The sequence below is a fragment of the Spartobacteria bacterium UBA695 genome (assembly GCA_002298145.1).
Classification (GTDB): domain Bacteria; phylum Verrucomicrobiota; class Verrucomicrobiia; order Chthoniobacterales; family Chthoniobacteraceae; genus UBA695.
On the sequence record DBMP01000010.1, the window covers coordinates 112,834 to 167,448 of the forward strand.

The window sequence follows — 54,615 nt, forward strand, 5'->3', positions numbered from 1 at the left end:
TTCCTTGGGTAGGAAAACCTTGAAGCGGTTCTTATCGATGGCCTTCATGAAGGCCTCGTGCGGCGAGACGTACCCCTTTTGCATGACGCTCCAGATGGCATCGTCCATGAACTGCATCCCCTGCCCCTTGCCGCCGACGATGACGTCTTGCAGCTTCTGGGTGGCGCCTTCACGGATGATGGCGGAGACGGCGGAGTTGCTAACCAGGATTTCGTTGACCGCGAGGCGGCCCGCTTTGTCGCAGCGCTTCATGAGGAGCTGGGCGACGACGCCGCGCAGCGAGGCGGCCAGCATCGTGCGCACCTGTCCCTGCTGCTCGGCCGGGAAGACGTCGACGAGACGGTCAACGGTTTTGCGGGCGTTGTTGGTGTGCAGGGTGCCGAAGACGAGCAGGCCGGTTTCGGCGGCGGTCAAGGCGAGCGAGATGGTTTCCAAGTCGCGCATTTCACCGACCAGAATGATGTCGGCGTCCTCGCGGAGGGCGGCTTTCAGGCCGACGGGGAAGGAGGGGGCGTGGTCGGGCACCTCGCGCTGGGTGATGATGCTCTTTTTGTTGTTGTGAACGAATTCGATCGGCTCCTCGATGGTGACGATGTGCCGGGAAAAGTTGACGTTGATGTAGTCCATCATCGCCGCGAGCGTGGTCGATTTACCGGAGCCCGTTGGCCCGGTTACCAGCACCAAGCCGCCGCGCATTTTACAGAATTCCTTGACGACGGGCGGGATGCCGAGCTGCTCCAGGGTGAGGATTTTGGTCGGGATGAGGCGGAATACCGCGCCGTAGCCGTAGGCCTGCTTGAGGAAGTTGCAGCGGAAACGGGAGTCGGCGTCCATTTCGTAGGCGAAGTCGAGGTCGCCAATTTCTTCGTAGCGGGCCCAGCGCTCGGGGCCGCTGATCTCGCTCATCATGTAGGCGCACTCTTCCCGGGTGAGCGGTTCGTTGCGGATGGGGATGATGTCGCCGTGCTGACGGATCTTGGGGGGCTGGCCCTGGGCCAGGTGAAGGTCGGAAGCGCCCGCTTCGATGAGGACTTTGAAAAACTGGTCGATGTAAGGCATGGGGGCTTAAAAAAGGGAGGGAGGATCAGTGCGAGAAGTGCTGCCGCATGAGCTGTTTTTGTTCGGCGCGGGCGTAGGCTTCTTCCTGGGAAATGACCCCCTTGTCGTAGTAGGCCATAAGGGCGTCGTCCATGAGCTGCATGCCGAGTTTGCGGCCCGTTTGCATGATGCCGGGCAGCATGAAGGTTTTGCCTTCGCGAATGGTGGAGGCGACGGCGGGCGTATTGACGAGGATTTCGAGCGCGAGGGCCCGCCCCTTGCCGTCCATGCGGGGGATGAGCTGCTGGCTGACGACGCCGCGGAGGGATTCGCTGACCATGACGCGGATCTGTTCGCGCTGGTCGGTGGGGAAGACGTCGAGCACGCGGTCCAGGGTGCGGGCGGCGTTGCTGGTGTGCAGGGTGCCCAGAACCAAGTGGCCCGTCTCAGCGGCGGTGATGGCCAGCTGGATGGTCTCCAGGTCGCGCATTTCACCGACCATGATGACGTCCGGGTCTTCACGCAACGCCCCGCGCAGGGCCGCCGCGAATGATTTGGTGTGGGTGTGGACCTCGCGCTGGGTGACCTGGCAGCCCTTGGAGGGCAGGACGTATTCGATCGGGTCCTCCAGGGTGATGATGTGGTCGCGCCGGTGGGTGTTGATCTCGTCCACCAGGGCCGCGAGCGTGGTCGATTTACCGCAGCCGACCGACCCGGTGACGAGCACCAGGCCGTTGTGGTACTGGGTGAGGAGCTTGAGGGATTCCGGCAGCCCCAGGTCTTCCATGCTCCGCAGCTCGGTATTGATGATGCGGAAGGTCATGTCGTAGCCCAGCCGGTGGCGCACGACGCTGGTACGGAAGCGACCGAATTTATTGGCGTAGGCGAAGTCGGCGTCTCCACGCTCCATGAGGTGCTTCTTCTGAAGGTCGTTCAGGAAGCCAAAGGCCAGCCGCTCGGTATCGGCGGCGGTGAGCAGCGGCGCTTTAAGCCAGATGGGCTCCAATTCGCCGTTTCGACGCCAGATGGGCTGGCTGTTTACGCAAAGATGGATGTCCGATGCGCACGACTGTTGGCCAACGTAAAGGTAGTGATCGACGTGTTCGAGCGTTTGAACCACGTCGGTTTGGGCCGTAGTGCCGGATGGGGAAGTGGGGGAGTCAGACATTTGCAGGCAGAAAAAAGCACACCAGGCGCGCCTTGAAATCAATTCAAAACGCACGGATCGCGCATTTTTTCACGTGCGCGAGCGTGAAATCAGGGAAAAACCTAGCGTCCGCCACGGGCCGCCAGCTCCTCGATTTTTCGGGATGCCACTCTGCTCAAGACGGGCTTGAACAGGTTGAGCAAAAAGGTAAGAACAGCAAGAGCGATGCCAAGATAGCCGTTGCGGGGAATTTCCACGCTCGTGCCGGGCAATTGCCGTGCTTTGGGTTTCTTGGGGCTCTTATGCCTCTTGCGCCCTAGAATCCAGGAGAGGAGGCCGCCCGTTACCGCCGCGCCAGTAAACCAGGCCGTCTTGCGCTCTTTGATGGAGTGGCGCAGGTGATCGACGATGTTCAGGTCGTGCAGGGTTTCTTGTAAATTGGTCGAGAGGCGCTCCCGTGACCAGGAGAGCTCGGCGATGAGTTCCGCCTTGCGAGTCTCGCCGGAGCTTAGGTGTTGGTGTGGCGATTGAGCCATTCCTGATCCTTTCTGAATTCCTCAAGCGTAGCCTTGAAAACCGGTTTTTTCCCAAGCCGGGAAGCGCCCCAGAGGGTCCCCGCGACGCCCAGGAAGTGCAGTACGGCGACTGCCAGCACGATCCAGCCCCAGAAGACATGGGCTGCCGTGGCGATCAGCCCAATTAGGCCGATCCACAGAAAGGCATACCCGAAGGCCAGGAGGAGCAGCGCTGCCGCCAGCAAGAGGGCCGCCTTGAGAAAAATCCCAACGGCTTCCCGCCCCTCAATGCCCGCGAGCTCCACGCGCGCCCGGAAATAACCGAGCAGCGAGGAGATGAATGCGGGAAGATGGGATGAAAGCCCGGGTTCCCCCGAGCCGCCCGAGGCGGATGTCATGCTTTTTAGGCCGGGCGATTAACGCCGGAAGAGAAGCCCGAGAACGAACCCGGCACCCAGCGCCGCGAGAACGCCCTTGAGCGGGTTCTGCCGGACGTAGTGCTCGCCCTGCTCCTGGAGATTGTGAGCGCGGCTGCGGGCCTGTTCGAAGGTTTCCCCGGCTTTGGCGCGGTATTCACCGGCTTTCGCCTCGGCGGTGGTGCGGAATTCCGCTGCCTTGGCTTCGGCTACAGAGCGAAGCTGAGCGGCTTTTTCCTCCGCTGCGGCGCGCAGTTCCTCGGCGGCTTGTTTGGCATGGGCCTTTCCGGCCTCAAATTTGCTTTCGCTTTCCTGGTTTGTGGAGGTCTCACTCATAAGCTTATTCCGGTTGGTTTTAATAAAGCGGATTTTACCCCAGCTGACAACTTATAAAACGCGCTGGGAGCCCGCCTTGCGCGTTCATGCTACAGGCATGCCGGTACCGTACAGGTCACCACGGTACCGCCTCGTTTGCCGCGTTCGACCTTGAGCCACCCGCCCGACTCCGTGGCGCGGTAATCCATCATGCGCAGGCCGATTCCGGCATTCTTGCCCGAGGGTTCCTCGAATCCGGTGCCGTTGTCGGAGACCGTCAGCACGATCCGCTCCTCTCGACGGCGAAGCCTAATGCGGATCTTCCCCGCTCCGCCGCCCCGGATGGCGTTGTTGACCGCTTCCTTGGCGATGCCATAGAGGTGCGTGGCGGTAATTTCGTCTGCAACGGCCGCGTCTTCGCCACAGCGGAAGATGCACGAGATGGAAAACAGCGAGGAGATCCGGTAGGCAAGCCGAGCCAGCGCGGCGGCCAGGCCCCCTTCCTCGGTGGTTACGGCTCCCAGGCTTTCGGAAAGCTGCCGGGTCTCGGCTACCGCGGTCGTCAGGAGGGTGCAGATCCGGGCGACGTCCTGGGCAATGGGGTCGTTCCGGGCGGCCATCTTATTATAGAGGACCTTGCAAACCAGCGAGGTCCCGGCCAGGTGCTGGCAAATCCCGTCCTTAAGCTCCTCCAGCAAATGGCGCTGTTCGTGTTCGCTGATCTGGATGAGCTCCTCTTTAAGCCGCTGGCGGTCGGTCACATCCTGGAGCACACCGGTCATACCCTCTGCTCCCCCGCCCTCCTTTCGCACCGGCCAGCCTTCGTTGCGCACCCACCGGATGCTACCGTCGGGAAGGAGAATCCGGTACTCATGGCTCTCCAGCCGCCCCGCCCGGATATTTTTATAAAATTCCCAGACCCTCTGGCGGTCGGCCTTGTGGACGATGGAAAACCACTTTCTCGGCGTCAAACAGATCTCCTCCGGCGCAACCCCCAGTAGGTTTTTGCACGACGGGGCGATGTAGACAATCCGCATACGGGAGCCGATCTCGGCCAGCCAGAACGTCTCGGAGGTGCTTTCGCTCATCGACTGGAAGAGCCGCTCGTTCTCGCGCAGAATGGCCGTGGCAACTCGCAATGGGTCTTGCACTCCCGAGTCTACCGGTATCCGCGGCGCAGACAAAAACGTGCCCCCCACAGGCCGAAGCCGGGCCAGGGCCGACGAAAATGCCTCCAGATACCCCTCCCACTCCCCAGGCCCGATGGACGGATCGCCGCTATGCGCCTGGAAAAAACCGGCGGCCGAACGAATCAGGCTCTGGACATCCAGGCTCCCATGGACCCGTTGGAAGAAATCCCCCAAAAGAGCCCCGCCGTGTTCTGAGACATTTTCGCGCGGTGCGACCGTCATTGCATCCCTTTCATTAGAAACATGAACTTCTTCCATGCGAAAACACCGTATAGCTTATTGCAGCTAAACGTACTGTAAAGGAATATTAAATAACCATAAAACAAACGTTTTGGTTCATTTGAAGCGGAATTCCACGTAGATGACCCGTGACAATTTGGCCACCTTTTCTAGAATCCGCTGGTTATGTTTAACGTTGTTCTCGTCGAACCCGAAATCCCGCCCAACACCGGCAACATCGCCCGTCTTTGCCTGGCCACGGACTCCACCCTGCACCTGGTGCGTCCGCTCGGTTTTTTGATCGACGACAAGACCCTCAAACGGGCCGGGCTGGACTACTGGAAGGAAACGCGCGTGGTCCTCTGGGATTCCTTTCCCCAGCTCCAGGCCGCCCACCCCGAAGGGCGCTTCTGGTACCTCACAACCAAGGTCGAACGCCCGTATTACGAAGAGCGCCTCCAGCCGGGCGATTTTCTGGTCTTCGGCCGCGAAACCAAGGGCCTCCCCGAGCCCATCCTCCAGGCTAATCCCGAGCGCTGCCTGACCATCCCGATGACGAGCAAAACCCGCAGCCTCAACCTCGCCACCTCCGTCGGCATCGTACTTTTCGAGGGCATGCGGCAGGTGAAAACGAGTTAGAAAGCCCGTCCCGCCCCAAACCTCGCTTGGGCAGGCTATCCCGCCGTAGCGCGCAACGAATCCCGCGTCATGCTGGCGATTTGCTGGACCACCAACCCCGCCGCCGCGAGCCCGAACGCCCCCGTCACAAACGCCGCCGCGCCATAGCCGCTTGCGCAATCCATCCGGAGATTATCCCCCGGTTCCGGCGTGCAGCAGACCGTCCCATCGCGCTGCGGGAACATCTGCGGCTCCGGCGAATAAACCGCCGGGACCCCCCAGTCGAGCCCCCCGCCCTTGCTCCAGCCGTACTCCCGGCGCAGCTCCCGCCGGACCTGTTTTAAAAGCGCATCGCCCCCCGTGCTCCCGAGATCCGCCGTGCGCACCTGCGTCCCATCGCGCCGCCCGCCCGCACCCCCCACCGTCACCACCCCGATCCCCCGCTCCCGCGCCTTGGAAATTAAGAGCGCCTTCACCGACATCCGGTCCACCGCATCCACCACCCAGTCGAACGGCACCTCCGGCGAAAGCAGCCGCTCCGCCGAACTCTCCAGGAAAAACTCCGGCACCGCATGCACCACACACCCCGGGTAAATCAGCCCCACCCGCTCCGCCAGCACCGAAACCTTCGGGCACCCCACCGTCCCCTCCAGCGCCGGAAGCTGCCGGTTCGTATTCGTCACACACACATCATCCATATCAATCAGCGTCAGCCGACCAATCCCCGAGCGCGCCAGCGCCTCCACCGTCCAGGAGCCCACGCCCCCCACACCCACCACCGCTACGTGCGCGCCCGCGAGCCGGGCCAGCGCCTCGCGTCCAAACAAACGGCCCAGGCCGCCAAAACGATCAAAATCAGGATTCATTGGGAGGGAACGCTTTACCTCAAACGGCAGAAAAATCAACCGGGGATTCACCTAAAGCCCCCTTCTTCCCCAACACCCGCCAGACCGGGCAAAATTGCGATCCAGTATCATTTTATGTCTAAAATTATCAAAGATGATGCTTGTGATTTTTTTCACATGCCCTAACTTCATCCGGAATTGATGAGTCTTCCCGAACGCCCCAAGCCTTCTACGGCACCACAGAGTCCCTCTTTCGAAGTAACAAGAAACGGGGGGCCCTGGCCAATAAATGCGCAGCGGGGTGCCGTATTTTCCTACTATTTTTACTTCTAATAGAAGCTCCACAATGCCTTCCATGAAACCGGTTAAAATCACCAATACCGTCCTTCGCGACGGCCATCAGTCGCTGGCCGCGACGAGAATGAGCACCGAGCAGATGCTCCCGATTGTCTCCTTGCTGGACAAAATCGGGTTCTATTCGCTCGAAACCTGGGGGGGAGCCACCATCGACTCCTGCCTGCGTTTCCTGGGCGAAAATCCGTTCGACCGCCTCGACACCCTCAAGAAACTCGCCCCGAACACCCCTCACCAGATGTTGCTGCGCGGGCAGAACATCGTGCAGTACACCAGCTTCCCCGACGACGTCGTCGAAGCCTTCGTGGCGTGTTCGGCCAAGCATGGCATGAACATTTTCCGTATCTTTGACGCCCTCAACGATACGCGCAACCTCGTCACCTGTATCAACGCCGTGCACAAAGCAGGACAGCACGCCCAGGGGACCATCTGCTACACCATCTCCCCCGTTCACACCCTCGAAGCGTTCGTGAACCTCGGCATTGAACTGGAGAAACTCGGCTGCGACTCCATCTGCATCAAGGACATGGCGGGCCTCATCTCCCCCTCCACCACCGGCGCACTCGTCAAGGCCCTCAAAGAGAAGGTCAAAATCCCGATCGTCATCCACACCCACAGCACCGTCGGCTACGGCCCGGCCGCCTACTACGCAGCCATCGAAAACGGCATCGACGCCGTCGATTGCTCCATGGTCCCCTTCGCCAACGGCACCGGCCAGCCCGACCTGCTCCTCACGCTCGCGATGCTCGACAACAGCGACCGCAAGCCCGACTACGATCTCAGCGACTTCCCGAAGATCCGCGAACACCTCGAAACGGTCTACAAAGAACTGAGCGCCTTCACCAGCCCCAAGAACGAAAAGACCGACGCCGACATCCTCCAATACCAGGTCCCCGGCGGCATGCTCTCCAACTTCCGCAACCAGCTCAAAGAGCAAAACATGAGCGATCGTCTCGACGACGTCCTCAAAGAAATTCCCTACGTCCGCCAGTGCCTCGGCTGGATCCCGCTCGTCACCCCGACCAGCCAAATCGTCGGCACCCAGGCCATGCTCAACGTCAAGTTCGGCCGCTGGAAGATGTTCTCTCAGCCCGCCATGGACATCGCGCTGAACAAATACGGCCGTCCTCCCGGGCCCGTGGACCCCGAAGTCCTCAAGCTCGCCATCGAGAAGACCGGCCAGCAGCCCGTTAATTGCCGTCCGGCCGACCTCTTGGAGCCCCGCATGCCCAAGCTCAAAGCCGAACTGCGCGAAAAAGGCTTCGACGACAGCGACGAAAACGCCGTCCTTTGGGCCATGTTCCCGAACGAACTCACCAAGGTTCTCAAGGGAGAAAAACCGGCTCCCGTAGCCAAGCCGACCGCCGCCAGCGACGCCGCCAAAGCCGCCGTGGGCCGCAAGTACGTCCTCAACATCGACGGAGCCCGTCACGAAGTCGTCGTAGAAGAAGCCAAGTAAACCATGAGCCAAACCCAACCTCTTACCCTCGACGAGTTCCCGATCCCCTCCTACGAGGATTGGAAACAAGCGGCCATCGAAGCCCTCAAAGGCGCGCCGTTTGAAAAGAAACTCTTCACCAAAACGCCCGAAGGCATCACCATCGAGCCGCTCTACACCAAGGCCAACCTCGCCAAGGTTCCCTTCCTCGGCTCCCTTCCCGGCGAAGCCCCCTACGTTCGCGGCACCAAAGCCAGCAACAACTGGGAAATCTATAGTGAAGGCTGCAGCAGCGCCAAGGGCATCGACCCGATCTACCGCCTCGTTCGCGGCCACCTCGTCAAACCCTTCGAAGAAACACTGAAAGAGATCGCCACCGCCGACGTCGTTCGCGTCAGCGCCGCCCTCTATCACAACGCCGGTGGCAACGCCGTGCAGGAACTGGCCTTCGCACTCGCCACGGGCGTCGAATACCTCCGCCAGGGCGAAAAACTGGGCGTCGACATCGACAAAATGGCCCAGAAGCTCATCTTCAGCTTCGCCATGGGTTCCGACTTCTTCATGGCCATCGCCAAGCTGCGCGCTGCCCGCCTCCTCTGGACCAAAATCGTCGCCGCCTGCGGTGGCAACGAAGCGTCCCAGAAGATGAAGATCTACGCCACCACCTCCCGTTGGAACCAGAGCAAGCTCGACCCCTACGTCAACATGCTCCGCGACACCACGGAAGCCCTCTCCGCCGTCTGCGGTGGCGCCGACATCATCAACGTCAACCCGTTCGACTACGTCGTTCGCGAACCCGATGATTTCTCCAAGCGCATCGCCCGCAACATCCAGCTCATCCTCAAGGAAGAGTGCCACTTCGACCACGTCGTCGATCCCGCCGGTGGTTCCTACTACGTAGAGACCCTCACCGCGCAGATTGCCGATGCTGCCTACGCCATCTTCCAGCAGATCGAGAAAGAAGGCGGCATGATCGCCGCCCTCAAAGCAGGCATCCCGCAAAAACAGGTCAAAGCCGTCGCCGCCGACAAAGCCAAGCAGGTCGCCCAGCGCCGCCTGCAAATCGTCGGCGTCAACGTCACCGCCAACGCCACCGAGAAACCGCTCGAAGGCAAGGCCCCCAAGGCCTGCGGCGAAGGGGAAACCCACATCCCGTCCGGCATCGAAACTCTCGAACCCGTTCGCGGATCCGAGCCGTTCGAAAACCTGCGTGCCGCCGTCAGCGCGTCCTCCAAGAAGAACGTCTTCCTGGCCAACATGGGACCGCTGCGTCAGCACAAAGCCCGCGCCGACTTCTCCACCGGCTTCTTCCAAGCTGGCGGATACGCCGTGCTCGAAAACCGCGGCTTCAAGACCGTCGAAGAAGCCGCCGAGGCCGCCAAAGCCTCCGGTGCCTCCGTCGCCATCATCTGCTCCACCGACGACACCTACCCGGAAATCGTCCCCGCCTTGGCTCCCAAGCTCAAGGAACTGGGCCTCACGGTCATCCTCGCAGGCGCTCCCGCCGACGACGCCCTCAAAGCCACCTTCACCGGGGCCGGCGTCGATGAATTCATTCACATCCGCGCAAACTGCTTCCAGGTCTTGAGCGGCATCGCAACCAAACTGGGCATCCTCTAACCTGGAAACTTCGAAATGAGCAAAATACCTGACTTTAGCACGCTCAACCTGACCTCGACCACCGTCGCTCCCGCGAGCCACGCCGACATCGAGCAATCCGTCTGGCGCACCGTGGAACAGATCGACGTCAAGAGCGTCTACACCGACAAAGACCTTGTCGGCAACAACCTCACGGACTACGTCGCGGGCATCGCCCCCAACCTCCGTGGACCGTACGCCACCATGTACGTCGCCCGGCCTTGGACCGTCCGTCAATACGCCGGTTTCTCCACCGCCAAAGAGTCCAACGCCTTCTACCGCCGCAACCTCGCCGCGGGCCAGAAAGGCCTCTCCGTCGCATTCGACCTTGCCACCCACCGTGGCTACGACTCGGATCATCCCCGCGTCGTAGGCGACGTCGGCAAAGCCGGTGTGGCCGTCGATAGCATCCTCGATATGAAGGTGCTCTTCGACCGCATCCCACTCGACAAAATCTCCGTCTCGATGACCATGAACGGCGCGGTCCTTCCCGTACTCGCCTTCTACATCGTCGCCGCCGAAGAGCAAGGCGTGAAGCAGGAGTTCCTGACCGGCACCATTCAGAACGACATTCTGAAAGAGTACATGGTCCGCAACACCTACATCTACCCGCCGGAGCCCTCCATGCGGATCATCGCCGACATCTTCGAGTTCACCTCGAAGAACATGCCGAAGTTCAACTCCATCTCCATCTCCGGCTACCACATGCAGGAAGCCGGTGCCACGAGCGACCTCGAAATCGCCTACACCCTGGCCGACGGTCTGGAGTACATCCGCACCGGCATCAAAGCGGGCATCAACATCGACGCCTTCGCTCCTCGCCTCTCCTTCTTCTGGGCCCAGGGCAAAAACATGTTCATGGAAATCGCCAAAATGCGCGCCGCACGCGTCATCTGGGCGAAAATCGTGAGCCAGTTCAACCCGAAGAACGCGAAGTCCCTCGCGCTGCGCACCCACTCGCAGACCTCCGGCTGGTCCCTCACCGAGCAGGACCCCTTCAACAACGTCGCCCGCACCTGCGTCGAAGCCCTGGCCGCCGCGTTTGGCCACACCCAATCGCTGCACACCAACTCGCTTGACGAAGCCATCGCGCTGCCGACCGACTTCTCGGCCCGTATCGCTCGTAACACCCAGCTCTACCTCCAAGGCGAAACCGGCATCTGCCGCACCGTCGATCCGTGGGGCGGCTCCTACTACGTAGAGGCCCTCACCAAGGACATCCTGGAAAAAGCCTGGGCGCACATCCAGGAAGTCGAAGCCCTCGGCGGCATGACCAAAGCCATCAACGAAGGCCTCCCCAAGATGCGCATCGAAGAAGCCGCGGCCCGCCGCCAGGCTCAGATCGACAGCGGTCGCGAGACCATCGTCGGCGTCAACAAATACCGCCTCGACCACGAAGAAGCCCTCGACACCCTCGAAGTCGACAACAGCGTCGTGCGCGAAGAGCAGCTCGCCCAGTTGGCCAAGCTCAAAGCCGAGCGCAACCAGGCCGACGTCGACCACGCTCTTGACGACCTCACCCAGGCCGCCGCCGACGGCACCGGCAACTTGCTGGACCTCGCCGTCAAGGCCGCCCGCGTCCGTGCCACCCTCGGCGAAATCTCCTTCGCCCTCGAGAAAGTCTACGGCCGTCACCGCGCCGTCATCCGCTCCATCTCGGGCGTCTACGGCAGCGAATATGGCGATTCTATGGATGTAACCCGCGTGCGCAAACTCACCGACGACTTTGCCGAAAAAGAAGGCCGTCGTCCCCGTATCATGATCGCGAAGATGGGCCAGGACGGACACGACCGTGGCGCCAAAGTCGTCGCCACCGCCTACGCCGACCTCGGCTTCGACGTCGACATCGGACCGCTCTTCCAGACCCCCGAGGAGACCGCCAAGCAGGCCGTCGAAAACGACGTGCATGTCGTGGGCGTCAGCTCGCTCGCCGCCGGTCATAAGACCCTCGTTCCGCAGTTGATCGCCGAACTCAAGAAACTCGGCCGCGAGGACATCCTCGTCGTCGTCGGCGGCGTCATCCCTGCACAGGACTACGACTTCCTCTACGAAGCGGGAGCCGTCGCCATCTTCGGCCCCGGCACCGTCATCCCGACAGCCGCCGAGAAGATCCTCGTGGAACTGGTCAAGCGCAGCGCCTAGCCGATCCCGCATGTTCGCAGCCACGCCTTCAGCCAATCCGCCCCTGGCCAATAACAGCGAGCCCGATCCCGAGATCGTCGCCCGTGCCCGGGACATTGTCGAAGGCGTGCGCAGCGGCAGCCGCACCCACCTGGGGCGCGCCATCACCTTGATCGAGAGCAACGCGGCCAAGCACGCGCCTCTCGCCGAGGAAGTCATCCGGCAAGCGCTTCCCCATGCAGGCCGCTCCATTCGCGTCGGCATCACCGGCGTCCCCGGAGCGGGGAAAAGCACCTTCATCGAATCCTTCGGCACCATGCTTTGCCAGGATGGCAAGCGGGTCGCCGTGCTGGCAGTCGACCCCAGCAGCACCGTTTCCCGCGGGTCCGTCCTTGGGGATAAGACCCGCATGGAAATGCTCTGCCGCGAGGAAAACTGCTTCATTCGTCCCTCGCCTTCCAGTGGAACCCTGGGAGGCGTCACCCGCAAGAGCCGCGAGAGCATCATCCTGTGCGAAACCGCCGGATACGATGTCATCCTCGTCGAGACCGTCGGCGTCGGCCAGAGCGAGACCACCGTCCGCTCCATGGTCGACTTCTTCCTGGTCCTCTTCATCGCGGGAGCAGGCGACGAATTGCAAGGCATCAAAAAAGGCATCGTAGAGCTCGCCGACGCCCTGCTCATCACCAAAGCCGACGGCAGCAACATCCCGCGAACCGAAGCCGCCCGCGTCGAATTCATGCGCGTACTTCACTACCTCACCTCCCCGACCCCGGGTTGGAGACCTGAAGTGATGACCTGTTCGAGCCTTGAAAACAAAGGCATTCGCGAAGTGTGGGAAGTCATCGAACGCTTCCACCAAGCCACTCGGGAAAACGGATTCTTCACCGACAACCGCAAACAGCAAACCCTCGACTGGATCGAGGACATGCTCAGCCAGCAACTCTGGCACGACTTCACCCACAACCCCGGCACCGTCGAAGCGTGGCCCATCGTCAAGCGGGCCGTCCTCGCCGGGAAACTCTCAGCAACCACCGCAGTCAAACAACTCTTTAACGCTTATCAATCATGAGTATTAACAAAATCGACCACCTCGGAATCGCCGTAAAATCTCTCGACGAAACGATCAAGTATTACGAAGAAGCCCTCGGTCTGAAGTGCGAACACGTGGAGGAAGTAGCCTCCCAGAAAGTTCGCACCGCCTTCTTCAACGTCGGCGGCACCCACGTGGAACTGCTCGAACCGACCAGCCCGGAGAGCCCCATCGCCAAATTCCTCGAAAAGAACCCCAACGGCGGCATCCACCACGTCGCCTTCGGCACCGATGACCTCGTGGGCCAGCTCGCCACCGCCAAGAACGCGGGCGTGCGCCTCATCAACGAAACCCCCGTTGCCGGCGCTCACGGCAAACAGGTCGCCTTCCTCCACCCCAAGAACACCTTCGGCGTGCTCACCGAGTTCTGCACCGAATAACAGCAACCAACTGACAACCATGGCCATCGACAAGAAACTCATTGATGAGCTGAGGAAACGGCGCAAAAAAGCGCTCAACCTCGGCGGCAAAGACAAAATCGAGAAGCGCCACGCCAAGGGTCTCATGACCGCGCGTGATCGCCTGGACAACCTCTACACCAAGGGAACCTTCCAGGAATTCGGCTTGCACGCCCAACACCGCGCCACCCTCTTCGGCATGCTGGGCAAAGACCTTCCCGCCGACGGTGTCGTCACCGGCGTCGGCGAAGTGGACGGCCGCCCCGTGGCCGCCTTTAGCCAGGACTTCACCACCGCGGGCGGATCGCTCGGCAACATGCACGCCGAAAAGATCGTCAACGCGATCGACTACGCCATCACCCATGGCATTCCCGTCCTCTCCTTCAACGATTCGGGTGGGGCGCGCATTCAGGAGGGCATCAACTCCCTCTCCGGCTACGGCAAAGTGTTCTACAAGAACGTCGAAGCCTCCGGCGTCGTGCCGCAAGTCACCGTCATCGCCGGCCCGTGCGCTGGCGGCGCGGCCTACTCCCCGGCCCTCACCGACTTCCAGATCATGATCAACAAGCAGGCGAACATGTTCATCTGCGGACCGGAAGTCATCAAAGCGGCCACCGGTGAAGTCGTGACCATGGACGAAGTCGGCAGCGCGGCGGCCAACGCCAGCGTCTCCGGCAACATCCACTTCGTCGCCAACGACGACGCCCACGCGATCGCCTTGGCCAAGAAGCTCCTCAGCTACCTGCCTTCCAACAACCTCCAGGACCCGCCCCATCACTACGGCGAACCCCTGGACGCCAGCCTCGACCCCGGCATGGACGAACTCGTTCCCGCCGACGGCAAGCTGCCCCTCAACGTCCACGACGTCATCAAGCGTCTCGTTGACGGCGGCGACTTCTTCGAAGTCCAGATGGACTTCGCCAAGAACATCGTCATCGGCTTCGCCCGCATCCAGGGCATCGTCGTCGGCATCGTCGGCAACCAGCCCGCCTACAAAGCCGGCACCCTCGACATCGACGCTTCCGACAAGGCCGCGCGGTTCATCCGCTTCTGCAACATCTTCAACATCCCGCTTGTCACCCTCGTGGACACCGGCGGGTTCCTGCCCGGCAAACAGCAGGAACGCGGCGGCATCATCCGCCACGGTGCGAAGCTGCTCTTCGCCTACGCTTCGACCACCGTGCCGAAGATCACCGTCATCATGCGCAAATCCTACGGCGGCGCCTACATCGCCATGTGCTCCAAAGAGCTCGGCGCCGACGCCGTCTTCGCCTGGCCCACGGCTGAAATCGCCGTCATGGGAGCCGAGGGCGCCACGGGCATCCTCTACAAGGACGAGATCAAGAACGCGGCCGACCCGAAGGCCCGCCGCGCCGAACTGATCGCCGAATACCGCGACCAGTTCGCCTCGCCCTACCAGGCCGCCGGCATGGGCAGCGTTACCGACGTCATCGAGCCCTCCGAGACCCGCGCCGTCGTCGCGCGCGCTCTCCGGAACACGCTCACCAAGCGCGAGGTGCGCCCGCCGAAGAAACACGGCAACATCCCGCTCTAAAGAATTGCTGGAATTCGCGGTCCGTCTCCGTCATCCTTACCCGCTGGCGGAGACGGGCCCCTTCCCGCTTTTTTAACAAAGGCAATTATTTATGAGTCAAGCGTCACCAACCACCCTTTCCGCGGATCAGACCGCGCTCTTGGCCGTCATCACGGCAGCCGTGCACGCCGCGATTGAAGCCCCGGCGAAAATCCTTTCCGTACGGGAAGTCAACCAACCTTCACCCGAGCTCGCGCGCATGGCGTGGGCCCTTGAAGGCCGCCGGTCCATTTTCTCTTCACACAAACTTCGCTAAAAATTTTCAATGAAACGCTTACGCATCACCGTAGAAGGTAAAACCTACGAAGTCACCGTCGAACTGCCTAACGAAGCCAGCGCGGCTCCCGTGGCCTCGGCCGGCGTCTCCGCTCCCGTCTCCGCATCCCCCGTCGCCGCTTCCGCCTCGCTTTCCGCAGCCGGTCCCGGCGTAGTGGTCAGCCCGCTCGGCGGCAACGTCGTCGGCATCGGCGTCAAAGTCGGCCAGGAAGTGAAGGAAGGCGAGCAGCTCGCCGTCCTCGAAGCGATGAAGATGAACACCTACATCAACGCTCCGAAGGCGGGCAAAATCGCCGAGATCCTCGTCACCGTCGGCACCGCCGTGCAAGAAGGTCAGCCCCTCATTCGTATCGAATAATCAATTTTTTCGGGAAAAATTCTGGAAACATCCCGCACATATAGTTCACTAATAGAACCGGTAGATCGCTTCGCACCAAAGACTTGCGATTCCAACTAGGTTCCATGATTTCGGCACGGCTGGTCTATCCCACCGTGCCGCTTTTTTTATTTTATGTCCAATCCACTGCCAAGACTCACAGCCGCCGAAGCGGCTTCACTCATTAACGACGGCGACACCATCGCTTGTAGCGGATTCACCCCCGCAGGTGCCCCCAAAGTCGTCCCCGCCGCTCTCGCCGAGCGCGCCAAAGCGCTCCACGCCGAAGGTAAACCGTTCAAAGTCGGCATCATCACCGGCGCGTCCACTGGAAAATCCCTCGACGGCGCCCTGGCCAATGCCGAGGCCATCTCCTTCCGCACGCCCTACCAGTCCAACTCGGACCTGCGCAAAAGCATCAACGCAGGCAAGACCCGGTACTTTGACATGCACCTTTCCGTCGTCGCGCAGAACCTGCGCTACGGCTTCCTCGGGAAAGTGAACTGGGCCATCATTGAAGCCGCCGACATCACCCCCGAAGGCGAAATCGTCGTCACCTCCGGCGTCGGCATCGTCCCGACCGCCGCCAAGCTCGCCGACAAAATCATCATCGAGCTCAACAGCAACCACCCGAAGGCCCTTCGCGGCTTCCACGACATCTACGAGCCCCTCGACCCGCCCCACCGCCGCGAGATCCCCGTCTACAAACCCTCCGACCGCATCGGCAGCGAAGTCGTCAAGGTTGACCCGAGCAAGATCGTCGGCGTCGTCGAAAGCAACGTCCCCGACGAAACCGGTGGGTTCGATGAACCGTCTGAAATCACCAAGCAGATCGGCCAGAACGTCGCCGACTTCCTCGGAGCCGAACTCAGAGCGGGCCGCATTCCCCCGGAATTCCTCCCGATCCAATCGGGCGTGGGCAACATCGCCAACGCCGTTCTGGGCGCCTTGGGCGTACATCCCGACATCCCGGCCTTTGAGATGTATACCGAAGTCATCCAGGACGCCGTCATCGGCTTGATCCGCAAAGGCAAAGTCAAGTTCGCCAGCGGCTCGTCGCTGACCCTGAGCAACGACGTCTTGAACAGCATCTACCAAGACATCGAGTTCTTCCGCTCCCGCATCCTCCTGCGCCCGCAGGAAATCTCCAACAACCCGGAAGTGGTTCGCCGTTTGGGCCTGATTACCATCAACACCGCCATTGAGGCCGACATCTTCGGCAACATCAACAGCACCCACATCATGGGCAAGCAGCTCATGAACGGCATCGGCGGATCGGGCGACTTCACCCGCAACGCCTACCTCTCGATCTTCACCTGCCCGTCAGTGGCCAAGGGCGGCGCGATTAGCGCCATCGTTCCCTTCGTCAGCCACCAGGACCACAGCGAACACTCCGTCTCGGCGATCATCACCGAGCAGGGCGTCGCCGACCTCCGCGGCAAGTGCCCCGAGGAACGCGCCCACCTCATCATCGAGAAGTGCGCTCATCCCGAGTACAAAGAGCAGCTCCTGGCCTACATCAACCACTTCCCGGCCGCCCACACGCCGCAGGCGCTCAGCGCTGCCTTCGCCATGCACCAGCAGTTCCTGGCCACCAAGGACATGCGCGGCGTCGATTGGTCGAAGTTCATCAAGTAATATTCTCCGGTTTACCCAACCGAAAAATACCCCGGGCGCGGAATTCATTTTCCGCGCCCGTTTTTTTCGGGTTGAAACCGCGCCCCTCACCCGCGAAACTCCGCCCTTATGACCGATGAAAACATCCTCGTAGTGCGGCGTTCGCTTTTCGATACCCTGGGCGCCTTCCAAGGCCTCAACTTCGACGTGGCGCACTATCTCCCCGCCCTACTCGCCCGCGAAAACAATTTCTTCACCCCCCGCCCCGCCGCCGAGACCAACCCCGAGCTCAAGCAGATCATCCCCTACGCCCTCCTCGTCCACAACGGCCGAGTGCTCCACTACGTGCGCGGTAAAAAAGCCGGTGAGCAGCGCCTCGCCGCCAAGGGCTCCGTCGGCATCGGCGGCCACATGAACGACGGCGACGAACACCTCTTTGCCCTCGACATGGACGCCTACCTCGCCGGGGTCCAGCGCGAAGTGGCCGAGGAACTCAACGTCCAGACCCAGTTCACCAACCACATCGTGGCCCTCCTCAACGACGACGCCAACGCCGTCGGTCAGGTCCACCTCGGCGTGGTCCACATCTTCCTGCTCGAAACCGACGCCGTCACCAAGCGCGAGCAAATGATCACCCAGCTCGACTTCCTTACGCCCGAGGAACTTCGCGCCCGGCGGGAGAACCTCGAAAGCTGGTCGCAGATCTGCGTCGACAACCTCGACCGGCTGCTGGAAAACCTTTAAACGCATTTTTGATAAAAACTGAAAAACCCTTCAGTTTTTTCCCTGCGTTTTTGAGTTCCTGGTATATTTCTAAATGAAATGCAGGGGTTCCGGCACTCCCCGCGCATCCACCGATGCCGGTCCGATTTCATTAAGAGAGAGAGCCCCCGCAACCGAGCAATTTCATGGAATTTGGAAACAGAAGAAGTCCGGCATTCCGGCGTTGGCCAGGCGATCGCGTCTCGGTGGTCATGACGCTGATCGTGCTCAACATCGCCGTCTCGCTGACGCAGTGGATCGGCGAGTCGTTCGCACCCGGATGGATGACGAGCACCTTCGCGCTCAGCCGCGAAGGCATGGCGCAGGGCTACTACTGGCAGCTCGTCACCTACATGTTCCTCCACGGTGGGATCATCCACCTGGCCGTGAACTGCCTCGGGCTCTACTTCGTGGGGCCAGAGGTGGAGACCGTCTGCGGGCCGAGACACTTCCTGGGCATCTACTTCCTGGGCGGCATCTTTGGCGGTATCGTCCAGCTCTTTTTCGGCTCGCCCGTGCTCCTGATGGGGGCCTCGGCGGGCGTGTGCGCCGTGGTTTTGGCGTTCACCACTATGCTGCCCGAACTGGAGATTACGGCTCTGCTCCTTTTCATCATCCCAATCCGGATGAAAGCCAAATGGCTGGGCCGGATCGTCATCGGAAGCTCGGTTTTCTTTCTCGTCACAGGCACCGGCGGCAACGTCGGGCACCTGGCCCACCTCGGCGGCGCACTCTTCGGATGGGTCTACACCCGGCGGATGGGCTTTGGCGGCCCCTTTTGGTTCCAGCGGTTTTTGAGGGACCGTCGGCGGCTCAAACAGCAGCAGGAACAGATGGACCCGAATGAGTTCATCAGCCGCGAGATCGACCCGATCCTGGACAAAATCGCCCGCGAAGGCATCCACAGCCTCACCCGCTCCGAGCGGCACATCCTGGAGATGGGGCGCGAGAAAATCGCCAAAAAGGCCGGGCCGCCGCAGTATCATTAGAGCCGAGGAAAAGAGGGCCCTAAAAATTCCCCGAAATCCTTTTCATGCACGGGGAGGTGGTGCTTTAATGAACTTCACCATCACATGCACAATATCGGGATTATCGGCGGCAGCGGCCTGTATGAAATTGAAGGGTTAAGCGACGCCACCGAGCTTCGCGTCACCACCCCCTGGGGAGATCCCAGCGACACCATCGTGCGAGGGACCCTTTCCGGCAGGACGGTTTATTTCCTGCCCCGCCATGGGCGCGGCCATCGCATCCTGCCCACGGAAATCAACCACCGGGCGAACATCTACGCCCTGCGCTCCCTGGGCGTGCGCTGGATCATTTCAGTCTCCGCCGTCGGCAGCCTCCAGCCGCAGTACGAGCCGTGCCACGTGGTCCTTCCCGACCAGTTTTTCGACCGGACCAGCAACCGCTCGGCCCACACCTTTTTCGGCAACGGCATCGTAGCCCACATCGCCTTTTCAGACCCCACCAGCGCCCCGCTGCGCGAACTGCTCGCCGCCGCGGCCCGGGAAACCGGCGTCACCGTCCACAACGGCGGCACGTATGTCAATATGGACGGCCCGGCATTCTCTACCCGCGCGGAAAGTGAGGCCAACCGGCATCTCGGCTTCGATGTTGTGGGTATGACGAACCTCCCGGAAGCCAAGCTGGCCCGAGAAGCCGAAATCGCCTACGCCACGGCAGCCATGGTCACCGACTACGACTGCTGGCACCCCGTCGAGGCCGCCGTCACCGCCTCGAGCGTCATCGCACACCTTCACCAGAACGTCGCCACCGCCAAAGCCATCCTTTCCAAAGTGATCCCCCGGCTTCCAACGGAGCCCTCCTGGCCTGAACATTTTGCCCTGGACAACGCCCTCTCCACGGACAAATCGGTTTGGCCCCCCGAAACCGTTGACAAATTGGGCATCCTAATCCACCGACTTTTGTAACCACACCAACCGTCAATGATTCGTTCATTCCTGGCGCTCGCGGCCCTCGCGATCCCCGCCATTATTCCGACAGCCGCTCTGGCTCAGTATTCCGAAGCCACTCCCGCGCATCCCACGGAAGCAGCCCACCAGCGCCTTTCCTATAACCACATCAACGTCGATGGACCCTACATCGCCCTCACCTTCGACGATGGTCCTGGCAAAACGACCACGCCTCAACTGCTCGACATCCTGGCCAAGAAGGGCGTCAAAGTCACCTTTTTCCTCCTGGGCGAAAACGCCAAGGAGAACCCCGAAATCGTCAAGCGCGAGCTGGCCGAAGGGCACGAACTGGGCAACCACTCCTGGAACCACCCCGACCTCGCCAAGAAGCCCGACGACGTCGTGCGCTCTCAGATCCAGCAGACGCAGGACACCGTATTCCACATCACCGGCACCAAGCCCAAGGTGATGCGCCCGCCGTATGGTGCCATCACCCCTGCTCAGAAAAAGTGGATCCATGACGAGTTCGGCCTGAACGTCATCATCTGGGCTGTTGATCCGAATGACTGGAAAAAGCCCGGCGCCTCCGTCGTGGCCCAGCGGGTCATTTCAGAGACGAAACCCGGCGACATTATCCTGACCCACGACATCCACCAGGGCACCATCGACGCCGTTCCGGCAATCCTCGATGGCCTGCTGGCCAAAGGGTACAAATTCGTGACCGTCAGCCAGTTGATCGCCATGGAAAAGCCCGCGGCCTCGCCCAGCCCGAGCGCCTCTCCGTCCACCTCGGCCACTCCGACGCCCACGCCGAAGCCGACTCCGGTGGCCACGCCGACGCCCAAGAAGAAGGCGGCGAAGAAATAACGGCTTAAAGCTACAAAAAAAGCGGGAGAGTTCATCTCCCGCTTTTTTGTTGTCTAAAACTAGATGCAGCGTCAGACGCAGCGCACCGTCAAATGCAGAGCACCGTAAGGCGCTTCGGGCCGTGGGCCCCCAGCACCAGGATGCGCTCGATATCGCCCGTCCGGCTCGGGCCGGAAATAAACGAAATCATGCTCGGGTAGCCGCTTTCGGAATACCGCGAGGCCAGCAGCGCATAGGCTTCCGTCATGTCGGCCACGATCTGCTCGCGCCGCGCCACCACCACGTGGTGCGGCGGCAACACGGAAAGCGCGCGCCCTCCGGAGCTGCGACTCGTCACCAGCACGCTGCCGGTCTGGGCCACGAGCGCCTCGCAGGCCGTGATGCCCGCGCTGCACTTCTCCAGTGCGTCCACGTCGTAGCCGCACTCGGTGCGAACGACCGGGAGCCCGAGGGCCCCTGCGGCCGCCTCGGTCAGCTCCCCGGCGTGCGTTGCCACGCCCGTCCAGCCTTCAGTTTTGGCGATTTCCTGCAATTCCGCAACCAGCGCGGGGATGCCCCCCTGGATGAAGCGGAAATCGGCCGTCAGCTCCTTGGCGTTCTTGGCGTAAAGAGCCAGGCGTTCCTCGAAGCTGGGCCCCACGAGAGGCAGCCACTCGGTCGCGGCATGCTTGCCCGCGATACGCGGTTCGGAAGCTTGGTCGTGATGACCGGCAGGCTTTTCCGCAGGCACTTCGAGGGCCTTGCGGACACGGGTTAAAAGTTGTTCACGTTGGTCGTTCATTTTCTGTGGCTCCACCATTCTCTGAAGGTTTGCGGGGCGACCTTGGGCAGTTCGCGGGAAGCCGTCCAGGCCCGGGCCGGGTCAAGCGGCGTGTTCTTGATGAGCGGGTGGAAGATCTGGCCGATGCGGCCAAGCTTCTCGCCCAGCGAAAAGACCCACGCGTGGTTAAAGATGACCGCGCAGGCCTTGAAGGTCAGTCGCTCCCACCAGACGGCCTTTTCCGCGATGGCGTCGCGGCGGCTTTGCAATAAATGGTGGTGCAGGTCGATCTTCACCGGGCAGGCCTCCGTGCACGCGCCGCAGAGCGACGAGCAGAAGACCAGGTGCTTGAATTCCTGCAAATTGCGCAGGTGCGGCGTGATGACGGACCCGATCGGCCCCTGGTAAGTGGTGCCGTAGGTGTGGCCGCCGATGTTCTTGTAAATCGGGCAGACGTTGAGGCAGGCCCCGCAGCGCATGCACTGGAGGGCGTCGCGCTGCTCGGAGCTGGCGAGGAGATCCGTGCGGCGGTTGTCGAGGAGCACTACGTGGAATTCCTCCGGGCCGTCGGCTTCGCCGGGCTGCTTCGGGCCGCCGTACATGGTGTTGTAGCCGGTGAGCAACTGGCCGCAACCAGCCGTGCCAAGCATCGGCAGAAAGAGGGCCAGATCCGAAAGCTTGGGCAGCAGTTTTTCAATACCCATCAGCGCGATGTGCGTCTTGGGCAGCGCGCAGGTGAGGCGGGCGTTGCCTTCGTTTTCGGTGATCGAGATCATGCCCGTCTCGGCGATGGCGAAGTTCGCGCCGGAGATGCCGATGTCGGCCTTGATGTATTTCTCCCGCAGCACGCGGCGGGCGATCATCGTCAGCTCTTCCGGGCTGTTCGTGGGCGCGGAGCCGAGCTCCTTGGTGAAGGTCTGGCTGATTTCGCCGCGCGTGAGGTGCATCGCGGGGAAAACGAAATGGTACGGGGCTTCCTTGCGGAGCTGGCAGATGTATTCGCCCAAGTCGCTCTCGACGACCTCGTAACCGGCCTCCTCCAGGGCCTCGTTGATGTGGATTTCCTCGCCCGTCATGACCTTCGATTTGACGATGGCCTTGGCGTTTTTCTCTTTAACGATGCCGAGGATGATCTCCCGGGCCTGGGCAGCGTCGCTGGCCCAGTGGACCTTGCCGCCGCGCGCTTCGAGGTTCTTGGCGAACTCGGCCAGGTAAGTGTCGAGGTGGTTGACGGCGTCCCACTTGATGTCGGAGGCCAGGTAGCGGGCCTGCTGCCAGTTCTGGAAGCGGGCTTTCTTGTCGTCCCGGACGACCTCGTATTTCTTCAGCGCGCCCCGGATGACAGCCCGGTGGCGCAGATCCCGGGTAATGACGGCGGCTTCTTTCTTAAACTCTGCGGCGGCGGGTGTGGTGCTCATGGCGTGGATTAGCGGTGGTTGAGCACTTCGGCGAGGTGGATCGTCTTGATCGGCTTGTTCTGCCGGTCAATCAAGCCCTGCTGGTGCATGAGACAGCTCGAATCGTTGGATACAATGTACTCGGCCTCGGTTTCGAGCGCGGAGGCGATCTTCCCCTCGCCCATGGCGCTGGAGACGGACGGGAACTTGGCGGAGAAGGTGCCACCGAAGCCGCAACAGGTCTCGGCCTCCTCCATTTCGATGAGTTCCAGGCCTTTGACCTGGGCCATTAGCGCACGCGGCTGGGCCTTGATGCCGAGCTCGCGGCGGCCATGGCAGCCGTCGTGGAAGGTGACTTTATGAGGGAAGCGGGCGCCGAGATCGGTGACGCCGAGCTTGGTGACGAGGAAATCGGAGAATTCGTAGACCTTTTCCGAGAGCGCCAGGGCGGCGGCTTCCTCGGGCCGGCCTTTGAAGAGCTCCGGGTAGAAGTTTTTGACCATCGCGCCGCAGGAGCCGGAGATGATGACAACCACTTCGGCGTCCTTCAGGCGGTCGAGCACTTTTACGGCGACTTCCCGCGTTTCGTCCCAATAACCGGAGTTAAAGGAGGGCTGGCCGCAGCAAGTGATTTCCCGAGGGCAGTCGATGGTATGGCCAAGGCGCTCCAGGATTTCCACGACGCTCTGGCCCACTTTCGGGTAGCAGGCGTCGATGTAACAGGGAACAAAAAGGGTAATGTTCATGGGAGCTAGATGGAAGAAGTCAGCTTACAAAAATGATCGTAAGCCCGGTCCCAATCCGCGCCGTTCTGCGGCTTGTATTCGATGATCGGGAAGGAGTCGGCCACGGTCTGGCGCAGGGCGTCGAGCGACGGGATGTGGCCCAGGGCGAGGGCCTGGATCAAGATATTGCCGCACGCCGTGGCTTCCACGGGGCCGGTGAGGATGGTGCGCCCGGTGCCGTTGGCCGCGTACTGGTTTAAGACAGGGCTCTTGGTGCCGCCGCCCACCATGTGAACGCGGGTAATCGGCTCGCCGGTAAGCGCCTCGATTTTTTGCAGCATTTGCCGATAAGATAGCGCCAGACTCTCGAAAATACAGCGCGTAACTTCGCCGGGAGTCTCGGGGACGGCCTGGCCGGTTTCGCGGCAGTAATCGGCGATCTTCTGCGGCATTAGGTCGGGCTTGAGGAAGCGGGGATCGTTCGGGTTGATGAGCGAACGGAAGGGCTCGCTCTCCTCGGCCATGCTATCGAGGTCATCCCAGCTGATGGTCTGGCCCTGGCGAATCCACTCGCGGCGGGACTCCTGGAGGAGCCAGAGGCCGACGATGTTTTTAAGGAAGCGCGTGGTGCCGCCGTAACCGGCTTCGTTGGTGAAGTTGTCTTCGAGCACGGTGTCGTTGATGAGCGGTGCGGAAAGTTCGACGCCGATGAGCGACCAAGTGCCCGAGCTCAGGAACGCCCAGCCCTTGCCCTTGGCGGGAACGGCAGCGACGGCCGCGCCGGTGTCGTGCGAGCAGGTGGCGATCACGGGGATCGCGGGGAGGCCTGTTTCCTCAGCTAAGGCCGGGGTAAGGCAGCCGAGCCGGGTGCCGGAATCGACGAGTTCTGGGAAAAGCCGCTCGGGAATCCCGGCTGCTTCGATGAGCGCCTGGGACCATTGGCGGGTGCGCGGGTTGTAGACCTGCGTGGTGCTGGCCATGCTGATCTCCTGCTTCACCACGCCGCTAAAGAGGTAGTGGAGGTAATCGGCGATACAGAGGAATTTATCGGCAATGCCCTGGATGTCGCCGTTTTGCTCCACGTCCGAGATCAACTGGTAGAACGTGTTGATCTGCATGAACTGGATGCCGGTTTCGGAGAAAATCTTGTCGCGGCCAATCTCCTTGAGCGCGAACGCGTAAGGGCCGTCGGTGCGGGAGTCGCGATATTGGTAAGGGAGCGACAGCATCGGCTGGCGCTGGTTGAAATAGACGTAATCGACGCCCCAGGAATCGACGCTCATGCTCTCGGCGGAGATTCCCTTGGCAGCCACCTTGCGCAGGCCCGCTTTGAGTTCCTCGAAGATGCGCAGGACGTTCCAGCGGAAGGAGCCCTGGACTTTCGAAACGCCCGTCGGGAAGCGGTGGACCTCCTCAAGGATCACTTTCCCGTCCTTGAGGGTTCCGAGAATCACCCGGCCGCTATCCGCGCCGAGGTCGCAGGCAATATAATGGTGTTCGCTCATGAAAAATGGAGAAGAAGGGGGTTGGGGAGGCTTTTATGATTGAAGCCGATCATGAACAAATCAAAAGCCCTCGGCAAGCCCGGAGGGAAACTTTTTTTTGCGAAGCAGGAAAGCGGTTACGCCCGGCGTTCGGTCTTGTAACTGGCGATGTCGCTCAAATGGAGATTGAGCGCGCGGACGGAGATCCAGATTTCCGCCAGCGAGAGCCCCAGCGAAGCGAGCATCAGCAGCAGGCTGATGGCGAAAATGACGGCCCCAAGGTTTGGGTACCCCGCAAAGAGCGTGAACATGCAAACGACACAGAAAAAGAGGCTGGAAATCCCCGCCGCCTGCATGTGCTTGATCAGTTCCACCCGGTAGTGCAGGTTCCGGATCTGGCCGATCACGTTGGCGGGCGGGTCGCTCTTGTAGTTGGAGTGCAGGCTGCGGATTAGGTTCGCCAGGGTCACGAACCGGTTGGTGTAAGCCAGAAGCAGCAGGGAAATCGCGGGAAAAAGCAGGGCGGGCGTAGCTAAATCAAGAGCTTCGGGATGGAGCATGGGCAAAGGTTACCGCAGCGGTCGGGAAAAGGCAATCCGCACCCCCGCGACGGCCAAACAGACCAAAAAATCCCGCTTCCCTCACCTTTTGGATGGAAATATCCGCCGCGCCCGGCTTATTTGAAGGACTCCACTTTTTGGAACTCCCGGGGTTGGAACGCTCCCGGGCTGCCCACGCACCATGAAAAATTACCTCGTCACCATCGGCCTTGAAGTCCATGTCCAGCTCAAGACGCAGAGCAAGATGTTCTGCGGCTGCCCCGTGGAGTACGGGGCCGAGCCGAATACGCACACCTGCCCGGTCTGCCTCGGGATGCCCGGCGCGCTCCCGGTGATGAATCATCAAGCGCTCAAAATGACGGCCCTCACCGGCCTGATGCTCGGCTGTACGATCCCGACGGTCTGTAAGTTCGATCGCAAGAACTACTTCTACCCGGACATGCCGAAGAACTACCAGATTTCCCAATACGACCTCCCGCTTTGCCTCGGCGGCGGCGTTCCGCTGCACCAGCAGGCCTTCCCGAAGGACGTCCAGAAGGAAGTCGCCGAGCCGGACCGCGTGATCCCCCTCACCCGCATCCACCTGGAGGAGGACGTCGCCAAGAGCTTCCACTTCGACGGTTCCAGCGGCATCGACTTCAACCGCGCGGGCACGCCGCTGATGGAGATCGTCAGCGATCCCGAGATCCACAGCCCGGAGGAGGCCTTCGCCTACCTGACCTCGCTCAAGCAGATCCTTCACTACGGCAACGTCAGCGACGCCGACATGGAAAAGGGCCAGATGCGCGCCGATTGCAACATTTCCGTCCGGCCCGAGGGGCAGGAGCAGCTCGGTACGAAGATCGAGATCAAGAACATGAACACCATCTCGGGCGTGCGGCAGGCGCTGGCCTATGAGATCGAGCGCCAGATCGCCGCGCTCGAACGGGGCGAGAAACTCCTCCAGGAGACCCGCCGCTGGGACGACGACGCGGGCCAGACCTTCCTGATGCGCGTGAAGGAGACCGATGCCGACTACCGCTACTTCCCCGATCCCGATCTGCTGCCGGTCCACACCGAGGCGATCGTGGACGAAGTGCGCCCGCTGGTTCCCGAGCTCCCCATCCAGAAGCGCAAACGCTTTATCGAGCAATACTCCGTAAGCCCCTACGACGCCGGGGTGCTCGCCGATGATCTGCCGCTGGCCGCTTATTTCGAGAAAGCCGCCGCCGGGGCCAGCAAGCCCAAACAGGTGGCCAACTGGGTACTCAACGACCTGCCGAACCTCTTGAGCAGCGCCGCGCTGACGATCCAGGAATGCCCCATCGCTCCGGAGCACTTGCAGGAGCTCGTCAACGTCATTGAGGAAGGCAAGATCAGCGGCAAGCAGGGCAAGGAAGTCTTCGCCGAGATGTTCACCAGCGGCAAAACCGCCGGGGCGATCATCGAGGAGAAGGGCCTCAAGCAGGTCAGCGACGTGGGGGCCATCGAGGCGCTCTGCGCGCAGGCCATCGCCGCCAATCCGAAGGCCGTCGCGGAATACAAAGCGGGCAAGCTCGCTTCCATCAATTTCCTCAAGGGGCAGGTCATGAAGCTCTCCAAGGGCAAGGCCAACCCGGGCCTGGCGGGCGAAATCCTGGAACGCCAGCTGGCCGCCATTTAGCTTCGCCCCATGCGCTTTCACCAATTGATCCAAAACGCCCCCGGCTGGAAAACGCTGGAGGACGAAACGGCGTTTGAAAACCCATTCCTGGAGGTACACTTGGTGAACGTCGCCACGCCGCAGCGGCCCGAGGGGGCCCACTGGTCGGTGATCCACCGCAAGGGGGCCTGCGCGGTCGTTCCCATTACCGAGGAGGGCAACCTCGTCCTGGTGCGCCAGGAGCGGATTCCCGTCCGGGCGGATTTGTGGGAGTTCCCTGCCGGGCAGATCGACACCTCCGCGCCGCACACGCCGGAGATTATCCGCGAGACGGCGCTACGCGAGCTGCAAGAGGAAACCGGCTACGAACTGGCCCCCGGCGGCGAGCTCATCCCGATGGGGAAGTTTTTTTCCTCCCCGGGCGTCACCGACGAGCACACCTACCTTTTTTGCGCCCGCCCGGTGGTGCTCTCCCCTAAGGGAACGCATTACGACGCCTCGGAGGCCATCGCCGGAGCCCGCGCGTTCACGCCCAAGGAATTCCGCGACATGATCGCCTGCGGGGAAATCTGCGACGCCAACACGCTCTCGTGCTTTGCCCGGCTCACGGCGCTGGGGCTCTTGTAGAAAATCCTGCGTGCCTTCGCTCCATCGTGTGAGATAATTATCCCTTCCGATGGCCCTCTTAGACCGCCTTTTCCAGCTTCGCGAAACCGACGAACCCAAGCCGTTCCTCCAGCACTTGGAGGAGCTCCGCTGGGCGCTCATCAAAATGGCCATCGTGCTGGGCATCGCGATGACGGCCTGCCTCGCCTTTCAGAAGGACCTCGTGTGGCTGATGGAAAAGCCCCTCGCCACGGTCGATCCCTCGCTCGTCTCGAAGCTGCAAAACCTGGGCGTCATTGACCCGATCACGATCTCTCTCTCGCTGGCGTTTTACGCGGGGATCATCGCCTCCTTTCCGCTACTGCTTTTCTTCGTGGCGCAGTTCGTCCTCCCTGCGCTGACGAAAAAGGAAAAAAAGGTCGTATTTCCGGCGATCTTCATCGGGTTTGCGCTGTTCCTGACGGGCGTGCTGGTCTGCTACTTCCTGATTTTGCCCGAGACGCTCCGGTTCTGCTTTGATTACTCAAAATCGCTCAACTTCTCCCCCTCCTGGACGGTGCGCGAATACTTCTCTTTCGTCACCCGGATGCTGATTTCCTTCGGCGCAGCTTTTGAGCTGCCGGTCTTTGTCATGGCGCTGGTTTATATCAACGTGCTGTCGTTTAAAATCCTCAACCGGACGCGCCCCTACGCCTACATCCTGGTGCTGGTGCTCGCCGCGATCATCGCCCCCACGCCGGACCCCATTTCCTTCCTCGCACTAGGCATCCCCATGTGCCTGCTCTACGAGAGCTGCATCTGGCTGGCCCGGGCGCTGGAGCTCCGCCGCAACCCGACTCTCGAATGACCGAACGCATCCTTTTCCCCGCTGCAGCCATCGCCGCCCGCCTGGATGAACTGGCGGCCGAGCTGACCGCGTTCTACACCGGAAAACCGCTCACCGTCCTGGCGATCCTCAACGGCAGCCTGGTCTTCGCCGCCGACCTGCTCCGGCGCATCCCGCTGCCGCTTCGGCTGGAGTGCCTCAACGTCGCGAGCTACCACGGCGGCCTGGAGAGCAGCGGCGTCGTAACCTTCCAGCAAAACAACCTGCCGGACCTCGATGGGCGGCATGTCCTGATCCTGGACGACATCCTGGACACCGGCCGCACGCTCCATGCCGTGAAGTGCCGCCTTTTTAAGGAGACCCATCCGCTCGACGTGCGCGTGGCCGTGCTGCTCAAAAAGCGCAAAGAACGGGCCGAGCCGCTGGAAGCCGATTACGCGGGCTTTGAGATCGGCGATGAATTCGTCATCGGCTACGGCCTGGACTACGACGGCCGCTACCGGAACCTGCCCGAAGTGCGGGTGCTGGAGCCGTAACGCGTGCGCCGGGCTGATCGGCTTCCCTTTTGCCTCGTGGCATTATGAAAAAGATTCTCGTTTTCCTCGCGCTTTTGGGAGCGGCGCTGGCCTGGTTTGCGGAAGACAACTGGCGGCAGCAATCCCATCCGCCAGTCGCCATCGAAAATCTCTCAGCCGACGATCAGCGGCTGGCGACCGCCTTCGCCAACCGGCTGCGGAACTTCGCCGTCCACGGGCAAGGCGTGGTCACGCGGATCCTTCCGGATGACACCGACGGCATTGCGCATCAGCGGTTCATTCTTCGCCTCGGCTCGGGCCAGACGCTGCTCATCGCCCACAACATCAGCATCGCCCCCAGGATCGACAGCCTCAAAAAAGGAGACGCCGTGGAGTTTCTCGGCATCTATGAATGGAAGCCCGAAGGCGGCGTCATCCACTGGACCCACCGCGACCCGAAGGGCGGGCATTCGCCCGGCTGGCTCAAGCACAACGGCAGGACCTACCAGTAGCCGCTCCCCTTTTTTGGGCTACACCTTCACGCGCTCAATTTGCGCGCCGAGACCGTTCAACTTCTCGTCGATCGACTCATAGCCGCGGTCGATGTGGTAAACACGGTTGACCTCCGTGACGCCGCCAGCTCGCAGCCCCGCCAGAACAAGCGCCGCGCTGGCCCGCAAATCCGACGCCATCACCGGAGCCCCGCTCAGGCGCTCCACACCGTGGATGACGGCGCTGGCTCCTTCGAGCGTGATCTGTGCCCCCATGCGCTTAAGCTCCGCAACGTGCATGAACCGCTGCGGGAAAATGGATTCCGTAATCACGCTGATCCCCTGCCCCTCGGCCAACAGCGCGCACATCTGCGCCTGCATATCGGTCGGGAAAGCCGGGTAGGGCTCCGTGACAAGCTCCAGCGCCTTCGGCTTGCCGTTGCCGATGACCGTCAGCGTATCCCGCGTACACTCGATGCCGTAACCCGCGTCTACCAGCGCCGCGCTCACCGCCTTAAGGTGCTCGGGGTTGACCCGGCGCAGCGTCACGCGCGTTCCCGCGATCGCCGCGGCGACCATGAACGTCCCCGCTTCAATACGATCCGGTATGACATCGTGTTCCACCCCGTGGAGTTCCTCCACCCCCTCGATCACAATGCGGCGCGTTCCGGCGCCCTCGATTTTGGCGCCCATCGCGTTGAGAAAATTAGCCAGATCGACCACCTCGGGCTCGGCTGCGGCTCCTTCGATCACCGTCACGCCATCGGCCAGTACCGCGGCCATCATGACGTTATCGGTGCCGAGCACGGTGGAGCCGAATTTACCCCGCAGATTGATGTTCGTTCCGGTCAGCTTGGCCGCGAAAACTTTCACATTGCCGCATTCCACGCGCACCGCCGCGCCAAGGGCCTCGAAGCCACGCAGATGCAGGTCGATGGGCCGGTCGCCGATGACGCACCCGCCGGGAAGGGAGACAGTCGCCTCCATCTCGCGTCCGAGCAGCGGCCCGAGCACGCAGACCGACGCGCGCATTTTGCGCACAATGTCGTAGGGAGCCACGGTCTTGATTTTCTCCGCCCGCACGGTGACCGTCCCGCTGGCGCGCTCGACCTCGGCCCCCATGTGGCTCAGAATTTGCAGCATGTAGTGCACGTCACTCAGGTCCGGGACGTGCCGGATAATGCACGGCTCTTTGGTAAGAAGGCACGCGGCCAGGATCGGAAGGGCGGAGTTTTTGGAACCGCTGATCCGCACCGAACCGTTGAGGGGTTGCCCCCCGTGCACGAGAATTTTATCCATAGAAAGCTATCTAAGAAGAGAAAGAGGCGAACAAAAACCGAAGGATGCCTTGATAATCCGCCACGGCGCGGATGTCCCGATAATTTTGGGTCGCCAGTTCCGTTTGAAGGGCGGTCTCCTGCCCGATACCGATTTCGAGCACGAGCTTGCCACCCGGCTTAAAATGCCCCCTCGCGTCGGCGATGAGGCGCTCTATTATTTCCGTCCCCTTGGGGCCGCCGTCGAGAGCCAGGAGCGGGTCGCGCTGGACTTCGCGCGAAAGGGAGGCAATCTCGCCGCCAGGGATGTAGGGGAGGTTGGCCACGATCAGGTCGAACGCGCCGTCCACGGAGGAAAAGAGGTCGCTTTGCTGGAACTTGACCCGCTCGCCGAGGCCATGCCGGGCGGCATTCTCTCGGGCCAGGGCCAGCGCGTCGGGCGATACATCCACGGCCGTTACGTCAGCCGAAGGGAGCTCCGCCGCGAGGGTCAGGGCGATGACGCCGCTGCCCGTCCCGACGTCCAGCAGACACGGCACCTCTGGAAGCGGTTCTTTAAGAATAAGTTCCATCAACAATTCGGTTTCGGGCCGGGGAATGAGAGCGCGCGCATCGGTGGCGAAAACCCGGCCATGAAACTCGACCGTCCCGAGGAGATGCTGCAACGGCTCGCCCTGGGCGCGGCGGCGAACCAGGTCGCGCAAGGGGGCCAGCTCGCGCTCCCCCAGCGGGCGGTCGAACTCCATGTAAAGCTCGATCCGTTTTTTGCCCAATATGTGCGCGATCAAGTGCTCGGCATTGAGGCGCGGGCTCTCCACGCCATGCTTCGCAAAATACTCCGTGGTAGCTTGGAGCACCTCTAGGACGGGTTTCATGGGAGGGGCAAATAGATCACGCCCGCCGGAAAAGGACGAGGGAATTTCGCGGGAATTTAATAAACTCGCGTCATCGAAGAAGACGGAGGGAAAATGGGGTGGTCGACGGGACTCGAACCCGCAACAGCCAGAACCACAATCTGGAGCTCTACCATTGAACTACGACCACCATTTTTCCGGTTCAAACGCCCGCTTGGGCGGTGAAGGGAGGAGGACTTTATAGCGGATTTTTAAAATCGGAAACCAAAAAGTTCAGAAAAATCAAAGACACTTTTCACTTGCCTCCCCCTCGCCCCATGGTGTAACCGTTTTTCCGTGAAACTTTCCTTGCATTGGTGGCATTAGCAGACGGGCTCGCGGCTTCTCGCCGCGGTCGATCGCTTTTCCACCCTTGCGTCGAACTCTTTGCCCGATGATTCCAACCCTGAATCGTCGGGCTTTTTTTATATCCCAGACTGATCCCGAACCAAACCGACCCACACATGGACCTCAACTTCAAATTCAACGCCGACGGGCTCATCCCCGCCATTGTTCAGCAGACCAACAACGACAAGCCGACCGCCGGCCGCGTTGTGATGATGGCCTGGATGAACAAGCTTTCCATTGAAAAGACGCTCGAAACGGGGTTCATGCACTACTGGAGCCGTTCGCGCCAGAAGCTCTGGTTTAAGGGCGAGGAAAGCGGCCACACCCAGAAGGTGATTCGATGGTATGCCGACTGCGACCAAGACTGCCTGCTCTTCGAAGTAGACCAGGAAGGCGGCGCCTGCCACACCGGCTACGCCTCGTGTTTCTACCAAGGTTTCGACAAGGATGGATCGCCCCTGCCGATTACCGAAAATCGCCTTTTCGATCCAAACCAAGTTTACAAAAAGTGACTACCCATCTTATCAAGCCCAGCCGCGAGGAATTCCGCGAACTGGCAAAACAAGGCAACCTCATCCCCGTCAGCACGGAGCTGATTGCCGACGCCGAGACGCCCATCTCGGCCTTCCAAAAGCTCGACCGCGGAGGCTACACCTTCATGCTGGAGAGCGCCGAGAACGTCAACGAACGAGGCCGCTACTCGTTCGTCGGTACCGATCCGCGCATCCTCTTTACGGCCCGAGACCGCGAGATTTCGCTGACCGAGGCCGGGGAAACCCGCACCTACCAGGCCCCGGGCGATCCGCTCAAGGAGCTGGAGAAACTCATGGAGCGCTTCAAGCCGGTCAAGCAGCCCGACCTGCCCCTCTTCACCGGCGGCGCGGTCGGCTACATGGCCTACGACATGGTGCGCTTCTTCGAGCCAACCATCGGCGCGCTCCCGACGGAGAAAAATCCGCCCAACGAAGTGCCGGACATGGTGTTCCTCATCACGGACACCCTCCTCATTTTTGACCACCTGCTGCGCCGCCTGCGCATCCTTTGCAATACGCTGGTCGACGGGGACCCGGATACCGCCTACGACGTCGCGTGCGAGAAGATCGAGGCCCTCATGGAGCGCCTCTCCCGCCCCGCGTTCCTCCCGCCGGTCAACGTCCACTCGGAGGTGCCGCCGCAGGAAGTCCGGAGCAACACCACGAAGGAAGAGTTCTACGAAATCGTTCGCAGCGGCCGCAAATACATCGAGGCGGGCGACATCTTCCAGGTCGTCTTTTCCCAGCGCTTCGAGACCGATTACGAAGGCGACGCCCTGCAAATCTACCGGGCGCTGCGCTACATCAACCCGTCGCCGTACCTCTTCTGCTTCAAGTTCGCCGACGAGTTCGCACTCGTGGGCAGCTCGCCGGAAGTCCACGTGCGAGCGATTGACGGGAACATCACCATTCGCCCCATCGCCGGAACCCGCAAACGCGGCGCGACGGAAGAGGAGGACCTCGCCAACGAAAAGGACCTCCTCGCCGACCCGAAGGAAAAAGCCGAGCACCTCATGCTCGTCGATCTCGCCCGCAATGACGTAGGCCGGGTCTCCGAGTTCGGCTCGGTGAAAGTCACGGCCTTTATGACCGTCGAACGCTACAGCCACGTCATGCACATCGTCTCCAACGTCGTCGGGAAGCTCAAGCCCGAGGCCAACGGCTACGACGTGCTGCGGGCCACCTTCCCGGCTGGAACGGTCTCCGGTTCGCCCAAAGTGCGGGCCATGCAGATCATCAACGAGCAGGAAAAGAGCAAGCGCAAGGCGTACGCGGGGGCGGTCGGCTACTTCGGCTTCGACGGCAACCACGATTCATGCATCACGCTGCGCTCCGTGCTCCTCAAGGACGGCAAGGCGTTCATCCAGGCGGGCGGCGGCAACGTGGCCGACTCCACCCCGGAGGGCGAGTACCAGGAAACCGTGAACAAAGCCATGGCGGTCGTGCGGGCCATCGAGCACGCCAAGAGCGTGGACACCTCCTGCCATCACCACCATTAACAAAGGAGGAATACCCATGCTTTTAGTCATCGATAACTACGATTCGTTCACCTACAACCTGGTGCAATACTTCGGCGAACTGGGCGCGGACCTCCTTGTGAAACGCAACGACGAGATCACGCTTGAGGAAATCGAGGCGCTCAAGCCCGAGCGCATCTGTATTTCCCCCGGGCCCGCCACGCCCAAGGAGGCGGGGATCAGTTGCGAGGTCATCCGGCGATTTGGGCCCCGGCTTCCGCTCCTGGGCGTCTGCCTAGGCCACCAGGCCATCGGCGATGTGTACGGCGGCGACGTCGTGCGCGCGGGCCGCCTCATGCACGGTAAGACCTCCCCCATCCTGCACGATGGGAAGGGCGTTTTCGCCGGAATTCCGAGCCCGTTCGAAGCCACCCGCTACCATTCGCTCTTGGTAAAGAGAGAAACCTTTCCGTCCGTCCTCGAAATCTCTGCCGAAACGGCCGAGGGGGAAATCATGGGCCTGCGGCACCGCGAATACCCGATTCACGGCGTCCAGTTCCATCCGGAATCCATTCTTACCCTCGAGGGTAAGAAGCTGCTCCAGAACTTCCTCGATATGTAGAGGAAGTGGCAAGGCAGCGTCACCAAACAGACAACTGACTAACGCTAGAGAGGCGCTGGGGGGATTTCCCTCCAGCGCTTTCTCGTTATAATAGACGCGTTCCCTTGAGAGGCTCCCAGTCAGTGGTGCCAAACTGAAGACTGCTCTGGCTGACGAAGGTCAGTTCGGCCCCGTGGAGCTGAAAGTCGAAGGTCACGCAAAACGGGGTTTCGTAATAGTGGCAGATCACTTGCAGATGCGTCGGGCTCTTCCACGCGGCGGAGCAGGCCACTTTGCGGGGCCGCTGGTAAAAGAGCGTCTCCACGCCAAAGAAATTCTTCCCGTACCCGGCTCGGAAGGTCTCGCTCTCGGTGGCGGTTTCCAGCGTCACGGAACAAGCTTCGCCGGAAAAAGCCAGGGCGACGCGCCGGACTCCAGCGGAGTTTTCGGCCATTTGATACGCCACACGCTCCCGGGCCTCATGCATCTGGGCCGCGCAGGGACCCGCAATGGGCAGCGCGAGCGAAGCCGTGGACGCGCTCAGCTCCCGCAGCGCCTCGGGATCGCCCGGCAGCGCCTCATTGTGGAGCCCTGGCAGCAGAACCTCCCAAACCAGCGTCAAGACGGACTGCATGTTGGCCATCCCAGAGTTCATGGCCAGAACCAAGCCCGCCTCGGGAACCACCAGGGCGTATTGGCCAAAAGCGCCGTCGCCCCGAAAGCTCTGATGCTGGCCACGCCAGAAGTGGAACCCGTAGCCGAGCTTCCAGTCCGGGTTTTCGTTCATCGAATTGTCGATCTGCCACGAAGTCGCCAGCTCCAGGTATTCCGTCGGGATCACCTCCCTGCCCTCCCAGAGCCCCTTGGCGCGGATCGCCTCCGCAAAGCAGGCGACCTCCCCGGTGGTCAGGTAGAGCCCCCATCCGCCAAACGCAATCCCCCTGGGGCAGCTCTCCCAGAAGGCGTTCTGAATATTGAGCGGATGGAGCAAGCGCGGGTTGAGGTAATCGACCAGCGTTTCGCCCGTGACGCGGTTGAGAATCGCCGAAAGCATGTAGCTCGCCACGGAATTGTAAACAAACCGGGTCCCTGGGTCGTAATCCAGCGTGGAATCAAAAAACGCCCGAAAATAATCGCCACTCGCCGCGTACCGGAGCTGCCCCGCGACATCCTCCGAGTGGCCGCTCGACATCGTCAGCAGGTGCCGCACGGTCATTTGGGCGAAACGCTCCTGGGAATGCCGCGGCTTTTCCTCGGGAAAAAACCCGCACACCCGGTCCTCCAGCCCCAGCCGCCCTTCCCGGATCGCCCAGCCGACCGCAACGGAGAGAAAGCTCTTGCTCAGCGAAAAAAGCTGGTGAGGCACCTCCGGCCCATACGGCGTCCACCACCCCTCGGCGATCACCGTCCCGTGGCGCGAAAGCATAAAGCCGTGGGGGTGTTCAAGCTCGTCGAGCAGGCTCACCCACTTCTGAACAGTCCTGGAGGAAATGCCCTGAGCCTCGGGCGTGGAGCGGGGTAACTGAAATCGGTCGGTCATGGTACTTCAAGCGGGTTTCCGGGGGCCAATGCCGCCGGAGAAAAACCGGGATGTTAAAATCTTCGCCCAGGTTTCCAAGAAGCAATTCTTACCGGCGGCAAAATGGACATAGGAATTTTCTTTTCGTGCGCGCGGCGGCCATTCAGACTTACCCCATGCGCCGCGCCTTATATCCAGGCAGTTTCGACCCCGTCACCAACGGTCACCTCGATGTCATCGAGCGGGCCGCCCGTATTTTTGACGAGGTGGTCGTCACCGTCGCCTACAATGAGGAGAAAAGCGGCCTCTTCACCTTTCCCGAGCGGATGCACCTCCTGGAAAAAACCGTCGAGCGGCATCCGAATGTCCGAGTCAGCCAGTTTGAGGGCCTCCTCGTCAACTACGCCCGCTCCGTGGAAGCCAGCGTCATCATCCGGGGCCTGCGCGCCATATCCGACTTCGAGTACGAATTCCAGATGGCCCTCATGAACCGCAAGCTCGACTCCGAGATCGAGACCATGTTCCTGATGCCCAAAGAGGAGTACACCTACATCAGCTCCCGGCTGGTAAAAGAAATCGCAAGGCTGGGTGGCGACATCGAGGCGTTTGTGCCAGATTGTATCGCCCGGGCACTCAAGGAAAAATTTTCCCGAAAGAAGGTCATCGGCGTCGAAGCTCCCAACGACTAGAAGCCAAGAAGCCGCCCCTTCCCGAACCATCCCCGCCCGGGTCCCAAGCCATGAAAATTCACCTGAACCAAATCCCTCCGGGAAGCACCCTCCACATCGAGGGAGAGGAAGATCACGAAATTCTCGCGATCCAGGACGAGATCGTCCGCGTATTGAGCCCCGTGCGCTACAGCCTGGACGCCGGAGTCTCCGAAGGCGGCCTCTTCGCCACCGGTTCCCTATCCGTCGATCTCGAACTCCAGTGCGTGCGCTGCCTGACGCCCTTCCCCTACACCGTCGAGATTCCCGACTTCGCGGTTCAAATAGAGCTGGGCACTTCTGAGACAGTGGACTTGACGGAGGAAACGCGTGAAGATATTCTCCTCGCCCTGCCTCCCCATCCGCATTGTGACTGGAATGGCGCAAACCGTTGCGCCGGAGTGCTTAAAATAGAAGAGTCGGAACCGGCGCCCGAGCCTGGGAAACGAAATCCCTGGGCTAAGCTCGACCAACTCGTTAAACCAAAGGCCGATAAAGAGGCCTGAAAATAGGTCCAAAACAGGCCAACAAATAGACAGAAAGATTCGATATGGGAGTCCCAAAACGCAAAACTTCGAAAATGCGCCTTCGCACCCGCAAGGCCGCCAACCGTTGGCACGCCGACAAGCTCGGGAAATGTGGCCAATGCGGCAGCACGGTCCGGTCTCACACGGTTTGCCCCGCTTGCGGGTACTATGCCGGCCGTCAGGTCGTCACGGTTGAGGCCGCGTAATTCCCCAGCCCCATCTTAAATTCAGCCGTCCCGCCGCGTGTGGGGCGGCTGTCTTTTTCTCCGCGGAGAGGGGTGTACTGTGCCCTTTTTCGGGCTAATCCGCGGACATTTTACTCTTAAATCCCTCTTAAAACCAAAAGCATGAAAATCGCGCTCGATGCCATGGGCCACGATGAAGGCCCCGCCAAGCTTGTGGAGGGAGCCGCGCTGGCCCTCGCCGAATTTCCGGCCATCTCCCGCCTCTTCCTGACGGGCGACACCCCCCGGGTCGAAGCCGAGCTCAAGCGCATCGGCTGCAACGACCGGCGCATCGAGATCGTCCATTGCACCCAGGTCGTCGAAATGAGCGACCATGCCATCGACGCCGTGCGGAAAAAGAAGGATTCGTCCATCGCCCGCGCCGTCGATCTCGTCAAAAGCGGCGAGGCCGAAGCCGTCGTCAGCGCCGGGCACACCGGGGCGAGCGTCGCCGCCACAACCATCAAACTGCGGATGCTTCCCGGCATCGAACGCCCGGGCATCGCCGCCACCATCCCGACCGAAACCCGGCTTTTCGTCCTGATCGACGCCGGAGCCAACCCTGAGCCGACCCCCATGCAGATGGTCCACAACGCCATCATGGGCTCGGTTTACTCGAAGTACGTCCTCGGCTACAACAATCCCTCCGTGGGCCTCATGTCCATCGGCACCGAGGACGAGAAAGGCAACGAGTGCACCCGGGCCAGCTTCGACCTCATCAAAAACTGCCCCGGCCTCAACTTCCGAGGCAACATCGAAGGGCACGACCTTTTCTTAAACCCGGTGGAAGTCGTCGTCACCGACGGTTTTACCGGCAACGTCATCCTCAAGACCAGCGAAGCCATTTGCAAAGCCATCTTTAGTTGGCTCAAACGGGAAATCTGCAAGAGCCCCGTCCGCAAAGTCGGCGCGCTGCTCGCCAAGGGGGCGTTTGTCAGCATCCGCAAACGGACCAGCGCCGACGAGTACGGTGGGATGCCGCTCCTGGGCATCAACGGCGTTTGCATCATCGGGCACGGGGGCAGTTCGCCCGTCGCCGTCAAGAACGCCATCCGCATGGCAACACAGAGCATTTCCCAACAGGTCAATCCCCTGATTGTGGAGCAAATCCAACGCTACAATGAACAAGCAGCAGCCTCGCACCACGCGCCTGCATAAACCCAAGCGCACCGTCTCCGTCATCGCCACCGGCAGCTACGTTCCGCACAAGGTTCTCACCAACGCCGACCTGGAAAAGCTCGTTGACACCAACGACGAGTGGATCACGACGCGCACCGGCATCAAGGAACGCCGCATCGCCGCGCCCGAGGAGACCACCAGCAACATGGCCGCGAAGGCTGCCCAGGCCGCCTTGGACCAGGCCGGGATCAGCGCCGAGGAGATCGACATGATCATCGTCGGCACCGTCACGCCCGACATGCAGTTCCCCAACACGGCCTGCCTCGTGCAAAATCAGATCGGCGCCAAACACGCCATCTGCTTCGACCTTTCCGCCGCCTGCTCCGGCTTCCTCTACGGCATCGAGATCGCCCAGCAGTTCATCTCCAGCCGCTCGTGCGACACCGTACTGGTCATCGGCGCCGATAAGCTCTCCACCATCGTCGACTGGACCGACCGCAACACCTGCGTCCTCTTTGGCGACGGCGCGGGCGCGGCCATCCTGCGCCACCGTCCCGGTTCGCACGGCATCATCCACACGACCCTCGGGGCCAACGGCGACTACGCCGAGATCCTTCACATGCCGGGCGGCGGCAGCAAGCTCCCCCTGACCAAGGAGAACATCGAAGCGCGCCCCAACACCATCAAGATGAACGGCAAGGACGTCTACAAACACGCCGTCACCGCCATGGTCTCCGCAGCCCACCAGACCCTCGAAACGGCGGGCCTCACCGCCAAGGATCTCGCCTGCGTAATCCCGCACCAAGCCAACCTGCGCATCATCGACGCCATTGGGAGCCGCCTCGGACTGGGACAGGACAAAGTTTTCGTCAACCTGCAAAACTACGGCAACACCAGCGCGGCAGCCGTAGCCATCGCCCTCGACGAAGCCAACCGCACCGGCCGGATGAAGAAAGACGACTACATCCTGCTCGTCGTCTTCGGTGGCGGCCTCACGTGGGCTTGCTCCGCCATTCAGTGGTAGGTATTCTTCCAGAGAATGCTCACCGACAGCCACGCTCACCTGGATTTCCCCGAGTTCGAAGGGCAAATCGACGCCGTTCTTGAACGGGCGGCCCAGGCGGGTGTGACGCGAATCGTCACCATCGGCACCACGCTCGAAAGCAGCCGCAAAGCGCTCGAAATCGCGGAAAAGCACCCGCAAATCTACGCCGCCGTCGGCATCCACCCCGGCTCCGCCCACGAAACCGACCCGGCCGATCTCGCCGGTTTGCGGGAAGTGGCAGCCCACCCCAAAGTAGTCGCCATCGGCGAAACAGGGCTCGATTACTACCGGCTGCCGGAAACGGGCGTCGCGGAAATCAAGGCCGCCCAGGCCCGCTTCTTCACGGCCCACCTCGAACTGGCCGCCGAGCGGGGCCTCAACGTCTGCATCCACCAGCGGGGCGAATGTTTTCAGGAAACCCTCGCCTTGATGGAACCCTTCGCGGGGAAATTCCGGGCCGTCTTCCACTGCTTTGGCGGTTCGCCCGCCGACGCCCGGCGCCTCGTCGCCCTGGGGCACCTCATCTCGTTCACCGGGATTGTGACTTTTAAAAACGGCCACCTTATGCAATCTTGCGCTGCTTCCATTCCCAGCGGGAGCTATATGGTCGAAACAGACAGCCCCTACCTCGCGCCGGTTCCCTTCCGGGGAAAACCGTGCGAACCAGCTTTCACCCGCCAAACCGCCGAGAAAATCGCCGACCTGCGCGGAGAGCCCCTCGAACGGGTCGCCGCCGACACCGAAGCGGCCGCCAGCGCCTTCTTCCGCTTCGCCTCGTAGTCTATGGCCTCCCCCAAACCGTTTGTATTCCACGACCCGGCGGGCAAACGTTGGTCGCGGTTGCGCCTTTCCGGGATCTTCGCCGCCCTGGTCATCCTGACAGCGCTCACCGGGTTCACCCAGTCGCTTTTCGTCAAGCCGCAGCTGCGCCTGCCACAGCAAGTCCGGCAGATCAAGGGACAGCTGCGTGCCATCGCCCAGCAGGCCGACCTCGCCCAGCCGAAGGTGATGGACTGGCAGAAATTCACCAAAACCAACCTCTCCAACAACCCCTACGGCCCTGGCCGCGCCGCCGCCCAGCGCCAAGCCGCCGTGGCCCCCCGGCCCAAGGGTTCGCAAGGCATCCGGGCCGCCTACTATTGCGACTGGGACCCCGAAAGCCTCCGCTCCCTCACCGAGCACGGCTCGCAGATCACCCACCTTTTCGCCGAGTGGGGCACCATGCTCGACGGCGAGGGCAACGCCTATTTCCAGGACATCAGCAAGGTCCAGCGCGCGGCCGCCGGGCAGAACGTCACGCTGGTGCCCATCCTGACCAACCTCAACGGCCGCCAGTGGGTTCCCGAGGCGGTCGAGGGCCTCGCCAACGGCCCCGCCGAGCGCCGGGCCAACTTCGTCATCAAGCTGCTTTCCGCCATCCAGGAAGCCAAGGCGGGCGGCATCATGCTCGACTGGCAACAGGTGGACCCCGCCAACCGGGCCAACCTGACGATGCTCGTCGAACAGATCGCCCACGCGCTCCACGCCGTCGGCAAGGAGCTCTGGCTCCAGGTACCGATGAGCGAGGAGATCAACAACTTTGACCTGGGCCGCCTCACCGGCACCGTCGATCACTTCGTGGCGAGCCTCTGCGACGAAACCTCTGATGATGAGCCCGCCGGGCCCATCGCCTCGCAGGACTGGTTCGAAGGCTGGCTCAAAGTCATCGACGACTACGACTGCTCCGACCTCTGGGTGGCCACTCTCGGCTCCTACGGCTACGACTGGACCGAGGGCAAACGGCGCGGCGAGGAAATCTCCTTCCGCGACGCCATGAGCCGCGCCAGCTACGCCGGGGTAAGCACCGTGGAGACCGGCACCGTCAGCTTCAACCCCACCTTCAGCTACCAGGAGCCGGGCGGCAACCACACCGTCTGCTTCCTGGACGCCATCACCTTTTTAAACGAGCTCCGGGCGGTCAAAAAAATGGACCTCTCCGGCGTCGCCATTCAGCGCCTGGGCGAGGAGGACCCGCAAATCTGGGACGTCCTCAACTGGAAAGACCCAGACGCCCCCGCCCCCGCGGCCCTTGAGGCGCTGGGAAAAATGCACACCTCGGATTGCGTCACCAACGTGGGCCAGGGCGAAGTCATCACCGTGGACGACACGCGCGACGACGGCGTGCGGGTCATCAAGAAGATCAACGAGCGCTACGCCGCCACCTACACGGCGGATTTTCCCACCTACCCGACCGTTTTCCACGAAGGCGCGGGCGACGAGCACGCCATCACGCTGAGCTTCGATGACGGGCCCGACCCGAAGTGGACACCGAAGATCCTCGACATCCTCAAAGCGCACAACATCAAGGCGCTCTTTTTCATCCTCGGGGTGCAGGCGGAGGCTAATCCCGGGCTGGTCCAACGGATCGTCGCCGAGGGGCACGAGATCGGCAGCCATACCTACACGCACCCGAACGTCGCCGAAATTTCCAAAAAACAACTGGAGCTGGAGCTCAACGCCACGCAGTTCCTCCTCCAGAGCATCACCGGGCACAGCACCATCCTCTTCCGCCCGCCCTACAACGCCGACTCCAGCCCGAGCCGCCTCAAGGAAATCCTCCCGCTCAAGCAAGTGCAGGACGAGCTTGGCTACCTGATGGTCATGGAGGGCATCGACACCGTGGACTGGTCCAAGCCGGGCGTCAACGCCATCGTCGAACACGTCAAGGAGGAGCGGGACCTGGGCAACATCATCCTGCTCCACGACGCGGGGGGCAACCGCGCCCAGACCGTCGAAGCCCTGCCGAAGATCATCGATTACCTCCAGGAGCGCGGCGACCGCATCGTCCCGCTTTCCGAACTGCTCCATATCCCGAAAGACGAGCTGATGCCGCCGCTCAATAAAACCCAGCAGCCCTATGCGCGCATGGTCACGGGGGTCGGCTTTGCTATCTGGCACCGCATTTTGCAGGGCCTCTGGGCCTTCATGATCACAGCCACCGGGCTCGTCGTCGTGCGCGGGCTCATCGTCGCCGCGCTGGCCGCTTTTCATCACCGCCGCAACAAGGTGGCCGCTCCCGCTTTCACCCCGCCCATCAGCGTCATCATCGCCGCCTACAACGAGGCCAAGGTGATCGCCAGCACGGTCGAATCGGTGCTCAATACGGATTACGCGGGAGCCATGGAGGTCGTCATCGTGGACGACGGATCGAGCGACGAAACCGCCGCCATTCTGGAGGGCCTTGCCCAGGCCGAGCCGCGCATCCGCTTCCGCAGCCAGCCCAACGGAGGCAAATCGCAGGCGCTCCATACGGCGCTGAGCATGGCGCGAAGCGAAATCCTCGTTTTCCTGGACGCCGACACCCGTTTTGAGCCCCGGACCATCGGCGAACTGGTCACCCCGCTGGCCGATCCGAAGGTCGGCGCGGTCTCTGGCCACGCCAAGGTGGGTAACCTGAGGCGCTTCATCGCCCGCTGCCAGAGCCTGGAGTACACCTGCGGCTTTAACTTGGATCGCCGCGCCTACGCCGTCTGGGACTGCATCACCGTAGCCCCCGGGGCCGTGAGCGCGCTGCGCCGCGCCGCGCTGGACGAGGCGGGCGGCTTCAGCCTCGACACCCTGGCCGAAGACACCGACCTCACACTCTGCCTCCACCGCTTCGGATACAAGGTCGCCTATGCCCACAACGCCGTGGCCTGGACGGAAGCGCCCGAGACCCTCCGCAGCCTGGCTAAGCAGCGCTTCCGCTGGGCGTTTGGTACCCTTCAGTGCCTTTGGAAGCACGCTGACCTTCTCTTCAACCCCGAGTTCAAGGCCCTGGGGTGGTTCGCCATCCCGAGCGTCTGGTTCTGCCAGATCCTGCTCGTGGCCATCACGCCGCTGATCGACGTGCTGCTCATTTTCTCCATCCTGGCGGGCGACGCCGCGGCCATGGCGGTCTTTTTCGCCGCCTTCCTGGCCATGGACATGCTGCTGGCCGTCATCGCGTGCGCTATGGACGACGAGCCGATCCGCAAATCGTGGCTGATCATCCCGATGCGATTCATCTACCGGCCACTCCTGAGCTGGGTGGTCTGGCTCTCGATCTTAAAAGCGTGCAAGGGCGCCTGGGTCACCTGGGGTAAGCTCGAACGCACCGCCAGCGTGGAGGTCAAAATCAGATGAGGACGTTCGGTTTTCACACGAAGGGCATTTTTCACTTGATGAGGACCCCTGTGTTGGCCCTTTCTCTGGGGCTTTCCCTGGCGCTCTCCGGGTGCAAGCCCTCCTCCGCACCCGAACCCAAGGACGAGGGGCCCCTCACCGTGGCCGTGCCGGAAAAAGGGGCCTACACGGGGGCTTATATCGACTTCGGCGACAACGAAGACGAGGTGACGCTCGAAGGCATCGAGGCCTTCGAAAAGCTCGTGGGCAAACACCAGGCGATCATCGCTTCCTCCAGCTACTGGGGTGAACAGAGCTTCCCATCGGCCAATCTGAACATCATCCGCCGCCACAACTGCGTTCCGTTGGTTTTCTGGTCGCCGTGGGACAAACCCTACGAGCAGGAGCGCGGCCCGGATCGCTTTTCGCTCACCTCGATCATCGAAGGCCAGTGGGACGCCTACATCGACAAGTGGGGCGACGCGGCGCGCGATTACGGGCACCCGATTTTTGTTTCCTTCGCCAACGAAATGAACGGCACCTGGTTCCCGTGGTCCGGCTTCTTCTACGGAGGCGGCACCAAGATCCCTGGCACCCCGTCGCCCTACATCCAGCCGGGCAAAAAATTCCCCGAGGGGCTCCCAGGGCCGTTCCAGGGACCCGAGACCTTCAAGAAAGCCTACCGCCACGTCGTCGACCGGGTGCGCGCACGCGGAGCCCACAACGTGCTCTGGGTCTTCCACACCGTCAACTACTCCACGCCCCAGGATACCTGGAACATGATCGGCCAGTACTACCCCGGGCCCGACTACGTGGACTGGCTCGGCTACAGCGTCTACGGAATGCAGTTCACCGACGAGGATTGGTGCGGCTTCGGACCCCTCATCAGCTGGCCCTACATGGAGATCTGCGCGCTCGATCCGACGAAACCGGTCATGCTGGCCGAATGGGGCGTAGGCGAGTTTCCGCAGTTCGGCAACAAAGCCTGCTTCGTCAAAGACGCCCTGGGAACCATCGAGGCCCAGTACCCGCGCATCAAAGCCGCCGTCTTCTGGCACGAACGCTGGCAGAACCCCAACGGCGAATACTCCAACCTGCGGGCCAACTCCTCCCCGGAATCGCTTGCCGCCTACCGCCAGGGCGTCGCCAATCCGTTCTGGCTCGACCGCCCCATCCTGGTTCCCGCTTCCCCGGCTCGGGGAACCAAGTAGTTGGCATCAGGCGGCTTTCGGGTTGAACTTCGCCGCGAGTTCGTCCGTAATAGCTACTCCAGATGGACCAGACCACCACACCCATTTCCTCGCACCAGCCCATCGGCGTGTTTGATTCCGGCATCGGCGGCCTCACCGTCGTCGCCGAGCTCCGCCGCCGCCTGCCGCACGAGGCCATCTTCTACATCGGCGACACGGCGCGCGTCCCCTACGGCAATAAAAGCCAGGCCACCATCGAGCGCTACTCCGTCGAGATCAGCGAACTGCTCCTCACCCGGGGGGCGAAGATGATCGTCGTGGCGTGCAACACCGCCTCCTCTCAGGCGCTCCCGCAGTTGGAGCACCTCCTGCCGGTGCCCGTCACGGGCGTGATCCTGCCGGGAGCCAAGGCCGCCGTGGCCCGGACAAAGAACGGCCACATCGGCGTCATCGGCACGCGGGCCACCGTCCGGAGCGGCGCCTACGAGAAAGCCATCCACGCGCTCGCCCCGGAAGTCCGCGTCACGAGCAAGGCGTGCCCCATGCTGGTGCCAACCATCGAGGAGGGCTGGCTCCAGAGCAGCATCACTGACGCGATTATCGCCGAATACCTGGGTGACCTGACGGAAAGCGGCATCGACACCCTCGTCCTGGGCTGCACGCATTACCCGCTGTTGAAAAAGGCGCTCGCGCGCTACCTCGGCCCCGACATCCGGCTGGTCGATTCTGGAGAAAACTGCGCCATCGCCGTGGGCGAACTGCTGGAAACGCACCGCCTGAGCGCCCCTAAGGAGGCTCAAGGCTCGCTCCAGGTGGCCCTCACCGATCCGGCCGACGTTTTCCTCACCGTGGCTGAAGAGGCCCTCGGCCTGAGCGTCGGGGAGATTCACACCGCCCAGGTGCAGAAGTAGCAAAGGGCGGCTTACCCAGGCCAGATCAGCTTGGCGGTGTCAAAGCCGCTGGCGCGCGCCTGTTCCAAAAGGCGGTCTCTGACCTCGGGGTCGATTTGCGGCTCCCGGGCGAGAATCCACAGGTAGGAGTAGCTCGGCCCCGCCACCATGGCATACCGGTAGTGCTCCTGGTCCAACGCAATAATATGGTAGGCTCCCCAGAAGGGTCCAAAAAACGAGACCTTTAAACTGCCCCGGTCTGGCGAACCGCAAAACCGGGCGATGCCCCGCGATTGCTTCCAGCAGCCTTTTCCCGGATCGAAGCCGCGATTAAGGACCTCCAGCGAACCATCGAGCCGGAGCGAATATTCCGCCGTGGCCTGGGTGAGGCCGCGTTCGAACCAATGATCCATCCGGGCGATTTCGTACCATTTGCCCAGGTAGCGAGCGGGCTCGAAGCCGTGCACTGCCGAAAGCCCTTCCGGCATGGAAACTTCTCCCCGCAAGATCCGCAGAAGGCCGAGCATGCCACAATCTCGCACCGAATCCCCATCTTGGCGACCTGAATACGAGAGCGTCTTATGACGGCCCGGCTCCCCCCACTACTCCCCCAGCAAATCGGGCCGGTTCTTACGGGTTTTTTCGAGCGCCATGTTGTGCCGCCACTTGGCGATCTCGGCATGGTGGCCGCTAAGGAGGATATCCGGCACCTTCCAGCCCCGGAACTCCAGCGGGCGCGTGTACTGCGGAAACTCCAGGAGCCCGTCAGAAAAAGAATCCTCCGCGGCCGAGGCTTCGTCGCCCAGGACGCCGGGAATCAGCCGCACAATGGCGTCGGTAACGACCACGGCGGCAATGGCCCCATTGGTCAACACGTAGTCGCCGATGGAAAGCTCGTCGTCCACCAGTTGGTCGATCACTCGCTGATCAATCCCCTCGTAATGCCCGCACAGGAGGATGAGGTGCTGGTTACGGCAGGCGTATTCCTGCGCGATCTGCTGCTTGAAAGGCCGCCCGGCGGGGGTCATCAGGATGACGCGGCTCTCCGGAGTTTTGAGCGCCTCCACGGCGGCAAAAACCGGCTCGCACTTCATCACCATCCCCTGGCCGCCGCCATAGGGGGCGTCGTCCGTGGTCAGGTGCTTGCTGGTGGCCCAGTTGCGAATGTTGTGGACGTGCAGCGAGGCGAGCCCCTTCTCCTGGGCTCGTTTCATCATGCTTTCGGCCAGTGCGCCTTCGCAAAGTCCGGGGAACAGGGTCAAAATATCAATACGCACCCGCCCAACATACCAAAGCAGGGCCGCGCCGCAATGGCCGGATCATTTTTGCCCTACAAATGCCGGAAGGTTGAGTTCCCCGAGGCCTTACGCTCCAGGATCACCGCCTCCAGGGCCCCCCGCGACAATTCGTCCTTGCGGCAGGCGGCGATGGCTTCGGCATCCGGAAGGTCCGCCCCGTCCTCATCGGAAAGCGCGATTTTTCCCACCGTCCAGGCCTCGACAGCCAGTTCGAGCGCCTCGGACTGCCCCAGATCGGCGCTGGCCCGGTCGTGAAGGAAGCGCTCCATGGCATGCGCAGAGCTTTCCCGGCCCGAGATCACGGCAAAGGGCTCCGGGCGGTCGCCAATGGCGCTGCTGTTAACCTTAAAGGCCCCGTCGTAATCGAGCTGAAGCAGTAAATCCGGCTCATCATGGTGGCCAAGCTCCACAAAGAGGAGCCGGGCCAGGAAAGGAGAGCCGTAGATCTGCTCAAAGGCGGTTTTCAGCGCGGGGCTCAGCGAATAGGCCGCCATGCGACGCAGCGAGACGTCGCAGGCCGAGCGGTTAAACCCCTCGGCACTGGCCACCTCGATGGCGCTCATGCGCAGCCGCTCGATGTCGCCCGGGTGGCCGATCGCCCCCAGGGCAATGCGGTCGTAGATTTCGAAGAGCTTCTTCTGGCCGTAGCTGACGGTCACCATAAGCACCCCGTCGGCGCAAATCAGAGCCACAATCGGGCTCCCGGCGGCAAGCTGCTCGTGAATGTATTCGCGGCGGTTCTGGATCGCCTCGACCCAACGGTACGGTTCTTCGGTCATTCGGTTTCGGTGGTTAAGAGCACGGCGTTCTTTGGCAGCGACTGGAGGTCGCGTTGATAGGCTTTCGCCAGGACGGCTTCGGGCACGGTGGTAATGCCGCCTTCGTTGACGATCTTAATGATCGGGTAAACCTGCGCATGGCGATCCACCCCGCCGGTGGCCGTGTCGTTCTGCGCGGCGGTGTCGAGTGCGCGCAGCGCCAGCAGGAGGGCCTCCTCCTCGTTCATCTTGGGCAGCGGGCGCGGCCCATAGGCGTTGGCGTATTGCAACACTGCCCGGACGGACGGCGAACCGGACCCCGAGGCGGCAAAGTCGGCCACCTCAAAGCGGGCTCCCATCACATCGTAGAAGTAGAGGCGCGGCGTCGCGGCCTGGATATCGTAGGAGGCAAAGAGCGGCACCACCACCCCCACCCCCTGCATGGCAAAGCCGAGATTATCGCGCAGCAGCTTGGAGAGCGCCCGCACCTTCCCTTCGTGGCTCAGCTCCTGGAGCTGGCTGCGGCGGTAGAACTGGAACGTGTGCTCCAGCATCCGGGCCATTTCCCAGGCCGTGGCCGGAACCCCGGCAATGGCCATGAGTGAGTATTGGTCGATCTCCAACACCTTGTCAGCGCGGTCGTAGACCACGAGATTCCCGGCCGTGGCCCGGCGGTCGCCCGCCACGAGCACGCCGCCGCAGAATTTAAAGGCCAGGATTGTCGTTGCCTGGGTGACCGGTACGCCGCCGATCGTCGCGGCAGCCGAGGCCGCCGAGGCGTTCATTGCGGGAATCGGCGGCGGCTCCTGCAGCACACCATGGCGCCGCAGCACCTCCGCGAAATCCGGCATCCGGGCAAAGGTTTCCTCCGCTTGGGGGTGAAATGTATTCATTGGCCAGTGCGTTGGCGGTAGCGTTTGGATTGGTCGGGGTCCACCCGGCGCATCCGTTTGAGCAAATCCCGGGTATCGGGCCGTGACACATCCGGCGAGTGGGGTCCACCGCCGTCTCCCTGTTTCGGGCCCCAGGGTGTAGGGGCCAATGGTTGTTGAGTCCTCTCTGGCATATCTTTTGTTCTCGTTGAAAACTCTCCGCAGAGCTTGCCTTCACCGTGCAGCCATGAGAAAGGTAGAGCCATGCATCGTTGGTTTCGTTTCTGCGCTTTGATCGCGCTTATGGCTTTTACCCAACGCCCGGCTGCCCAGGCAGAGGACCAAGTCCCCCTCTCTAAACACCAGCTTCGGCCCACCCCCGCGCAGGTGGTTCAGCACGGGTTTGAAGAGCAGAATAAACGCCTCGACCAGATCGCGGCTCAGCTCACCGCATTGGCCGATACCCAGAAGCAGATTGTAGATACGCAAGCCAAACAGCTTGAGGCACTTACACAAAAGACTGAGCTCCAGGCAAAGCAGATTGAGACCCTGAACGACCAGCTCAATCGCCTCAATACCGCCCTCCTCGCCCGGCCCTCCGCCGCGCCCGTTCCCGATACCGCCAGCCACCTTTCTGGCCCCTCCGTACAGACCTCCGCCCCCACCACCGCGGCGGGCGACTCCAGCGTCCCTGCAATCGCGAGAGCCGAGCCGGTTCATAGCGACGCGCCCAACGCCGCCGGGCAGCTCACACATGTGGTCAAACGGGGAGAAACCCTGACGACCATCGCCCGGGCGCATAGTACGAGCGTCTCGGAGTTACTCAGCGTCAACAAGATCGAGGATGAACGGAAATTGCAGGTCGGGCAGACGCTGATCCTCCCCAAGGGTGCCACGCCGCAAGCAGCCCCTTCCGCTTCAACTTCCCCCACCCCCCAAAACAACCCTTAACCCCCCAAAAAAAAGAACATGGAAGACATTGCCAAATGGTACCTCATGAAAAAGGACGGCGACGACGTGTTTGGACCGATGCCGTTTTCGCAGCTTCATCAATGGGCCGTAGACGCCTTCATCTCGCCGCTGGACAAAGTCTCCAGCGACGGAACCACCTGGGTTAAGGCGCCCATGATCCCCGAGCTGCACATGGACTACCTGGTGGGCGTTGAGCCGGGGTCCTTCTACGGGCCGACCACCATTGGCGCCATCCGCGAGTTCTACAACAGCGGCGAAATCTCCCTGGATACCACTTTAACCAACTGCCAGACCGGCGAAGCCCGGACGCTCAAGGAATTCACCCAAGTCTTCCAGCCGCCGGAAATCCCCTCCCCCGCCACCATCCGCGTCAGCGCCCGCGACAGCCTGCAAGCCCGCGTCAGGGAACTGGAGGAAGCCCTCGTCCACGAACGTTTTCTTCGCAACACCGCTGAGGAGCTAAGGGCCAAGGCCGAAGCCCGCACGGCCGAGCTGGAGGACATCCTCGGCATTGGCAAAAACAGCGAGGATGCCTGAAGCCCACTAGCGCGCCGCCCTCAAAGGAAAGCGCCACCCCCAGCCATCCCCGAACCTTCTTTATGATGTTTTTTCGTCGTTCTATCGTGATTCTCCTGGCAAGCGCCAGCCTGGCCATGGCCACCGGCACCGCCCCGCTGACGCCCAAGGAGCTAGCCTCCGTAATGCAGGTGGAGGAAATCTCCATCCCGACCCCTGCCGAGCTGATGGCCGCCCTCAACAAGGTCGCCAAGCCGAACTGGCAATCGCGCTATCGAACGCCGATCCCGACGAGCTTCTCCAGCCGGGCGCAGATCGCGCTCAACCTGGGCGGCCTGGTCGCCGACGGCTACATCGCCATCGAGGCCGAAGACGCCCAGCAGGTCAAAAACACCGGCAAAGACATCATCGCCCTGGCCAAGAACCTGGCCGTGAGCGAAAGCGTCATCGCCCGGGGCAACAGCATCTTTGATTTCGCCGAGCGCAACGAGTGGAACACCCTCAAAGAGGAGCTCGAAGCCACACAGAACGAGGTCAAGCTCTCCCTCCAGCAACAGCACGACGCCGGGCTGGTCAGCCTCGTCAGCATCGGAGCGTGGATTCGCGGGACCGAGATCGTCAGCGGCTGGATCGCCGACAACTACACCCCGGCGGCCGCCAAGCTGCTGCGCCAGCCGGAAATCATCGCCCTGATGCGCTCCAAGCTCGAAGGCCTGCCGCAAAAAGCCAAGGACGACCCGGTCGTCGCCGAGCTCGCCGAAGGGCTGCCCCAGCTCCAGGCGCTCGTCTCTTTTTCCAGCGACAAAACGCCTTCCCTCAACGATGTTAAAGAGATAAAAGAGGCGTCCAGCCAGCTCATGAAACGGATTTCCACCAAGCCCACCACGAAGGAGAAAAAGCCATGAGAAGCACCTTGGCACTCCTCTTTATGCTGACCCTGGCAGTGGCCAAGGCCGACCCCGCCAAAACCGACCCCGCCGGGCCCTCCGACATCGAGGTCAAGGCCCGCTCCAGCGCGCTCGAAGTCGCCGGAGCCTTCTCCAACGAGGGCTTTAAAACGCGCGACAGCCACATCTTCCTGCCGGTTTCCCGCAAGGAACCCAAGTTTGTCCAGGTCAACCTCTACAGCGGCAACCAGTATTGGTTCATCGCCGCCGGAGCGGGCCCGGCCCGGAAGATCGCGGTCACGGTTTTCGACGAAAAAGGAAAGCCGGTGCCGACTGAATTCTACGAAAACGAAGCACAAGCGGCCGCGGGCTTTTCGCCCCAGGCCAGCGGTCCGTACATCCTCCGCATCCAGGAGCTTGAAGGCGACCCGGCCACCGTTTGTCTGCTCTATAGCTATAAATAATCAGGCGCCCTACAAAGCCCAAAGATACTTGAAGAGAGAGAGGGGAATCCATGGAATCCGCAACCAAGACTACTGAAAAAATCTCTGGCCCCAGAGTAAAACAATTCTCCATCTTTCTGCCCAATAAAGTGGGCATTCTGGCGGAGATTGTGAAGCTCCTGAAAGACCGGAGCATCGACGTGCTGGCACTGGCCATCCAGGACTCGGCTGACTGTGCCATCGTGCGCATTATCGTCAGCGATCCCGAGCAGGCGCAGGAGCTTTTCGAACTGCACGACGTCCCGTTTTCCGTCAGCAACGTCCTGGTGGTGGAACTGCGCGAGGGGGCCAGCGAGCTCTCGAAGCTTCTCTCCGCGCTACTCATGGCCGAGGTCAACATCCACGGCAGCTACGGCCTGCTGCCCCGCCCCCGCGGCAACACAGCAATGGCGCTGCACGTGGAGGACAACGACTGCGCCGTGGCCGTGCTCACAAGCCACAGCTTCAGAATCTTGAGCCAGCTCGATATTTCCCGGTAATATTACCGGCAATACCCTCCGCGGAACACCGGCAAAAAAATACGGGGATGGCTCGCGCCATCCCCGCCGCGTCTCCAATCTACCCATTCACCTGCAAATACGGCAGGACCCGATATTATTCGGGCCCCACGGCCAGGGCCGTTCGAAGTTATTGCTCTCGGGGTTGTAGCAGCGGTCGTCAGTCGGACGCACCGAGACGAACACCAGCTTGGTCCGCGGCGCGCAGGGGTTGTTTTCCACCCTGATCTCCCCCACCGGCGGCAGCGCCGGGCAGGCCGCGTCGCGTTTGATTACCGTAGTCATCGTGCTTGCGCAAGCCGGCCTGCAAACCTCCTTGGCCTCCAAAACCGGCGCGGGCGCGACACACTCCCGGGTCATCACACATTCTCTTACCGGCGGAGTGCATTCACAGCCCGAAACCAATGCCACCACCGCCCCCAGTCCACAAAATCCCAGTGTTTTCATAATTGGCGAATCCCCTATTTAACCGGCGTTCGGGCTTTCGGGAAAAAGCGGCCGGGAAAAGATTGCCGGGGGGCGGCTAAGAACGCCCCGTGCCCCAGCGGCGGTGGAGGAAACGCTCGGCGGGGGAGAAGAAAATTTTGTCAGCCAGGAGCCCGATGACCACGATGGCAAACATAATGCCGATGACCTGGTCCATCGCGTTGAGCTCGCGGCCGAAGTGGAGCAGCTGCCCCAGGCCAAAGCCGGTCAGGATCGTTACAAAAATCTCCGCCGCCATCAGCGAGCGCCAGGCGAAGGCCCAGCCCTGCTTCATCCCGCTGACGATGAACGGGAGCGAGGCCGGGAGAATCACACGCGTCCAGGTGTAGAACTGCTTGGCCCCCATGGTACGCGCCGCCCGGGCGTAGATCGGGGGCACGTTGCGCACGCCATTGTCAGTGGAAATGATGACCGACCAGAGCGTCCCCATGACCACCACGAAGAGCATGGCCCCCTCCGTCTGGCCAAACCAAAGCATCGCCAGCGGCACCCAGCAGACGCTCGGCAGCGTTTGCAACCCCAGGGCCAGGACGCCCACGGTGTCCTCGGCCAGTTGGAAGCGGGCCGTCAGCAGCCCGATGGGGATCCCCAGCACCGCGCCGATCAAGTAGCCGACAAGCAGCCGCCGCAGGGTAATCAGCGTCGCCTCGGCCAGGGTGCCGTCGGCCGCCGCGCCCTTAAGGTATTCCCACACCGATGCGGGGTCCGGCAGCAGCACAACGGACCAATGCTTGGAGAGTACCACCAGGTGCCACGCCAAAATCAAGAGGGCGAAAAAGATGAGGGAGGAAAGCACGCGTTTCATTTATTCGGCTCCGTATTCGGCTCCGGGCGTTTCGGCGGTGTAGCCGCGCAAGGCTCGCGTGATGCGGCTTGAGTGACTAGCCAGCTCCACGGAATTGATGTCGCGCGGATGCGGCAGGTCGATATGAAATTCCTCACGGATGCGGCCCGGGTGCGGCGAAAAGAGAACGACCCGGTCGCCCAGGCAGACGGCCTCGCGCACGTTGTGGGTGACAAAAACGATGGTCTTTTTGCGCTGAGCCCAGATGCGCTGAATATCGCCGTAGAGCTGCTCGCGCGTGAGGGCGTCGAGCGCGGCAAAGGGCTCGTCCATCAAGAGCACGCGCGGGTTGGGCGCCAGCGAACGGGCCAGCGCGGCCCGCTGTTTCATGCCGCCGGAGAGCTCGTGGATGTTCGAATGTGCGAACTCGTCGAGGCCAACGAGCTTCAGGTAATACTGGGCGACCTCGCGGCGATCGGAGGGCGTCAGGTTCGGCTTGAGCTTGAGGCCAAAGAGGACGTTGCCCATGACGTCGAGCCACGGGAAGAGGGCGCTTTCCTGGAACATCACCATGCGGTCCCGGCCCGGCCCCGTGACCTCCTTGCCGTCCATGAGCGTGCGGCCCTCGGTCGGTTTTTCGAGACCCGCGATGATATTGAGCAGGGTTGATTTACCGCAACCGCTCGGCCCCACCAGGCAAACAAAATCCCCCTCGTTGACCTGGAGCGAAATTTGATCCAGCGCGCGAACCACCTTGCCTCGCGCCGTGAAGTCCTTGCTCACGCCTTCGATAAGGAGCTTGGCCGGTACGCTGCGGAGTTCGTCTTGAAGCGACATGGGGAAGTTGATCCAATC

The 54,615-nt window shown here is 61.8% G+C and carries 58 protein-coding genes and 1 tRNA gene (1 of these 59 only partly in view); 36 read left to right on the top strand and 23 right to left on the bottom strand.

The features are described 5' to 3' along the window. The 6 genes from B2828_RS05435 to B2828_RS05460 all read right to left on the bottom strand — a co-directional run. A protein-coding gene (locus B2828_RS05435; RefSeq protein ID WP_479632682.1) for a type IV pilus twitching motility protein PilT crosses the window boundary here: on the bottom strand, positions 1 to 1,059 show its 5' portion. 39 nt of this gene lie to the left of the window's left edge; only the first 1,059 of its 1,098 coding nucleotides appear in the window; the start codon lies at positions 1,057 to 1,059; the stop codon falls past the left edge of the window. A gap of 25 nt (positions 1,060 to 1,084) precedes the next feature. Next, on the bottom strand, positions 1,085 to 2,206 hold the full coding sequence (locus tag B2828_RS05440; RefSeq protein WP_479632683.1) for a type IV pilus twitching motility protein PilT: 1,122 nt from the start codon (positions 2,204 to 2,206) through the stop codon (positions 1,085 to 1,087). A 101-nt stretch (positions 2,207 to 2,307) separates the two neighbouring features. Next, positions 2,308 to 2,721 carry a hypothetical protein gene (locus B2828_RS05445; RefSeq protein ID WP_479632684.1) on the bottom strand — a complete coding sequence of 138 codons (414 nt, stop codon included), beginning with the start codon at positions 2,719 to 2,721 and terminating at the stop codon, positions 2,308 to 2,310. After that, on the bottom strand, positions 2,694 to 3,098 hold the full coding sequence (locus B2828_RS05450) for a phage holin family protein (protein WP_479632685.1): 405 nt from the start codon (positions 3,096 to 3,098) through the stop codon (positions 2,694 to 2,696). The genes B2828_RS05445 and B2828_RS05450 overlap by 28 nt, the downstream gene beginning before the upstream one ends. An 18-nt stretch (positions 3,099 to 3,116) precedes the next feature. After that, positions 3,117 to 3,452 carry an ElaB/YgaM/YqjD family protein gene (locus B2828_RS05455; protein WP_479632686.1) on the bottom strand — a complete coding sequence of 112 codons (336 nt, stop codon included), beginning with the start codon at positions 3,450 to 3,452 and terminating at the stop codon, positions 3,117 to 3,119. A gap of 89 nt (positions 3,453 to 3,541) precedes the next feature. After that, positions 3,542 to 4,843, bottom strand: a complete 1,302-nt coding sequence (locus B2828_RS05460; RefSeq protein ID WP_479632687.1) for a PAS domain-containing sensor histidine kinase — start codon at positions 4,841 to 4,843, stop codon at positions 3,542 to 3,544. Positions 4,844 to 5,026: 183 nt separating this feature from the next. On the opposite strand from B2828_RS05460, the gene B2828_RS05465 reads away from it, so the two are divergent. Beyond that, a complete protein-coding gene (locus B2828_RS05465; RefSeq protein ID WP_479632688.1) occupies positions 5,027 to 5,479 on the top strand; it encodes a tRNA (cytidine(34)-2'-O)-methyltransferase in 453 nt (150 codons plus the stop codon). Positions 5,480 to 5,514: 35 nt separating this feature from the next. On the opposite strand, the gene B2828_RS05470 is transcribed toward B2828_RS05465, so the two are convergent. After that, entirely contained in the window at positions 5,515 to 6,324 is an 810-nt protein-coding gene (locus B2828_RS05470; protein ID WP_479632689.1) for a tRNA threonylcarbamoyladenosine dehydratase, read from the bottom strand. Positions 6,325 to 6,658: 334 nt separating this feature from the next. On the opposite strand from B2828_RS05470, the gene B2828_RS05475 reads away from it, so the two are divergent. From B2828_RS05475 to B2828_RS05535, 13 genes are all read left to right on the top strand, one after another. Further along, positions 6,659 to 8,116: a pyruvate carboxylase subunit B gene (locus B2828_RS05475; RefSeq protein ID WP_479632690.1), complete on the top strand. Its 1,458-nt coding sequence runs from the start codon at positions 6,659 to 6,661 to the stop codon at positions 8,114 to 8,116. 3 nt (positions 8,117 to 8,119) lie between these two features. Then, on the top strand, positions 8,120 to 9,715 hold the full coding sequence (locus B2828_RS05480; RefSeq protein ID WP_479632691.1) for a methylmalonyl-CoA mutase family protein: 1,596 nt from the start codon (positions 8,120 to 8,122) through the stop codon (positions 9,713 to 9,715). A gap of 15 nt (positions 9,716 to 9,730) precedes the next feature. After that, entirely contained in the window at positions 9,731 to 11,875 is a 2,145-nt protein-coding gene (gene scpA / locus B2828_RS05485; RefSeq protein WP_479632692.1) for a methylmalonyl-CoA mutase, read from the top strand. A gap of 10 nt (positions 11,876 to 11,885) precedes the next feature. Continuing rightward, complete coding sequence (gene meaB / locus B2828_RS05490) at positions 11,886 to 12,926, top strand: methylmalonyl Co-A mutase-associated GTPase MeaB (protein ID WP_479632693.1); 1,041 nt, start codon at positions 11,886 to 11,888, stop codon at positions 12,924 to 12,926. Beyond that, a complete protein-coding gene (gene mce, locus B2828_RS05495; RefSeq protein WP_479632694.1) occupies positions 12,923 to 13,327 on the top strand; it encodes a methylmalonyl-CoA epimerase in 405 nt (134 codons plus the stop codon). Before meaB ends, mce begins: the two co-directional genes overlap by 4 nt. A 19-nt stretch (positions 13,328 to 13,346) precedes the next feature. Beyond that, a complete protein-coding gene (locus tag B2828_RS05500; protein WP_479632695.1) occupies positions 13,347 to 14,900 on the top strand; it encodes an acyl-CoA carboxylase subunit beta in 1,554 nt (517 codons plus the stop codon). 91 nt (positions 14,901 to 14,991) lie between these two features. Further along, positions 14,992 to 15,195, top strand: coding sequence for a hypothetical protein (locus B2828_RS05505; protein ID WP_479632696.1), 204 nt, complete (start codon positions 14,992 to 14,994; stop codon positions 15,193 to 15,195). 9 nt (positions 15,196 to 15,204) lie between these two features. After that, positions 15,205 to 15,573, top strand: a complete 369-nt coding sequence (locus tag B2828_RS05510; RefSeq protein WP_479632697.1) for a biotin/lipoyl-containing protein — start codon at positions 15,205 to 15,207, stop codon at positions 15,571 to 15,573. A gap of 153 nt (positions 15,574 to 15,726) precedes the next feature. Next, positions 15,727 to 17,229: a butyryl-CoA:acetate CoA transferase gene (locus B2828_RS05515; protein WP_479632698.1), complete on the top strand. Its 1,503-nt coding sequence runs from the start codon at positions 15,727 to 15,729 to the stop codon at positions 17,227 to 17,229. A 108-nt stretch (positions 17,230 to 17,337) separates the two neighbouring features. Next, positions 17,338 to 17,952 (top strand): hypothetical protein, encoded by a 615-nt coding sequence (locus tag B2828_RS05520; RefSeq protein WP_479632699.1) that lies wholly within the window; start codon positions 17,338 to 17,340, stop codon positions 17,950 to 17,952. 230 nt (positions 17,953 to 18,182) lie between these two features. Further along, complete coding sequence (locus B2828_RS05525; protein WP_479632700.1) at positions 18,183 to 18,959, top strand: rhomboid family intramembrane serine protease; 777 nt, start codon at positions 18,183 to 18,185, stop codon at positions 18,957 to 18,959. A gap of 84 nt (positions 18,960 to 19,043) precedes the next feature. After that, positions 19,044 to 19,901 carry an S-methyl-5'-thioadenosine phosphorylase gene (gene mtnP / locus B2828_RS05530; protein ID WP_479632701.1) on the top strand — a complete coding sequence of 286 codons (858 nt, stop codon included), beginning with the start codon at positions 19,044 to 19,046 and terminating at the stop codon, positions 19,899 to 19,901. A 15-nt stretch (positions 19,902 to 19,916) separates the two neighbouring features. After that, positions 19,917 to 20,750: a polysaccharide deacetylase family protein gene (locus B2828_RS05535; RefSeq protein ID WP_479632702.1), complete on the top strand. Its 834-nt coding sequence runs from the start codon at positions 19,917 to 19,919 to the stop codon at positions 20,748 to 20,750. An 88-nt stretch (positions 20,751 to 20,838) separates the two neighbouring features. Here B2828_RS05535 and B2828_RS05540 read toward each other — a convergent pair whose 3' ends face one another. From B2828_RS05540 to B2828_RS05560, 5 genes are all read right to left on the bottom strand, one after another. Further along, positions 20,839 to 21,531, bottom strand: a complete 693-nt coding sequence (locus B2828_RS05540) for a LutC/YkgG family protein (RefSeq protein ID WP_479632703.1) — start codon at positions 21,529 to 21,531, stop codon at positions 20,839 to 20,841. Further along, positions 21,528 to 22,928 (bottom strand): LutB/LldF family L-lactate oxidation iron-sulfur protein, encoded by a 1,401-nt coding sequence (locus tag B2828_RS05545; RefSeq protein WP_479632704.1) that lies wholly within the window; start codon positions 22,926 to 22,928, stop codon positions 21,528 to 21,530. Before B2828_RS05545 ends, B2828_RS05540 begins: the two co-directional genes overlap by 4 nt. An 8-nt stretch (positions 22,929 to 22,936) precedes the next feature. Then, positions 22,937 to 23,653: a (Fe-S)-binding protein gene (locus B2828_RS05550; protein WP_479632705.1), complete on the bottom strand. Its 717-nt coding sequence runs from the start codon at positions 23,651 to 23,653 to the stop codon at positions 22,937 to 22,939. A gap of 5 nt (positions 23,654 to 23,658) precedes the next feature. Beyond that, a complete protein-coding gene (locus tag B2828_RS05555) occupies positions 23,659 to 25,137 on the bottom strand; it encodes a rhamnulokinase (RefSeq protein ID WP_479632706.1) in 1,479 nt (492 codons plus the stop codon). A 116-nt stretch (positions 25,138 to 25,253) separates the two neighbouring features. Then, entirely contained in the window at positions 25,254 to 25,676 is a 423-nt protein-coding gene (locus B2828_RS05560; RefSeq protein ID WP_479632707.1) for a DUF2721 domain-containing protein, read from the bottom strand. A gap of 181 nt (positions 25,677 to 25,857) precedes the next feature. Here B2828_RS05560 and gatB point away from each other — a divergent pair, with 181 nt between their 5' ends. From gatB to B2828_RS05585, 5 genes are read left to right on the top strand one after another with little or no spacing between them, the layout of a single operon-like run. Continuing rightward, on the top strand, positions 25,858 to 27,318 hold the full coding sequence (gatB, locus tag B2828_RS05565; protein ID WP_479632708.1) for an Asp-tRNA(Asn)/Glu-tRNA(Gln) amidotransferase subunit GatB: 1,461 nt from the start codon (positions 25,858 to 25,860) through the stop codon (positions 27,316 to 27,318). 9 nt (positions 27,319 to 27,327) lie between these two features. Further along, entirely contained in the window at positions 27,328 to 27,924 is a 597-nt protein-coding gene (locus tag B2828_RS05570; protein WP_479632709.1) for an NUDIX hydrolase, read from the top strand. A gap of 49 nt (positions 27,925 to 27,973) precedes the next feature. Continuing rightward, positions 27,974 to 28,750, top strand: coding sequence for a twin-arginine translocase subunit TatC (gene tatC / locus B2828_RS05575; RefSeq protein ID WP_479632710.1), 777 nt, complete (start codon positions 27,974 to 27,976; stop codon positions 28,748 to 28,750). Beyond that, complete coding sequence (gene hpt / locus B2828_RS05580; protein ID WP_479632711.1) at positions 28,747 to 29,265, top strand: hypoxanthine phosphoribosyltransferase; 519 nt, start codon at positions 28,747 to 28,749, stop codon at positions 29,263 to 29,265. Before tatC ends, hpt begins: the two co-directional genes overlap by 4 nt. 44 nt (positions 29,266 to 29,309) lie before the next feature. Next, positions 29,310 to 29,756, top strand: coding sequence for a DUF3465 domain-containing protein (locus B2828_RS05585; RefSeq protein WP_479632712.1), 447 nt, complete (start codon positions 29,310 to 29,312; stop codon positions 29,754 to 29,756). Positions 29,757 to 29,774: 18 nt separating this feature from the next. Here B2828_RS05585 and murA read toward each other — a convergent pair whose 3' ends face one another. From murA to B2828_RS05600, 3 genes are all read right to left on the bottom strand, one after another. Beyond that, positions 29,775 to 31,034, bottom strand: a complete 1,260-nt coding sequence (gene murA, locus B2828_RS05590) for a UDP-N-acetylglucosamine 1-carboxyvinyltransferase (RefSeq protein ID WP_479632713.1) — start codon at positions 31,032 to 31,034, stop codon at positions 29,775 to 29,777. Between the two features lie 10 nt (positions 31,035 to 31,044). Continuing rightward, positions 31,045 to 31,887 (bottom strand): peptide chain release factor N(5)-glutamine methyltransferase, encoded by an 843-nt coding sequence (gene prmC / locus B2828_RS05595; RefSeq protein ID WP_479632714.1) that lies wholly within the window; start codon positions 31,885 to 31,887, stop codon positions 31,045 to 31,047. 94 nt (positions 31,888 to 31,981) lie between these two features. Continuing rightward, positions 31,982 to 32,056 (bottom strand) — tRNA-His (locus B2828_RS05600). A gap of 289 nt (positions 32,057 to 32,345) precedes the next feature. Between B2828_RS05600 and hisI the strand changes: the two genes are divergently transcribed. From hisI to B2828_RS05615, 3 genes are read left to right on the top strand one after another with little or no spacing between them, the layout of a single operon-like run. Continuing rightward, positions 32,346 to 32,765 carry a phosphoribosyl-AMP cyclohydrolase gene (hisI, locus tag B2828_RS05605; RefSeq protein ID WP_479632741.1) on the top strand — a complete coding sequence of 140 codons (420 nt, stop codon included), beginning with the start codon at positions 32,346 to 32,348 and terminating at the stop codon, positions 32,763 to 32,765. Beyond that, on the top strand, positions 32,762 to 34,285 hold the full coding sequence (gene trpE, locus B2828_RS05610; protein WP_479632715.1) for an anthranilate synthase component I: 1,524 nt from the start codon (positions 32,762 to 32,764) through the stop codon (positions 34,283 to 34,285). Before hisI ends, trpE begins: the two co-directional genes overlap by 4 nt. Positions 34,286 to 34,301: 16 nt before the next feature. Next, a complete protein-coding gene (locus tag B2828_RS05615; protein ID WP_479632716.1) occupies positions 34,302 to 34,865 on the top strand; it encodes an anthranilate synthase component II in 564 nt (187 codons plus the stop codon). A gap of 85 nt (positions 34,866 to 34,950) precedes the next feature. Here B2828_RS05615 and B2828_RS05620 read toward each other — a convergent pair whose 3' ends face one another. Beyond that, on the bottom strand, positions 34,951 to 36,384 hold the full coding sequence (locus B2828_RS05620) for a serine hydrolase domain-containing protein (protein ID WP_479632717.1): 1,434 nt from the start codon (positions 36,382 to 36,384) through the stop codon (positions 34,951 to 34,953). A gap of 155 nt (positions 36,385 to 36,539) precedes the next feature. Between B2828_RS05620 and coaD the strand changes: the two genes are divergently transcribed. The 9 genes from coaD (at position 36,540) to murI (ending at position 46,208) form a co-directional block, all read left to right on the top strand. After that, entirely contained in the window at positions 36,540 to 37,052 is a 513-nt protein-coding gene (gene coaD, locus B2828_RS05625; protein ID WP_479632718.1) for a pantetheine-phosphate adenylyltransferase, read from the top strand. A gap of 50 nt (positions 37,053 to 37,102) precedes the next feature. Beyond that, on the top strand, positions 37,103 to 37,576 hold the full coding sequence (locus B2828_RS05630; RefSeq protein WP_479632719.1) for a YceD family protein: 474 nt from the start codon (positions 37,103 to 37,105) through the stop codon (positions 37,574 to 37,576). A gap of 44 nt (positions 37,577 to 37,620) precedes the next feature. Next, complete coding sequence (rpmF, locus tag B2828_RS05635; protein ID WP_479632720.1) at positions 37,621 to 37,803, top strand: 50S ribosomal protein L32; 183 nt, start codon at positions 37,621 to 37,623, stop codon at positions 37,801 to 37,803. A gap of 141 nt (positions 37,804 to 37,944) precedes the next feature. Next, complete coding sequence (plsX, locus tag B2828_RS05640; protein ID WP_479632721.1) at positions 37,945 to 38,979, top strand: phosphate acyltransferase PlsX; 1,035 nt, start codon at positions 37,945 to 37,947, stop codon at positions 38,977 to 38,979. Further along, positions 38,942 to 39,964, top strand: a complete 1,023-nt coding sequence (locus tag B2828_RS05645) for a beta-ketoacyl-ACP synthase III (RefSeq protein WP_479632722.1) — start codon at positions 38,942 to 38,944, stop codon at positions 39,962 to 39,964. The genes plsX and B2828_RS05645 overlap by 38 nt, the downstream gene beginning before the upstream one ends. 15 nt (positions 39,965 to 39,979) lie before the next feature. Then, positions 39,980 to 40,765 carry a TatD family hydrolase gene (locus B2828_RS05650; protein WP_479632723.1) on the top strand — a complete coding sequence of 262 codons (786 nt, stop codon included), beginning with the start codon at positions 39,980 to 39,982 and terminating at the stop codon, positions 40,763 to 40,765. A 3-nt stretch (positions 40,766 to 40,768) separates the two neighbouring features. Then, entirely contained in the window at positions 40,769 to 44,128 is a 3,360-nt protein-coding gene (locus B2828_RS05655; RefSeq protein WP_479632724.1) for a trifunctional glycoside hydrolase family 18/polysaccharide deacetylase/glycosyltransferase family 2 protein, read from the top strand. A gap of 50 nt (positions 44,129 to 44,178) precedes the next feature. Next, on the top strand, positions 44,179 to 45,318 hold the full coding sequence (locus B2828_RS05660; RefSeq protein WP_479632725.1) for a glycoside hydrolase family 26 protein: 1,140 nt from the start codon (positions 44,179 to 44,181) through the stop codon (positions 45,316 to 45,318). 62 nt (positions 45,319 to 45,380) lie between these two features. Beyond that, the gene (gene murI / locus B2828_RS05665; RefSeq protein ID WP_479632726.1) at positions 45,381 to 46,208 is read left to right on the top strand and encodes a glutamate racemase; all 828 of its coding nucleotides are present in this window, start codon (positions 45,381 to 45,383) and stop codon (positions 46,206 to 46,208) included. An 11-nt stretch (positions 46,209 to 46,219) separates the two neighbouring features. Here murI and B2828_RS05670 read toward each other — a convergent pair whose 3' ends face one another. From B2828_RS05670 to B2828_RS05690, 5 genes are all read right to left on the bottom strand, one after another. Further along, positions 46,220 to 46,675, bottom strand: coding sequence for a lipocalin family protein (locus B2828_RS05670; RefSeq protein WP_479632727.1), 456 nt, complete (start codon positions 46,673 to 46,675; stop codon positions 46,220 to 46,222). Positions 46,676 to 46,789: 114 nt separating this feature from the next. Then, the gene (gene trmD, locus B2828_RS05675; protein ID WP_479632728.1) at positions 46,790 to 47,464 is read right to left on the bottom strand and encodes a tRNA (guanosine(37)-N1)-methyltransferase TrmD; all 675 of its coding nucleotides are present in this window, start codon (positions 47,462 to 47,464) and stop codon (positions 46,790 to 46,792) included. 53 nt (positions 47,465 to 47,517) lie between these two features. Then, positions 47,518 to 48,264, bottom strand: a complete 747-nt coding sequence (locus tag B2828_RS05680) for a proteasome subunit alpha (protein ID WP_479632729.1) — start codon at positions 48,262 to 48,264, stop codon at positions 47,518 to 47,520. Then, positions 48,261 to 49,136, bottom strand: a complete 876-nt coding sequence (locus B2828_RS05685) for a proteasome subunit alpha (protein ID WP_479632730.1) — start codon at positions 49,134 to 49,136, stop codon at positions 48,261 to 48,263. The genes B2828_RS05680 and B2828_RS05685 overlap by 4 nt, the downstream gene beginning before the upstream one ends. Continuing rightward, positions 49,133 to 49,381, bottom strand: a complete 249-nt coding sequence (locus B2828_RS05690) for a ubiquitin-like protein UBact (RefSeq protein ID WP_479632731.1) — start codon at positions 49,379 to 49,381, stop codon at positions 49,133 to 49,135. Before B2828_RS05690 ends, B2828_RS05685 begins: the two co-directional genes overlap by 4 nt. Between B2828_RS05690 and B2828_RS05695 the strand changes: the two genes are divergently transcribed. The 5 genes from B2828_RS05695 to B2828_RS05715 all read left to right on the top strand — a co-directional run bounded on the left by B2828_RS05695 (position 49,380) and on the right by B2828_RS05715 (position 52,472). Next, positions 49,380 to 50,066: a LysM peptidoglycan-binding domain-containing protein gene (locus B2828_RS05695; RefSeq protein WP_479632732.1), complete on the top strand. Its 687-nt coding sequence runs from the start codon at positions 49,380 to 49,382 to the stop codon at positions 50,064 to 50,066. The genes B2828_RS05690 and B2828_RS05695 overlap by 2 nt on opposite strands. Positions 50,067 to 50,084: 18 nt before the next feature. Continuing rightward, positions 50,085 to 50,624: a hypothetical protein gene (locus B2828_RS05700; protein ID WP_479632733.1), complete on the top strand. Its 540-nt coding sequence runs from the start codon at positions 50,085 to 50,087 to the stop codon at positions 50,622 to 50,624. An 86-nt stretch (positions 50,625 to 50,710) separates the two neighbouring features. Next, on the top strand, positions 50,711 to 51,508 hold the full coding sequence (locus tag B2828_RS05705) for a hypothetical protein (protein WP_479632734.1): 798 nt from the start codon (positions 50,711 to 50,713) through the stop codon (positions 51,506 to 51,508). Continuing rightward, a complete protein-coding gene (locus B2828_RS05710) occupies positions 51,505 to 51,954 on the top strand; it encodes a hypothetical protein (protein WP_479632735.1) in 450 nt (149 codons plus the stop codon). The genes B2828_RS05705 and B2828_RS05710 overlap by 4 nt, the downstream gene beginning before the upstream one ends. A 50-nt stretch (positions 51,955 to 52,004) precedes the next feature. Continuing rightward, positions 52,005 to 52,472 carry an acetolactate synthase gene (locus B2828_RS05715; protein ID WP_479632736.1) on the top strand — a complete coding sequence of 156 codons (468 nt, stop codon included), beginning with the start codon at positions 52,005 to 52,007 and terminating at the stop codon, positions 52,470 to 52,472. A gap of 541 nt (positions 52,473 to 53,013) precedes the next feature. Here the strand turns inward: B2828_RS05715 and B2828_RS05720 are convergent. Both B2828_RS05720 and B2828_RS05725 read right to left on the bottom strand, forming a co-directional pair. Continuing rightward, positions 53,014 to 53,781: an ABC transporter permease gene (locus tag B2828_RS05720; RefSeq protein WP_479632737.1), complete on the bottom strand. Its 768-nt coding sequence runs from the start codon at positions 53,779 to 53,781 to the stop codon at positions 53,014 to 53,016. Then, on the bottom strand, positions 53,782 to 54,597 hold the full coding sequence (locus B2828_RS05725) for an ABC transporter ATP-binding protein (RefSeq protein WP_479632738.1): 816 nt from the start codon (positions 54,595 to 54,597) through the stop codon (positions 53,782 to 53,784). Positions 54,598 to 54,615: the final 18 nt, after the last annotated feature.

What these genes read in the sequence shown, in the direction of transcription:
- B2828_RS05545 (WP_479632704.1), bottom strand. Translation starts at nt 22,928, where the DNA reads ATGAGCACCACACCCGCCGCCGCAGAGTTTAAGAAAGAAGCCGCCGTC.
- tatC (WP_479632710.1), top strand. Translation starts at nt 27,974, where the DNA reads ATGGCCCTCTTAGACCGCCTTTTCCAGCTTCGCGAAACCGACGAACCC.
- murA (WP_479632713.1), bottom strand. Translation starts at nt 31,034, where the DNA reads ATGGATAAAATTCTCGTGCACGGGGGGCAACCCCTCAACGGTTCGGTG.
- hpt (WP_479632711.1), top strand. Translation starts at nt 28,747, where the DNA reads ATGACCGAACGCATCCTTTTCCCCGCTGCAGCCATCGCCGCCCGCCTG.
- B2828_RS05570 (WP_479632709.1), top strand. Translation starts at nt 27,328, where the DNA reads ATGCGCTTTCACCAATTGATCCAAAACGCCCCCGGCTGGAAAACGCTG.
- B2828_RS05655 (WP_479632724.1), top strand. Translation starts at nt 40,769, where the DNA reads ATGGCCTCCCCCAAACCGTTTGTATTCCACGACCCGGCGGGCAAACGT.
- B2828_RS05505 (WP_479632696.1), top strand. Translation starts at nt 14,992, where the DNA reads ATGAGTCAAGCGTCACCAACCACCCTTTCCGCGGATCAGACCGCGCTC.
- B2828_RS05680 (WP_479632729.1), bottom strand. Translation starts at nt 48,264, where the DNA reads ATGACCGAAGAACCGTACCGTTGGGTCGAGGCGATCCAGAACCGCCGC.
- B2828_RS05445 (WP_479632684.1), bottom strand. Translation starts at nt 2,721, where the DNA reads ATGGCTCAATCGCCACACCAACACCTAAGCTCCGGCGAGACTCGCAAG.
- B2828_RS05515 (WP_479632698.1), top strand. Translation starts at nt 15,727, where the DNA reads ATGTCCAATCCACTGCCAAGACTCACAGCCGCCGAAGCGGCTTCACTC.
- B2828_RS05650 (WP_479632723.1), top strand. Translation starts at nt 39,980, where the DNA reads ATGCTCACCGACAGCCACGCTCACCTGGATTTCCCCGAGTTCGAAGGG.
- B2828_RS05440 (WP_479632683.1), bottom strand. Translation starts at nt 2,206, where the DNA reads ATGTCTGACTCCCCCACTTCCCCATCCGGCACTACGGCCCAAACCGAC.
- B2828_RS05670 (WP_479632727.1), bottom strand. Translation starts at nt 46,675, where the DNA reads ATGCCGGAAGGGCTTTCGGCAGTGCACGGCTTCGAGCCCGCTCGCTAC.
- B2828_RS05475 (WP_479632690.1), top strand. Translation starts at nt 6,659, where the DNA reads ATGAAACCGGTTAAAATCACCAATACCGTCCTTCGCGACGGCCATCAG.
- B2828_RS05725 (WP_479632738.1), bottom strand. Translation starts at nt 54,597, where the DNA reads ATGTCGCTTCAAGACGAACTCCGCAGCGTACCGGCCAAGCTCCTTATC.
- B2828_RS05690 (WP_479632731.1), bottom strand. Translation starts at nt 49,381, where the DNA reads ATGGCTCTACCTTTCTCATGGCTGCACGGTGAAGGCAAGCTCTGCGGA.
- meaB (WP_479632693.1), top strand. Translation starts at nt 11,886, where the DNA reads ATGTTCGCAGCCACGCCTTCAGCCAATCCGCCCCTGGCCAATAACAGC.
- B2828_RS05585 (WP_479632712.1), top strand. Translation starts at nt 29,310, where the DNA reads ATGAAAAAGATTCTCGTTTTCCTCGCGCTTTTGGGAGCGGCGCTGGCC.
- coaD (WP_479632718.1), top strand. Translation starts at nt 36,540, where the DNA reads ATGCGCCGCGCCTTATATCCAGGCAGTTTCGACCCCGTCACCAACGGT.
- B2828_RS05520 (WP_479632699.1), top strand. Translation starts at nt 17,338, where the DNA reads ATGACCGATGAAAACATCCTCGTAGTGCGGCGTTCGCTTTTCGATACC.
- plsX (WP_479632721.1), top strand. Translation starts at nt 37,945, where the DNA reads ATGAAAATCGCGCTCGATGCCATGGGCCACGATGAAGGCCCCGCCAAG.
- B2828_RS05710 (WP_479632735.1), top strand. Translation starts at nt 51,505, where the DNA reads ATGAGAAGCACCTTGGCACTCCTCTTTATGCTGACCCTGGCAGTGGCC.
- B2828_RS05535 (WP_479632702.1), top strand. Translation starts at nt 19,917, where the DNA reads ATGATTCGTTCATTCCTGGCGCTCGCGGCCCTCGCGATCCCCGCCATT.
- B2828_RS05700 (WP_479632733.1), top strand. Translation starts at nt 50,085, where the DNA reads ATGGAAGACATTGCCAAATGGTACCTCATGAAAAAGGACGGCGACGAC.
- B2828_RS05560 (WP_479632707.1), bottom strand. Translation starts at nt 25,676, where the DNA reads ATGCTCCATCCCGAAGCTCTTGATTTAGCTACGCCCGCCCTGCTTTTT.
- rpmF (WP_479632720.1), top strand. Translation starts at nt 37,621, where the DNA reads ATGGGAGTCCCAAAACGCAAAACTTCGAAAATGCGCCTTCGCACCCGC.
- B2828_RS05510 (WP_479632697.1), top strand. Translation starts at nt 15,205, where the DNA reads ATGAAACGCTTACGCATCACCGTAGAAGGTAAAACCTACGAAGTCACC.
- B2828_RS05550 (WP_479632705.1), bottom strand. Translation starts at nt 23,653, where the DNA reads ATGAACATTACCCTTTTTGTTCCCTGTTACATCGACGCCTGCTACCCG.
- B2828_RS05715 (WP_479632736.1), top strand. Translation starts at nt 52,005, where the DNA reads ATGGAATCCGCAACCAAGACTACTGAAAAAATCTCTGGCCCCAGAGTA.
- B2828_RS05480 (WP_479632691.1), top strand. Translation starts at nt 8,120, where the DNA reads ATGAGCCAAACCCAACCTCTTACCCTCGACGAGTTCCCGATCCCCTCC.
- B2828_RS05615 (WP_479632716.1), top strand. Translation starts at nt 34,302, where the DNA reads ATGCTTTTAGTCATCGATAACTACGATTCGTTCACCTACAACCTGGTG.
- mce (WP_479632694.1), top strand. Translation starts at nt 12,923, where the DNA reads ATGAGTATTAACAAAATCGACCACCTCGGAATCGCCGTAAAATCTCTC.
- B2828_RS05470 (WP_479632689.1), bottom strand. Translation starts at nt 6,324, where the DNA reads ATGAATCCTGATTTTGATCGTTTTGGCGGCCTGGGCCGTTTGTTTGGA.
- B2828_RS05555 (WP_479632706.1), bottom strand. Translation starts at nt 25,137, where the DNA reads ATGAGCGAACACCATTATATTGCCTGCGACCTCGGCGCGGATAGCGGC.
- B2828_RS05455 (WP_479632686.1), bottom strand. Translation starts at nt 3,452, where the DNA reads ATGAGTGAGACCTCCACAAACCAGGAAAGCGAAAGCAAATTTGAGGCC.
- gatB (WP_479632708.1), top strand. Translation starts at nt 25,858, where the DNA reads ATGAAAAATTACCTCGTCACCATCGGCCTTGAAGTCCATGTCCAGCTC.
- prmC (WP_479632714.1), bottom strand. Translation starts at nt 31,887, where the DNA reads ATGAAACCCGTCCTAGAGGTGCTCCAAGCTACCACGGAGTATTTTGCG.
- B2828_RS05685 (WP_479632730.1), bottom strand. Translation starts at nt 49,136, where the DNA reads ATGAATACATTTCACCCCCAAGCGGAGGAAACCTTTGCCCGGATGCCG.
- B2828_RS05630 (WP_479632719.1), top strand. Translation starts at nt 37,103, where the DNA reads ATGAAAATTCACCTGAACCAAATCCCTCCGGGAAGCACCCTCCACATC.
- B2828_RS05450 (WP_479632685.1), bottom strand. Translation starts at nt 3,098, where the DNA reads ATGACATCCGCCTCGGGCGGCTCGGGGGAACCCGGGCTTTCATCCCAT.
- B2828_RS05465 (WP_479632688.1), top strand. Translation starts at nt 5,027, where the DNA reads ATGTTTAACGTTGTTCTCGTCGAACCCGAAATCCCGCCCAACACCGGC.
- B2828_RS05620 (WP_479632717.1), bottom strand. Translation starts at nt 36,384, where the DNA reads ATGACCGACCGATTTCAGTTACCCCGCTCCACGCCCGAGGCTCAGGGC.
- B2828_RS05460 (WP_479632687.1), bottom strand. Translation starts at nt 4,843, where the DNA reads ATGACGGTCGCACCGCGCGAAAATGTCTCAGAACACGGCGGGGCTCTT.
- B2828_RS05645 (WP_479632722.1), top strand. Translation starts at nt 38,942, where the DNA reads ATGAACAAGCAGCAGCCTCGCACCACGCGCCTGCATAAACCCAAGCGC.
- B2828_RS05695 (WP_479632732.1), top strand. Translation starts at nt 49,380, where the DNA reads ATGCATCGTTGGTTTCGTTTCTGCGCTTTGATCGCGCTTATGGCTTTT.
- mtnP (WP_479632701.1), top strand. Translation starts at nt 19,044, where the DNA reads ATGCACAATATCGGGATTATCGGCGGCAGCGGCCTGTATGAAATTGAA.
- B2828_RS05720 (WP_479632737.1), bottom strand. Translation starts at nt 53,781, where the DNA reads ATGAAACGCGTGCTTTCCTCCCTCATCTTTTTCGCCCTCTTGATTTTG.
- B2828_RS05540 (WP_479632703.1), bottom strand. Translation starts at nt 21,531, where the DNA reads ATGAACGACCAACGTGAACAACTTTTAACCCGTGTCCGCAAGGCCCTC.
- murI (WP_479632726.1), top strand. Translation starts at nt 45,381, where the DNA reads ATGGACCAGACCACCACACCCATTTCCTCGCACCAGCCCATCGGCGTG.
- B2828_RS05500 (WP_479632695.1), top strand. Translation starts at nt 13,347, where the DNA reads ATGGCCATCGACAAGAAACTCATTGATGAGCTGAGGAAACGGCGCAAA.
- scpA (WP_479632692.1), top strand. Translation starts at nt 9,731, where the DNA reads ATGAGCAAAATACCTGACTTTAGCACGCTCAACCTGACCTCGACCACC.
- B2828_RS05525 (WP_479632700.1), top strand. Translation starts at nt 18,183, where the DNA reads ATGACGCTGATCGTGCTCAACATCGCCGTCTCGCTGACGCAGTGGATC.